Raw genomic sequence first — 55,521 nt, 5'->3', positions numbered from 1 at the left:
CGCTCATCGCGCTCGCTGCCTCTCTTCGGTGTGGCCCGTCTTCCTCGTCAACCGGCCGCCACCGGCCATCATTCCCGTCCTCGGCCTCAGCCGCCCCAGGCGCGCCGTTCGGCCTCACGCGGGGCCTCGACCAGGGACGGGAGGCCGGGGCCGAAGGTCATCACCGGGCGGGCCGGATCCCACCGGCGCCAGCCCGGGTCGCCCGTCGCGGCGAAGGACACCCAGGCCGCGTGCATCGCCGCCGCCAGGTGGCGGGGCGCGTCCGGGCCCGTCAGGGCGCGGGTCTCCGGCAGGTCGAGCGTGTCGAAGACGAAGCCGAGTTCCAGCGCGTGACAGGCGCGGAGGTCGAGGACGGGGGAGGGCCAGCCGAACTCGTACATGTAGGTCGCGGAGGCCCCGCCGATGTTCAGCCGGGCGTCCGCGAACATGTTCAGCGGCATCCACAGCAGCTTGTCCGCCGCGAGCGCGCCCAGGACCTCGCCCGGCTTCTCCTGCGGCCGGCCCGCGCGGTACACCCTCGCCACATCCGGCGATATCCGCCCCTTCCGGAGCAGGAGCCGCTGCCCCAAGGACCCCACCTTCTCGGTGTGTCCGCCCGGCACGAACCACAGCCGGTACTCGTCCGTGTTCGTGCCCATCAGCAGCTCCACGTCCGCCGAGGCGCCGTCGACGAGCAGGTCCCCCGGATGGTCCGGCAGGACGTCGCCGTCCACGGCGATGTGGAAGGCGTGGCCGCTGAGCACCGGATTGCCCTTGCCCGTCACCGCGGTCTGCGCCGCGAGCAGCCGCTCCGGGTCCACCCGGGCGAACGCCTCCGCCGTCGCCGGCACCTTGAGCCGTGCGGCCATCGCCTCCGTGGTCCTCCGTGCGACGTCGAGCGACCGGGCGCTCGGCGCCCCGCTCTGCATCACGGCCCGCCGGAACAGGCCCTTCGCGAGAGGCGAGGCCATCAGGGCGGCGATCGAGATCGCCCCCGCGGACTCGCCGAAGACGGTGACCCGGTCGGGGTCTCCGCCGAAGGCCGCGATGTTCTCCCGTACCCAGGTCAGTGCGGCGATCTGGTCGCGCAGGCCGAGGTTGGTCGGCGCGTCGGGGAAGACGCCGAAACCCTCGATGCCGAGCCGGTAGTTGAGGGAGACGAGGACCACGCCGTCCCGGGCGAACGCGGTGCCGTCGTAGACGGGGACCGCCGAGGAGCCGTGTTTCAGCGACCCGCCGTGGATCCAGACCATGACGGGGCGCCCGCCCTCGTCGGGGCCCTCCTGGGAAGCCGGCCAGGGCGCCCAGACGTTGAGGTTGAGGCAGTCGTCGCCCGCCACCTCGGGGTCGGGGAGCAGGGCGTCGAGCGGCGGGGCGTACGGGCGCTTGCGTGCCGTCGGCCCGAAGGCGGTGGCCTCCCGTACCCCGTCCCAGGCCTCCGCCGGCTCCGGCGCGCGGAACCGCAGCGCCCCGACGGGGGCCTGCGCGTAGGGGACCCCGAGGAAGGACGCCACGCCGTCCTTCAGAGCGCCGCGCAGAACGCCGTTCCTCGTGCGGACCCCCGGGCCGTCCTGGACGTGTTCCGCGATGTACTCCGACATCGATTCACCTTTCCTCCGTCGACGGTGACGCACCGTCCCGATCATGCGGGCAGAGCCTGGCCCGCGGTCAACCCCCCGACACCAGAGCCCTCTTGAGGACCTTGCCGGTCGGGCCGAGCGGGAGTTCCTCGACGAACCGCACGATCCGGGGGTACTTGTGGCGGCCGAGCCGCTCCCGCGACCAGTCGACCAGCTCGTCCTCGGAGAGCGGGGCGGCACCCGCGCGGCGCACCACCACCGCGCAGACCTCCTCGCCCTTCGCGTCGTCGGGGACGCCGATCACCGCGACCTCCGAGACCGAGGGGTGGCGTACGAGCACCTCCTCGACCTCGCGCGGGTAGATGTTGAAGCCGCCGCGGATGACCAGGTCCTTCTTCCGGTCCACGATCCGCAGGAAGCCGTCCTCGTCCCGTACGCCCAGGTCGCCCGTGCGGAACCAGCCGTCCACGACCGCCGCCGCGGTCGCCTCCGGGTCGTCGAGGTAGCCGGCGAAGACGTTGTGCCCGCGCACCACGACCTCCCCGACCCCGCCGTCCGCGAGCAGCAGGATCTCTCCTTCCACGGCCGCGTCCGCGACGCCCACCTCCACGCCCCAGACCGGGTGCCCGACCGTGCCGGGCCGGCGGCCGATGTGCGGCTGGTTGAAGGTCGCGACCGGCGAGGTCTCCGTCAGGCCGTACCCCTCGAGGACCTGCGTACCGAAGGTCTCCTCGAAGCGTTCCAGGACGGCGACCGGCAGCGCGGCGCCGCCCGACACGGCGGCGCGCAGGGACTCCGGCCGTGCGTCGGAGCCGGCCGCCGCCTCCACCAGGGCGTGGTACATCGTCGGTACGCCCATGAAGACCGTCACGTCCTCGTCGACCAGCACCCGCAGGGCGGCCGGACCGCTGAACCGGGGCATCAGCACGAGCGTCGCGCCCTGCCGCAGCGTCCCGTTCATCGCGCAGGTCTGGCCGTAGCTGTGGAAGAGCGGCAGACAGCCGAGGACCACGTCGCCCGCGCCGAGCCCCAGCAGGTCCTGCGAGGTCACCGAGGCGTTCATGACGATGTTGAGATGGGTGAGCAGGGCCCCCTTCGGGCGGCCCGTCGTGCCGCTCGTGTAGAGGATCACCGCGGTGTCCGAGGGCTCCGCCGGCTCGGCGGCGTCCGCAGGCCGCGCCGTCGAGGGCGCCCCCTGGAAAGCGCGTACCCCGGCCGCGCGCGCCGCCTCGTCGGCGACCGCCCACAGCGGCCCGCCGCTGACGATGCCCACCGCGCCGCTGTGCTCCAGGACGTACCGAACCTCCTCGGCGACGAGCAGCGCGTGCACCGGGACGACCGTCGCGCCGGCGGCGAGCGCGCCGTAGTACACCCGCAGGAACTCGATCGTGTTCGGCAGCAGGACCGCCAGCCGGTCGCCCGGCTTCACCCCGGCCTCGCGCAGCCCGGCGGCGCAGCGCAGCGCCTCCGTCCACAGCTCGCCGTAGGTGAGCCGGGTCGCGCCCTCCACGACCGCGATCCGGTCGGGGAAGTGGCGGGCGGACTCGCCGAGGACGCCGGCGACGCTCAGTGACATGGCACGCTCCAGATACGCGGAGTCAACAGCTCTGTTGACGATCGGTGACACGGCACAGAATCCGCCGCGACCCCGTCCGGGCGCCATGTGCAGGTGCCCACCATGTGGCCCGCCGAGCTGGGCAGCGGCCCCGCCGTACCGCCCGACCCGTGGCATTCGCCAAATCCCGGCGCTACGGTGCCAGCCATGACGCACAGCTCGGCCGCACCCGGAGAGCCCCCGGGACCGCGCCCCGGCGGAAGCCGCACCACGCCGGGGCGAGCGGGCGGCCCCGGCGCACCCGCGACGGGCTCCGGTGCCCGCCCCGGTGGGTTCCACACGCCGCTGAGCGGCTCCGGTGGTTCCGGCGCGCTGCGCCGCGCGCTCGCCACGGCGATGCTCGCCGACATCGACCGGCTCACCGACCGCGCCGTCGACGACATCCGCGCCCACTCCGGTACGTACGCCTCCGGGACGCCCGTCACCCGCGAGGACCTCTGGGAGATCTGCCGCGACAACCTCCTGCGCGCCCTGGAGGACTTCGGCGGGCTCGCCGCGACCGGCGGCGACTTCGAGTGGGCGGCCCGCGAGACCGGCCGCCGCCGCGCCGAACAGGGCGTACCGCTCGACACCGTGCTCCAGGCCTACCGGCGCGGCGGCCGGGTCCTGTGGCAGGTCATGGCCGAGCACCTCCGGATCCGGGCCGGCCGGGACTCCGACAGCCGGGACGTCGAGCTCGACATGGCGAGCGGCGTCTGGGAGACCATCGACCGCTACTCGGTCGCGATGGCCGACGCGTACCGGATCGCCCAGCTGGAACTCCAGAGCCGCCAGGACACCCGGCGCGTCGCCCTCTTCGAGGCGCTGCTCGACGGGCGCGCCGACGATCCGGCCGTCGCCTCCGCCGCCGCGGCCGCGCTCGGCGTCCCCCCGGTCGACCGGTACGTCGTCGTGGTCGCCGCCCAGGACCCGGCCGCGCCGCCGCACCCCTCGCCGGTCCTCGAGGCCCAGGGCATGTGGTCGTACTGGCGGCCCCGCTCCGGCCGGTACGCCGGGATCGTCCGGCTGCCCCGGCGCGACGCGCCCGCCGGGCGGCCCGCGGCGGCCGCGCCGCTCGGCGGCACCGACCCGGCCACGCGCGCGCTCCTCGCGGCCCTGCGCGAGCGGACCGGGGCGACCGCCGGGGTCTCGCCGGAGTTCGACCGCCTCTCCCAGGCGGGGCGGGCGCTGCGGCTCGCCGAGCAGACCCTCCGCACCCTTCCCGCCGGCAGCGGCGAGGTCGGCGTCTTCGACGACCGGCTCGCCCAGGTGCTCCTCAGCGGGCGCACCGACATCGCCGAGCGGATCGTCACCGTCCACCTCGGCCCGGTGCTCGCCACCGGCGGCGAGCGGGCCGCGCTCCTCACCACCCTGCGCGCCTGGCTCGACCACGGCTGCTCGGCCTCGCGGGCCGCCGACCAGCTCTATTGCCACCGCAACACCGTCCTCAACCGCATCGGCCGCATCTCCGAGCTCACCGGCCGCTCCAGCGAGTCGGGCGAGGCCCGGCTCGGCTGGGCCCTCGCCCTGCGCGCCCTGCCGTACGCCGGCCTCGCGACCCCGCCCGAACCGGCCGCCGGGGAGCGCGAGCCGGAGTCCATGTAGCGGGGCCGGCGCGACCGCCGGAGTGGGGCGGCGGCCACGGAACGTAGGCTGGCCGGATGCAGGAGCAGTACGTCACGTTGGCCCGCGAGGGTGTGCACGAGTCCGAGATCAACCGCTCGCGCTTCCTCTGCGCGCTCGCGCCCGTCGCCGACGAGCGGGAGGCGCAGGAGTTCATCGCGCGCATCCGCAAGGAGCACCCGACCGCCAGCCACAACTGCTTCGCGTACGTCCTCGGCGCCGACGCCTCCGTCCAGAAGGCGAGCGACGACGGCGAGCCCGGCGGCACGGCCGGTGTCCCGATGCTGCAGATGCTCCTGCGCCGCGAGATGCGGTACGTCGTCGCCGTCGTCACCCGCTACTACGGCGGTGTGAAGCTCGGCGCGGGCGGTCTCATCCGCGCGTACGGCGGGGTGGTCGGCGAGGCCCTCGACGCACTCGGCACGGTGACCCGGCAGCGCTTCCGGCTCGCCACCGTCACCGTCGACCACCAGCGCGCGGGCAGACTGGAGAACGACCTGCGGGCGACCGGGCGCGCCGTCCGTGATGTGCGCTACACCGACGCCGTCACCATCGAGATCGGCCTCCCGGACTCGGACGTCCCCGCCTTCCGCGCCTGGCTCGCGGACGCCACGGCGGGCACGGCCTCCTTCGAACCGGGCGGCGAGGCGTACGGGGACGCGTGACGGTCGGGGCCCGATCGCCGCCCTCTGACGGCGGAGTCCGTACGGCCCCGACCACACCCCCCGGCGGGATAGCGTGGTGGGCGCACACGTACGGGAACCAGCGGCGAGGAGCGGCGCACATGCGGGGTGGGACGGCATCGTGAGGCTCCTGCACACCTCGGACTGGCATCTCGGCCGGTCCTTCCACCGCGTCGGCCTCCTCGACGCCCAGGCCGCCTTCCTCGACCACCTCGTGGCCACCGTCCACGCGCACGAGGTCGACGCCGTCCTCGTCGCCGGTGACGTCTACGACCGGGCCGTGCCCCCGCTGCCCGCCGTCGAGCTCTTCGACGCCGCGCTGCACCGTCTCGCCGAGGCCGGCGTGCCCACGGTGATGATCTCCGGCAACCACGACTCGGCCCGCCGTCTCGGCGTCGGCGCCGGACTCATGGAGCGCGCCGGTATCCATCTCCGTACCGACCCGGCCGGCATCGGCACCCCCGTCGTCCTCACCGACGCCCACGGCGACGTCGCCCTCTACGGCCTGCCCTACCTCGAACCGGCCCTCGTCCGGGAACGGCTCGGCGCCGAGAAGGCCGGGCACGAGGCCGTCCTCGCCGCCGCCATGGACCGGGTCCGCGCCGACCTCGCCGGCCGACCCGCCGGCACCCGTTCCGTCGTCCTCGCCCACGCCTTCGTCGCGGGCGGCGCGCCCAGCGACAGCGAGCGGGACATCACCGTCGGCGGCGTCGCGGCCGTCCCCACCGGGATCTTCGACGGCGTCGACTACGTCGCCCTCGGCCACCTCCACGGCAGCCAGACCGTCACCCCGCGCGTCCGCTACTCCGGTTCCCCCCTCGCGTACTCCTTCTCCGAGGCCGACCACCGCAAGACCATGTGGCTCGTCGACCTGGGCCCGGGCGGCCCCGACGGGGCGATCACCGGCGCCGAGCGGCTCGACTGCCCCGTCCCGCGCCCCCTCGCCCGGCTCCGGGGACGGCTCGACGACCTCCTCGCCGACCCCGCGCACGCGCGCCACGAGCAGTCCTGGGTCGAGGCCACGCTCACCGACCCGGTGCGCCCCGCCGAGCCGATGGCCCGGCTCACCGCCCGCTTCCCGCACACCCTGAACCTGGTCTTCGACCCGGAGCGGACGGGCGACGACCCCGGCGCCTCCTACGCCCAGCGGCTCAGGGACCGCACCGACCAGCAGATCGCGGAGGACTTCGTGGCCCATGTGCGCGGCGGCTCGGCCCTCGACGGCGCCGAGCGGACGGTCCTCTACGGCGCCTTCGACGACGTACGGGTCGACACGGCCGAGCGCGAGGTGGGCCGGTGAGGCTGCACCGTCTGGAGATCACCGCGTTCGGCCCCTTCGGCGGCACGCAGACCGTCGACTTCGACGCCCTCTCCGCCGCCGGGCTCTTCCTCCTCCACGGACCGACCGGCGCCGGCAAGACCTCCGTCCTCGACGCCGTCTGCTTCGCCCTCTACGGGAGCGTGCCCGGCGTCCGGCAGACCCCCGGCGCGACGCTGCGCAGCGACCACGCCCCCGTCGGCACCTCCACCGAGGTCGTCCTCGAACTGACCGTGGGGGAGCGGCGCCTGGAGATCACCCGGCGCCCTGCCCAGCAGCGCCCCAAGAAGCGCGGCGGCGGCCTCACCACCGAGAAGGCCCAGACCTGGCTGCGCGAGTACGACCCCGCCACGCGCGCGTGGAACGGCCTCAGCCGCTCCCACCAGGAGATAGGGGAGGAGATCACCCAGCTCGTCGGCATGAGCCGCGAGCAGTTCTGCCAGGTCGTGCTCCTCCCGCAGGGCGACTTCGCCCGCTTCCTGCGCGCCGACGCCGAGGCCCGCGGCAAGCTCCTCGGCCGGCTCTTCGACACCCGCCGCTTCGCCGCCGTGGAGGAGCGCCTCGCCGAACTGCGGCGCGCCGCACAGCAGCAGGTCGAGGAGGGCGACGAGCGGCTGCTCGCCCTCGCCCACCGGATGGGCCAGGCCGCCGGGGGCCTCGCCGTCGCCCGTACCGCCGTCGACGGCCGGCCCGGCGACCCCGGCGTCGCCGAGGCCGTCCTCACCTGGGCAGCCGTCGCCCGTACGGAGGCCCGCGAGGCACTCGACATCGCGCGCGTACGGCTCGACGCGGCCGAGGCCCGGCAGGGTGCGGCGCGCGCCGCGCTCGACGCCGAGAACGACCTGGCCGCCCGCCAGGCCCGGCACGCCGACGCGCTGCTCCGCCAGGAGCGGCTCACCGCGCACGCTCCCGAGCGGGACCGCCTCCAGGCCGCCCTCGACCGCAGCCTGAAGGCGGACCGGGTGGCCCCCGCGCTCGGCCTGCGCCAGGACGCCGAGCGCGATCACACCACCGCGCACGCCGCCCTCGCGCGTTCCCGCGCCCAGCTGCCCGCCGACCTCGCCGACGCCGGGGCCGAGCACCTCTCCACCCTCGAGCACCGGCTGCGCGAGGAGCTCGGCGGCCTGGAGGCCGCCCGCCGTGCCGAGCGCCGCGCCGCCGCGATCGCCGACGAACGCGCCGCGCTCGCGCGGGAGGCACGCGCCGACGACGACGTCCTCCGTGACACCGCCGACTGGCTCGCCGGCTGGGAGTCGCGCCGCGCCGCGCTCAGCGAGCACGTCGAGGCCGCCCGCGACGCCGCCGCCCGTGCCGAGCACCTCGCCGGCCGCCTCGAACCCGCCCGCCGCCGCCGCGACGCGGCCCGCCGCCGTGACGCCCTCGCCGAGGAAACCCGGGCGGCCGAGGCGCGACTCGCGGACGCCCGGGAGCGCCGGAACGCCGCCCATGAGACCTGGCTCGACGTCAAGTCCCGCCGCCTGGAGGGCATCGCCGCCGAACTCGCGGTCACCCTCGCCCCGGGCGACCCCTGCCAGGTATGCGGCTCCACCGCCCACCCGGCCCCCGCCCGCACCACCGCCGGTCACGTCGACCGCGCCACCGAGGACGCCGCGTACGCCGCCTACACCGGAGCCGAGGAGACCCGCACGACCGCCGAGCGGGCGCTCGCCGTCACCCACGAGTCCTGGTCCACGGCCCGCGCCGAGGTCCAGGCGGGCGCCCCGGCCGGTTCGCCCGAGCCCACTGTCGGCGAACTCGCCGACGAGGTAGAGGAGTTGACCCGACTCCACGCCGAGGCACACGCGCTCGCCGGACAGACCCACAGCGCACGGGAGACGCTCGCGCGGGCCGAGCGCGAGTACGAGGGGCGGGTCGCCGCCCAGCGGGATGCCGAGCGGCGGGTCGCCGCGCGGACCTCGCGGCGCGAGGCCCTGGACCGCGAACAGCTCGCCCTCGACGAGGAACTCACCCGGGGACGCGGCGCGTTCGCCACCGTGGCCGAACACGCCACCCGCCTGGAGCGGCGGATCGCCCTCCTCGTCGACGCCACCGCCACGGTACGGGCCGCCGAACTCACCGCCCAGCGCCTCAAGGAGGCCGACGACCGCCTCGCCGACGCCGCCTACCGCGCGGGCTTCACCACCCCGGCCGAGGCCGCCGCCGCGCTCCTGCGCGAGGGCGAGCGCCGCGACCACCAGCAGCGCGTGGACGCCTGGCAGGCCGAGGCCGCCGCCGTCGCGGACCGGCTCGCCGAGCCCGGCACCGCGGCCGCCGCCGCGCTTCCGCCGGCCGACCCCGCCGCGGCGGCCGCCGCCCACACCGCGGCCGAACGCGCCCTCCGCGAGGCCGACTCGGCCCTGGCCTCCGCCCGCGAACGCGCCGGCGACCTGGCCGGCCTCTCCCGGCAGGCCCTCGCCGAGGTCCGCCGCCTCGGGCCGCTCCGCGAGGAGTACGACCGGGTGGCCCGCCTCGCCGCCCTCACCGCCGGCACGTCGACCGAGAACGAGCGTCGGATGCGCCTGGAGTCGTACGTCCTGGCCGCCCGCCTCGAACAGGTCGCGGCCGCCGCGACCGCCCGGCTCCAGCGGATGTCCTCCGGCCGCTACACCCTGGTCCACTCCGACGCGCGCTCCGGCGGCAAGCGGGCCGGCCTCGGCCTGCACGTCGTCGACGCCTGGACCGGCAACGAGCGCGACACCGCCACGCTCTCCGGCGGCGAGACCTTCTTCGCCTCTCTCGCGCTCGCCCTCGGTCTCGCGGACGTCGTCACGGACGAGGCGGGCGGCGTACGGCTCGACACCCTCTTCATCGACGAGGGCTTCGGCAGCCTCGACGAGCAGACCCTCGACGAGGTCCTCGACGTCCTCGACTCGCTGCGCGAGCGCGACCGCAGCGTCGGCATCGTCAGCCACGTCGGCGATCTGCGCCGCCGGATCCCGGCCCAACTGGAGGTCGTCAAGGCGCGGCACGGCTCGGCCGTACGGCTGCGCACCGGCGGGGACGCGCTCAGCGGCTGAGCGAACGCCTCGGCAGCGGCGAGGAGTAGACCACGCTGGTGGTCACCGAGCCGAGCGTGGCGATCTTCCCGGAGATCTCCTCCAGGTGCCGCATGGACCGGGCGGCGACCTTGAGGACGAAGCAGTCGTCGCCGGTGACGTGGTGCGCCTCCAGGATCTCCGGCGTGGTGCCGAGCAGATCGTGGAACGGTTTGTAGTTGCCGTGCGGGTAGCGGAGCCGTACGAACGCCAGGATCGGCAGTCCGAGCCGGTCCTGGTCGACGATCGCCGTGTACCCGGAGATCACCCCGGCCTCCTCCAGGCGCCGCACCCGCTCGGTCACCGCGGACGGCGACATCGACACCGTACGGGCGAGGTCGGCGAAACTGGCGCGGCCCTCGGACTGGAGGGCTTCGAGAATGCGCCAGTCGGTGGCGTCGGGGGTGTACTCGGAGGTCATGTACGAGAGATAGCAGGGGATTCCCCGGTCGATCAAGCGATCGACCGGGGATCTCAGTGCGCGGTCCTCACAGCCGTGAGAGCTCGTCGACCAGGTCGTCGAGGCCCAGCGGGCCCTGCGAGAGGGCCGCCATGTGCCAGGCCTTCGCGTCGAACGCGTCCCCGTGCGCCGCCCGCGCGTTGGCCCGGCCGAGCAGCCAGGCGCGCTCGCCCAGCTTGTAGCCGATGGCCTGCCCCGGCATCGACAGATAGCGGGTCAGCTCGCTCTCCACGAAGGACGGCGGGCGGCTGCTGTGCCGCTGGAAGAACTCCTGGGCCAGCTCGGGGGTCCACCGCTCGCCCGGGTGGAACGGCGATTCCGCCGGGATCTCCAGACCCAGGTGCATGCCGATGTCCACGATCACCCGGCACGCTCGCATCATCTGCCCGTCGAGGTAGCCCAGGCGCCGCTCCGCGTCGGGCAGGAAGCCGAGTTCGTCCATCAGGCGCTCCGCGTAGAGCGCCCAGCCCTCGCAGTTGGCGCTGACCTTGCCGATGGTCGCCTGGTAGCGGGAGAGGCGGTCGGCCACGTGCACCCACTGGGCGAGCTGGAGGTGATGGCCGGGGACGCCCTCGTGGTACCAGGTCGACACCAGGTCGTACACCGGGAAGCGCGTCGTGCCGTCCACCGGGAGCCAGGTGCGGCCGGGACGGGAGAAGTCCTCGGACGGGCCCGTGTAGTACGGCGCGGCGGCGCCGCCCGGCGGGGCGATGCGCGACTCCACCCGCCGTACCCGGTCGGCGAGTTCGAAGTGGGTGCCGTCGAGCGCCTCGATCGCCTCGTCCATGAGCCGCTGGAGCCAGACCCGGACCTCGTCGACTCCTTCGACGTGGGTGCCGTGCTCGTCGAGGTGGGCGAGGGCCTCCCAGGGGCCGGCGCCCGGCAGGATCCGCTCGGCCTCGGTCCGCATCTCGCCGAGCAGCCGGTGGTACTCGGTCCAGCCGTACGCGTACGCCTGGTCGAGGTCCAGGTCGGTGCCGTTGAAGTAGCGGGTCCAGCGCTGGTAGCGCTCGCGGCCCACCGTGTTCGGGGCGTCGGCGACGGCCGGGGCGTACACGTCCCGCATCCAGTCCCGCAGCTCCGTGACGGCCTCGGTGGCGCCCCGGCCCGCCTTCGCGAGCCCGGCGCGCAGATCCTCGGGCAAGGTGTCGGGGGCCGCGGCGGCGAACTCCTCGAACCAGCCCGGCCTGCCGCTCTCCGCGCCCGCCCACTCGGTGAGCTGCTCGACGAAGGTGGCGGTGGGGCGCGGCCCGCCGAGGAGCTTGCGCTCGAGACCGAGCGCGAGCGAGGAACGGTAGCCCCCCAGCGCGGCCGGGACCGCGCGCAGCCGGGCGGCGACCGCGGCCCAGTCCTCCTCGGTCTCCGTCGGCATCACCGTGAAGACGATGCGGACGCTGTGCGCCGGCGAGCGCATGTTGCTGACCGTGCAGAGGCCCTCCTCGGCCTCGAACATGGCGAGTTCCGCCGTGAGGCGCTCCCGCAGCAGACGGGCACACCGCTGCTCGGCCTCGCTGTCCGCACCCGGGACGCGCTCCGCCGCGTCGAGCCGGGCGAGCGTCCGGCGGGCGAGGTCGGCCACGGCCCGCTGGCCGGCCGGCGAGAAGTCGGGCAGCAGTCCGGCACTCTCCTTGACTCCCAGGTACGTACCGGTGATCGGGTCGAGGGCGATGAGTGCGTCGACGTGTTCGTCGGCGACCTGGCGGGGCAGCGGGCTGCTGGAAGTCTCTGGCATGGGGGTCATCCTGGCGCCTCCGGCGGGCCCGCGTCACCCTGGTCGGAGGTCAGTCGGCTGACAAGGAGGGGCTCGAAACGGGCGGCAGAAGCGGGCCGCACTCCCACTCCTGGAAGATCAGCCGGGTCTCGACGCGGGCCACCTCGCGGCGTGACGTGAACTCGTCGAGGACGAGTCGTTGCAGGTCGGCGGGGTCCGCTACGGCCACGTGCACCAGGTAGTCGTCGGGTCCCGTCAGATGGAACAGCGCCCGCGACTCCGGCAGGGCCCGGATCCGGTCCACGAACGGACCGATCAGTTCCCGCCGGTGCGGCCGGACCTGGACGAGAAGGAGTGCTTCAAGCCCTCGGCCGAGTTTGGCCGGATCCAGTCGTAGCTGGTGTCCGAGGATCACGCCGGTGCGGCGCAGACGTGCCACCCGGTCCAGGCAGGTGGACGGTGCCACTCCGACCTCGGCGGCGAGTTCGCGGTAGGTGGTCCGGGCGTCGTTCTGCAGGAGGCGAAGAATGTGCAGATCGACCGCGTCCAGTACGACAGAATCGGCCATCTGGCGAACGTAGCACGGCGATTTCCCGCTACTTCCCGGTATCCGTTCACAGTGCCGCCATGGACGCCATGGACTACGGCCGCTCGGACACCCCGAGAGCCCTCGCCACCGAAGCCGTGCACGCCGGCCGCGAAGACCTCGCCTCGCTCGGTCTGCACGCCCCGCCGATCGACCTGTCCACCACCTACCCCTCGTACGACGCCCGGGCCGAAGCCGCCCGGATCGACGAGTTCGCCACCACCGGCGCCCGGCTCGACGGGCCTCCGGTCTACGCCCGGCTCGACAACCCCACGGTCGCCCGCTTCGAGGAGGCCCTCGCCCGCCTGGAGGGCGCCGAGGCCGCCGTCGCCTTCGCCAGCGGCATGGCGGCCCTCACCGCCGTCCTCCTCGCCCGGGCGAGCCAGGGCCTGCGCCATGTCGTCGCGGTCCGTCCGCTGTACGGTTGCAGCGACCACCTGCTCGACGCCGGTCTGCTCGGCACCGAGGTGACCTGGACCGACCCGGCGGGCGTGGCGGATGCGATACGCCCCGACACCGGCCTGGTCATGGTGGAGTCGCCCGCCAACCCGACCCTCGCCGAGGCGGACATCCGCGCCCTCGCCCACTCCTGCGGCTCCGTGCCGCTCCTGGTCGACAACACCTTCGCCACGCCCGTGCTCCAGCGCCCGGTCGAGCAGGGCGCCCGCATCGTGCTGCACAGCGCCACCAAGTACCTCGGCGGCCACGGTGACGTCATGGGCGGCGTCGTCGCCTGCGACGAGGAGTTCGCCCGTACCCTCCGCCAGGTCCGCTTCGCCACCGGAGGGGTGCTGCACCCGCTCGCCGGCTACCTGCTGCTGCGCGGTCTCTCCACCCTGCCGGTACGGGTGCGGGCGGCGTCCGGCACGGCGGCCGAACTCGTACGGCGCCTCGCCACCGACCCCCGGATCGCACAGGTCCACTATCCGCGGATCGGCGGCGCCATGATCGCCTTCGAGGTGTACGGCGACCCGCACGACGTCATCGCCGGCGTCCGGCTCATCACCCCCGCCGTCAGCCTCGGCAGCGTCGACACCCTCATCCAGCACCCGGCCTCCATCAGCCACCGCATCGTGGCCGAGGGCGACCGGCGCTCGGCGGGCGTCAGCGACCGCCTGCTGCGGATGTCGGTCGGTCTCGAGGACGTCGAGGACCTCTGGCGCGATCTGACCTGGGCGCTCAGCGCTCCGCCCGCCGCACCCCTTCGTGCGGCTGCTCCTGCTGCGTCTCACGGTGCTGCGGCCGGGCGGCCGGTCGCGGTGCCGAGGCCAGCCGGGCTGTGATCACCAGGGTGCCCTCCTCGATCTGGTAGTCGAGGGGGAGGTTGAGCGCCCGCATCGCGGCCACCATCCCGGTGTTGGAGGACTGCGTCACGGCGTACACGCTCGCGCAGCCGGTCTCCTCGGCCATCGCCACCAGCCTGCCGAGGAGCTCGGAGCCGATGCCGCGCCGCTGCCAGTCGTCCTCCACCATCAGCGCCACCTCGGTCTCGTCGCCGTCCCAGAGCAGATGCCCGAGGGCGACGAGCCGGCCGGAGGCCGTCTGGACGGCGAGGGTGCGCCCGAAGCGCGGGCTGAGCAGATGGTCGAGGTAGCGGTCGGCGTCGCCGACGGGGCCGTGGTAGCGCAGGCCGAGGGTGCGCGCCGAGCAGCGGTCGTGCATGGCGCGCGCGGCGGGCAGATCGCGCTGATCGGCGCGGCGGACGGTGATCTCGTTGCCCTCGGGGAGGGTCAGTACGTCCTGGCTGCGCGGGACGCGCGGGCCGAGCCGGGCGTCGAGCTCCACGAGGGCGCGGGCCCGGGCGAACTCGGTGGGGGTGAAGGGGAGGTAGGGCCGCTCCACGATGAGCGTGCCGCCGTTCGGGTCGCGCAGCCGCATCACGGTCTCCTCCAGGACGCCCTCGACCGGGGCGGGTTCGCCGGTGGGACGGCCGGTGAGGGAGACGGCGGGCACGGAGTGGAGGGTGCAGCGGCCGAGGAGCTGGCGCAGCGCGAGCGGCAGCTCGGCCGCGTCGAGTGCCGTACGGGTGGCCAGTCCGAGGACCCGGGTGGGGGTGTCCACCAGGTCGTGGGCGTCGGCCCGCTCGGTCCAGGTGTCGCGGCCGCCGGCCGCCGCCGTCTCGCGGGCGAGGGCGTGGGCGGAGAGACCGGCGGGCGCCCGCAGCAGGAACTCGTCGACCGTGCCGTCGGCGAGCGGATGCGTCTGGAGGGTGAGGATGTCCACGCCCAGGCGGGCGAGGACCGTGCACAGGGCGGCGAGGCTGCCCGGCGTGTCCGCGACGGTGGTCCGCATCCGCCACAGCGCGGTCTCGGCGGGCACCACGGGCTCCGTCTCTGCCCGCTCCTCCTCGGTGCTCACCGGGACGGCCACGGGGGAGTGCCCGCCGGTGTGCCCGGCGGGCGGGGCATGGCTCGCATGACTGTGCCTCCGCGCCCACCAGGTGTGGAAGGCGGCGGTGGCGACCAGCGCGATCGCCGAGAACACCAGGAGGTAGGGGCCGTCGGGGCCCTTGACGATGCTCTTGGCGATCGTGTCGGCCACCACCACCGCGGTGAACAGGGCGGCCAGCTCGATCAGGTCGTGCCGCCAGTGGTGCGGACGGCGGGCGCTCTTCGAAGACGTCACATCGGTCATGACCTCACTGTGACCCAGTGGTGTTGCGTGATCACGAACGCTTTGTGACTGACGGGTTAAGCGCCCATCTAGCGGCTTAAAGAACGATTCAGACCGTTTCTGTCAGAGGCTGATCGGCCCCCCGGCCGAGTGCGCCCGCCAGCCGCTTCGCCTGGACGACGAACTGCGAGGCGCTCCGCGCCGAGGCCATCGCGTCGAGCCCCGCCACCTCACCCCGGGCCCCGCACCGCTCCACACAGTCCGCCGCGACCGCGAGCACCTCGCCCAGACCGCGCACCGGCTTCTCCGCACCGAGCAGCTCCGGCAGCAGCGGCTCAAGAACCGCCCAGACCGTGCCGTACGCGCCCGTGGCGGCCGTCGTCCGGAGCGCGTCCGCCAGCCGGTTCGGCTTCACCGAGCCCTCCACGACCAGCCACGCCAGCTCCGTGCCCAGCAGCCGGGCGTCCAGATCGCCCCGCGCCGCCAGGACGAGCAGCGCGTCCACCGCGCGCAGCCGGTCGTCCGCGTCCTGACAGCCCAGACCGAACGCCACCGCGAGATGGACGGACCGGCCCGCCGGGCCGCCCGCCTCGGCGAACGCGGTGAGCGGTTCGGTCACACCGCGCTGGTCCGCGTCGGCCCCCGAGGCGAGGGAGGACAGGACGCACGCCGCCACGAACTCACGGTCCACCGGCAACGCCGCGGCCCAGTGCGCCCGCGTGTCCAGCCAGTGGTAGCAGCGACGGGGAGTCGCCCGCAGCTCGCCCCCCAGCCACCGGAAGGCCGCCGGGAACTCCTTGCGCACCGCGGGACGGTCGTCGATCTCGACGACGATCCGGTCCGTCAGCCACCACTTCTGCGAAGCCCGGTCCTTCCCCCGGCCGAGGAACCGCACCCTCGTTCCCAGGGGGTCTCCCGCCCGCAGCCACGAGGCGAGCCGGTCTCCCTCCCGTGTGCCGAGCGCCACGGCCTCCTCGGCCGCTCGCGCGGCCGACGGATCCCGGCGCCCGACCCGGAGCAGCGCCTGGGCGAAGTCGGCCGGGGCCGGCTCGACGCCCGCCTCCCGGTAGCCACGCAGGCGCTCCACCAGCACCACCGGGTCGATCTCACCGGTGTGCAGGGTCGGCGCGGCCAGCAGGAAGGGCAGCGCGTCCGTGCCGATCAGGCCGGCGGCCTCCCACAGGCGCGCGTCCAGGATCCCCGACAGCGCCTCGTGGTGGCAGGCCTTCCGGTCGTTGCCCTTCGCCCGCCCGGAGTCGACACGCCACCCCGGCAGAAGACCGAGCAGCCCCGCGAGAACCACCTCCGCCCCGTGGGTGTAGTGGCTGAAGTAGTGCTGGTGCTCCCAGTGCTCCGTCGGGAACGCCTCGCGCACCGCCGCCTCAAGACCCGCCCGGTCCCGCCGCGCGATCCGCACCAGACCGTCGAGCGTCCGCTCGAACGCCGTCGGGTCCTGGTACCGGCCCCTCGTCAGCAGCTCCTCCACCAGCGCCTCGACCGTCGTCGCAGGCGCGGCCACCGGCTCCCGCTCCGGGACCGGCGGCAGGATCTCCTCGTACGGGACCCCGGACTCCGCCTCCAGGTCGTGCCCGAACAGCGCCACGGCCGCCGGACGGTGCACCGGACTCAGCAGACCGGCCTGCTCGGCCAGCTCACGGCGTACGGAGGCGTCCACCGCGCCCGCATGACGGCCCACCAGCTTCAGGGCCCGCTCCTGGATCGTGGTGTCCTCGTGGCCGAAGGCCTCCGCCACGGCCGGCAGCAGCTCCTCCACCGCGCCGGGCTCCCGCGCCAGCACCTTGCCGACCAGCGCCAACTGGGCCCGCACCAGCTTCTTCTCGGTACGGAACAGCACTCCGCCCGTCATCTCCGCCAGCGCCCCGGCCGACAGCGCGCCGTCGGCGGCGAGGCCCGCGAGGACCTCCTGCGCGTACCCCGCGACCGGGGACGGCGCGTCGGCCGTCATCCCGATCCAGTCCGGGACCCGGTCCCGGCGCTCGTTCGCGCTCGGCTCGACGAGCCGCAGCACCTCCAGCGGGAACCGCAGGTCGCGGGCCCGGCCGCCGCGCAGCAGCCGGGAGACGCACAGGTCCACGACCTGGGCCCGGTCGAGCACGCCCTCCGTGACGAGGGTCGCGAGCGCGGTGGGCCAGTGCGTCGGCGCCTCGGGGCCGACCGACCAGGTCAGCCGGTCGGGCGTCTCGGCCATGGCGAGCGCGTGCGGCACGAGCACCCGCGTGTGCGAGTCCTCCCGGAGCCGCTCCACAAGGCGCGAGTCGGTGATCTCCCGCGTCCACGCGAGGACATAGCCGTCGGTCGCGGGCACCGCGCACCCGGAGCGCTCCACGAGTCCGCGGATCAGGCCGTAGCTGCTCTCCGCCACGGCCGGCCGCGCCGCGAGCCGCTGCGCCACGTCCGCCGTCCACGCCGGGTCCCGGTCGGCGAGCACCGAGAGGACCAGGGCGCCGTCCTCGGAGCGCCAGCTCAGCAGGTCGCGCCCGCCGAGCCAGGTCGCCGTCGCGGCCGCGCCGGTCTGACAGCCGGCGCCCGCCACGTACAGCGCGCGCCGCACGGCGGTCGCCTCGTTCCACCGCTTCCAGTCCCAGGCGCGCACCTCGGAGCGCAGGGACTTCAGCTGCCCGAGAGCGGTCTTCCGAGCCGCGGCGTCCAGCGGCTCCAGGAGCGCCGGCACCTTGTGGGCGCGCCCCGCGCGCACCGCCGCCAGCAGCTGCTCGACCGGGGTGCCCCCCTCCGTACCGCCCGTGGTTCCCGCGTCGCCGCTCGTGCTCCCCGCGTCGACTGCCGTGTCGTTCCCCGCCCCGCGCACCACGGCGCTCCTCACCTTGGTCATCATGCTGTCCATCACCCTGTTCACCAGGCTGATCCCCACCTCGGGCCCCCCACCCTCCATCGCCGTCCCGGCGCTCCCCGTCATCGCGGCGCTCCGGCGACCGTCGCTCCGTCGCCCCCGGCACCGACGGGCTCGGGCCTCGCGCCCCGCCGGACCATCCGGACCGCCAGCGCGTGCTTGCACGGGCCCCGGCGGCCCCGGTAGTCGGCCCACCACTGGCAGGTGCAGCTCAGCACCCCGTCCGACTCCCGCACCCGGTAGCGCCGTTCGCCCGAGACCACCGTCGCCGGCTCGCCCTCGACGGTCACCGCGCCCTCGGCGACCAGCCGTCGGGCGCTCACCAGGCGCGGGTTGTGCCGCTCGGCGCGGTCCGCGTCGTACGGCAGCTCCCGGTGGAAGTACGCCGCGTCCGCCACGTCGTACCCCACGCGCCCGGCCGTGCCGAGCCGGGTCAGCGCCGCGCGCACCCGGTCGATCGTGAGCCCGGCCTGCGCCGCCAGGTCCGCCGGGTCGATCCGCGGCTCCCAGGCGAGGAGGACCGCGACCAGCTCGGCGTCCTGCGCGGCCTCCTCCGTCGCGAGGGCCTCCAGGACCCCGCCCTCGCCGGAGAAACCCCGCGCGGGGTCCGGCGACAGCGTCAGCGTGAGCCGCATGCCCGGCAGGACCACCTCCCAGGCGCTCGCCGTGGCCAGGGTGCCGTCCGGCACCGGCCCGTACACCCGGAGCCCCGTCGCGTGCCGCAGCACCCGCTCCAGGGCGACGAGCCGGTCGGGTCCCGGCAGACACACCGCTCCGGCGCCGGGCCGGGTCGTCGGCCGCAGGGTCCGGCCGGACTGCGTGATCCACATCGGACCCCGCCCACGGGCCTGGTTGCGTGGCAGGGACCGAAGGAAACGGACGGCCTCCGCCCCGCTCAGCTCGGCCCGCAGATCGAACCGGGCCGAGGCGACCTGCGCCTCGGCGAAGCCCCGCAGCCAGCGGTCCGGCAGCGGGACCTTCTTCTCCACGACCGCCCCCGCGAGCGTGGTCACCGCCATCTCCTCCGGACCCACCCGGAGGTGCAGCGGGTCGTCCCCCGTCATCCGCGACAGCGCCTCGCGCAGCGGGTTGTTGACGTCGACGTTGGTCGTTCCGTGGCCCGTCTCCGTACCCCCGAGCCCTTCGTCGAGCACGTCCAGGCGCGCGTACACCCCGCCGCAGCCGGAGAACGACTCGAACCGCAGCCGGTCCCCGTTCCCCGTCACCACCGGGTCGAGCGACCCCGGCCGTATCCGCTGGTGGTAGCGGGCCGCGGCGACGTCGGCGACCGCCAGCAGACCGCGGGCGGCGACCTGCGGCGAGGCCAGGAAGCCGGCGAAGAAACGGGGATGGGCCTCGGCCCCGCGGGGCGTGAGACCCCCCGCCGTCTCCAGACCGAGCAGCCGGCCGGAGCCCGTGGACTCCAGCGCGGAAGGGCGGGCATAGGCGAGTGCCTGTACGGATCGCGTCATGGAAACGACGTTAGGACCCGGCACTGACAATCACCGGGGAGCCGGGGCCCGTCCGGCCGTCACGACCGGCGGGCAGCAGCTCCCGCACCCCCTCCGACCAGGTGTCACTGCCCTACGCGACCCGGCCGCAGCACCTTGCTGAACAGGACCGCGCCGCCCTCCGCCCGCAGACGGGCCGTCAGTTCTCCGCTGTGACCGTCGATGTCGACCTCCCCGAAGTACTGCGGGCTCTCCATCGGCGACAGATTGGCCCGCTCGGGCGCCCGGACGAACACCCGCTCCGGGCCGAACGTCGCGTCCAGCGCGTTCGCCGGGAAGCCGCCCGCGGCCAGCGGACCCGACACGAACTCCCAGAACGGCGCGAAGTCCTGGAAGGCCGCCCGCTCCGGCGCGTAGTGCTGCGCCGAGGTGTAGTGCACGTCCGCCGTCAGCCACAGCGTGCCGGTGATCCGCCGGTGCTTGATGAACCGCAGCAGCTCCGCGATCTGCAGCTCACGGCCCAGCGGCGCGCCCGGGTCGCCCTGCGCGATCGCCTCGATGTTGGTGCCGTCCGGGACGACCAGGCCGAGCGGCATGTCCGCCGCGAGGACCTTCCACACCGCGGTGGAGGCGGCCAGCTCCCGCTTGAGCCAGGCGAGCTGCTCGGCGCCGAGGATGCCGGTGGTGTCGTCGGCCTGTCGCCCGGGGGAGTTGGCGTTCCGGAACGAGCGCATGTCGAGCACGAACACGTCGAGCAGCGGCCCGTACCGCACCACCCGGTGCATGCGGCGCTCGCGACCGTTCCCGCGCGCGTGGAGGGTGGACACCGGCGTGTACTCGCCGAACGCGCGCAGGGCGCGCGAGGCGAGGACGTCCACGTCCTTCTCCGTGTAGCGCGCGTCGTCCAGGATCTGGCCCGGATACCAGTTGTTGCGCACCTCGTGGTCGTCCCACTGCATCACCGTGGGCACCTGCGCGTTGAACGCCCGGACGTTGTGGTCCAGGAGGTTGTATCGGAAGTTGCCCCGGTACTCGTCGAGGGTCTCCGCGACCTTCGACTTCTCGGGCGTCGTGACGTTCCGCCAGATCCGCCCGTCGGGCAGCGTCACGCTCGGCTGGAGCGGCCCGTCGGCGTAGATCGAGTCGCCGCTGCACAGGAAGAAGTCCGGGTCGAGACGGCGCATCTCCTCGTACGCGCGGAAGCCGCCGATGTCCGGGTTGATGCCCCAGCCCTGCCCGGCGATGTCTCCCGACCAGAGGAAGCGGACCCCGTCCCGACGACGGTCGGGAGCGGTGCGGAAGGTGCCGACGATCCGCTCGCCCGCACGGCGCGGGTCGTCCGGGTCGGCGAGCGTGACCCGGTAGTGGATCTGCTCGCCCGCGGGCAGCCCGCGCAGCGCCGTGGTGCCGGTGAAGTCCGTGCCGGCGCCGATCAGCGGCCCGTGGTGGCGGCGCACCCGCCGGAACGACTCGCTCGCCGAGGTCTCCACGAGCATGCGGGCCGGCCGGTCCGAACGCACCCACACCAGACCCGAGGACGTCGTGACGTCGCCCGTCTGCACACCCCACTCGGCGCGGGGCCGGCCCGACAGCGCGAACGCCGGAGCGGCGAGACCGGCACCGCCGACGGTGAGCGCCGCGGACGCGGCGAGCGAACCGCGCAGCACGCTGCGCCGGGCGGGGGAGGGGGAACTGCCGGGTACGGGCTGGGACATGGAAGAGCCTCCGAGGGGCGTCCGGGCGGGGGCGGTGCGTCGCCCCATGCCTAACGGCCGGGGGCGGCGCCCACACGAACCCCGCGTGAACACTCACGTGGGGGGCCGCCGCGGGCCTCCGGCACCGGGCGCGTGAACAGAGCCCCTCCCCCCGGGCCGACCGCCTCCGGGCCGTGTGAACGGAGCTCCGCGCCCTCCGGCTCACCGCCTCCGGGCCGCGTGAACGGAGCACCTCGCCCTCGGGCCGACCGGTGCCCGGCGCATGGATCGCCATCCCCGGCCGACCGGCGCCCGGCGCGTGGATCGCCTCACCCGCGGCCGACCGCCTCCGCCACCCTGCGTATCCCGGCCGTCAGGACGGGCGGCGCCAGGTGCGCGTACCCGATCACGAGCCGCACCTCCCCGTCCCCGGGCCGCGCCGTGCCGTACTCCTCCAGGGGCCGCAGCGCCACCCCCGCCTCCGCCGACCGTGCCAGGAACCGTTCCGGCGGCCCGTAACGCCCCGGTACGCGCGCGATGACGTGCAGCCCCGCGGCGATGCCGCTCACGACGGTCCCCGGCAGGTGCTCCGCGAGCGCCGACAGGAGGGCGTCCCGTCGCTCCCGGTAGGCGCGTTGGCAGCGGCGCAACTGCCGGTCGTACGCGCCACGCGCCACGAACTCCGCGAGCACCGCCTGATCGAGTACGGGGTTGCCGAGGTCCATCGTCCGCTTGCGCTCGACGACCTCGGCGAGCAGCGCCTCGGGGACGAGCATCCAGCCGAGCCGCAACCCGGGCGCGAGCGACTTGCTGACCGAGCCGGCGTAGACGACCCGCTCCGGGTCCAGTCCCTGGAGCGCGCCGACGGGAGCCCGGTCGTACCGGAAGTCGCCGTCGTAGTCGTCCTCCAGGACGTGACCGTCCACCGCCCGCGCCCAGTCGAGCAGCGCGGCACGGCGCTCCGCCGACCAGCTGATCCCGGACGGGAACTGGTGCGAGGGCGTCACCACCACCGCCCGTACCCCGGAGGCGGCGAGCGGCTCCGGCCGCAGCCCCTCCTCGTCGATGGGCAGCCACACCGTGTCCAGACCGGTCGAGGCGAAGAGCCGCCCGTGCTCCGGGCTGCCCGGATCCTCGACGCCGACCGCGCCGAGCCCCCGCGCCCGCAGCACGAAGCCGAGCAGGGTCGACGCCTGCGCCACCCCCGAACACACCACGAGCCGCTCCGGATCGGCCACCACGCCCCGGCGCCGCGTCAGCATCCCGGCCAGCGCCTCCCGCAGTTCGGGCAGCCCGCGCGGGTCCGGATACCCGAGGGCGGGGTGGGGGAGCCGCGCGAGGACGGCCCGCTGGGCCGCCGACCAGGCGGCTCTCGGGAACAGCGACAGATCGGGTGTCCCGGGGCGGAAGTCCACACGGACGGCGGGCGCACCCGCACGCCGCGCGTGCGTGCCCGGGGCCGGATCTCGGACGACGGCCTCACGCACGTGCGGGGCCGGGTCCGGACCAGGGGCGCCGGCCCCACGCGCGCGCGTGGCCGGGCCCGGGCCAGGGGTGAGGGCGGCGGCGAGGGCTCCCTCCGCCCGCGTACCCCCGCCCGGATCCTGGGCCGCCCCACGCGCGGGCGTGCCGCCGAGCCGGCCCCTCGCCGCGTCGCCCACCCAGGTACCCGCGCCCCGGTCGCTGCGCAGATAGCCCTCGGCGGTGAGCTGTTCGTACGCCTCCGTGACCAGGCCCCGTGAGACGCCCAGGTCGGCCGCGAGCGCTCGGGTCGACGGCAGCCGGGTCCCGGCCGCGAGCCGGCCCGAGCGCACCGCCTCGCGCAGCGCCTCCTGGAGGGCCCGGCCGCGTCGCCGCGCCGGGGCGGCGACGGCCGGCAGGAGCAGCTCCCAGGCCGCCTGTCCGTGGCTCCTCATGTCCGTGCGGCCCCTCTCCCCGTCCCGCGCGCCGGCGGTCCCGGCCCAGGCCCATGATGCCGCCGATGCCGCGCCCGAGCGGACCGGGTTGGATCCGGTCCGGCGGCGGGCCCGTCACCCGTGCAGGTCGAAGGAGATGTGCGGGGCGAGCGCGCGGAGGAAGTCCGGAGCGTCGAAGACCTCGCCGGCCGAGGCGACGCCGGTCGTCCTGGTCCGGCCGGTGAGGATCCGCCCGACGGCCTCCACGGCGAGCGGCGCGCTGACGGCGTAGATGTCCTGGCCGACGGCCACCGCCCGGCGTTCCGCGTCGCCCGAGCGGACGACGACGTCCACGACGAAGGTCTGGTCGGACCGGCCGAGCTCGTCGACCGCGGCCGGTGCCGACGCGTCCGGCGCCGACAGGTCCTGGGCCGCCTCCACCGCCATGTAGGTGCGCACCTCCGGCACCTTCAGATGGCTCGGGACGGTGACCACGTCGGCCATCGTGAACTCACCGATGACGGGCCGGGGACCCATCGGGGCGGGGAAGGGCCACTCCTGGACCGTGAACGCGTCGTCGTGGTACTCCAGCCGCCCCTGGGTGAAGCGGACGTGACGGCCGTTCCGCCGCTCCCGGGAGACCTTGCCCGCGGCGAGGGTGCCGGCGGTGGGGTGCCAGCTGCTCAGCCCGTACGCGATGTGGGCCTCGTCGGCCGATGCCCAGTCGCCCATGGCGGCGGTGGCGAGCAGATCGCCGAGGCCGCCGTAGAAGGCCATCGCGGGGACGATCACCGTGCCCGCCGCGCGGGCCCGGTCCGTGAACCGCTCGAACGTGTCGACATTGGCCTCGATCTCGGCCGCCACGTCCACGTACGGGATCCCGGCCCGCAGGGCCGCCTCGATCACGGGGGCGCCGGTCACGGCGAACGGACCCGCGGTGTTGATCACGGCCGCCGCACCTGCCAGCGCGCGGTCGAGCGACGCCGGGTCGTCGACCGACGCGGGCCGCACGTCGAGCCCGGGACGGGACTCCGCGAGAGCCCTCAGTTTGCCGGCGTCACGGCCGACGGCCACCGGGACGAACCCGCGGGCGAGCAGCTCCGCCACCACGAACCGCCCGGTGTGTCCGTAGGCGCCGAACACCGCGACCGTGAGCCCCGTTTCCATGACTTCTCCCTGCTCTCGTACGACCCGAACCGTTCTCCTGGGACCAATCCTGGCCCCGGCGGCCGTCACACACGAGTGTCCGGAACGACATCCTGCGTACAATTACGGACGTGGACACAGACCTGAGGCCGGACCCGGGCACCGTCGCGCTGGCCGTCACCGAGGGGATGCGTCAGTTCGAACTCTCCGTGGCGTACGAGGTCTTCGGCCCGCCCCCGTCCGCCGTGACCGGCCCCTGGTACGACGTCTCCCTCTGCGGACCGTCCACCGTCCGGATCGGCCGGTTCCGACTGGAGCCCGACGGCGGCTTCGACCTGCTGGCGCGCGCGGGCACGGTGATCGTTCCCGCCCTCGCCGAGACCGACGAGGCCCCGCCCGCCGAACTGGTCGACGCCGTGCGCGCGGCCCACGAGGCGGGCGCGCGCGTGGCCTCCCTCTGCACGGGCGCGTTCGTGCTGGCCGCCGCGGGCCTGCTCGACGGACGGCGCGCGACCACCCACTGGGCCCACACCGAGGAACTCGCCTCCCGCCACCCCCGGGTGGAGGTCGACCCGGACGTGCTCTACGTGGACGACGGCCGCGTCCTCACCTCCGCGGGCAAGGCCGCCGCGATGGACCTCTGCCTGCACCTGGTCCGCCTCGACCACGGCTCGGCCGTCGCCAACACGGTCGCCCGTAGCCTGGTCGTACCCCCGCACCGCGCCGGCGGCCAGGCCCAGTTCGTCACCACCCCCGTGCCCGCGCGCGACGACCACCCGCTCGGCGATCTGCTCCCCTGGGTGATGGAGCGGCTCGACCAGCCGCTGACCGTGGACGACCTGGCCCGCCGGGCGCGGATGAGCTCGCGCAACCTGGGCCGCCACTTCCGGTCGGTGACCGGTACGACCCCGCTGCAGTGGCTGCTGACCCAGCGGATCCGCCACGCCCAGGAGTTGCTGGAGTCCACCGACGAGAGCGTCGAGGGCATCGCGACCGCCACCGGCATGGGCACCGCCACGACCCTGCGCCGGCACTTCAACCGCACCGTCGGCGTGCCCCCGGACGCCTACCGCCGCACCTTCCGCGCCCGCGCCGGCGCCGACCGTCTCATGTGACGCCCTTCAGCGGCCAGGGGATGCCCGATGGTGAGGGAGGACCGGTGTCGAGGCTGTGAGGGCAGCCGGGGCCCGGCCGCCCCTCACGGGCGCCCCCGTCGTGGGGCCGGCGTCCGTCAGGTCGCTCGGCGGCGGATCCACCAGGCGCAGAACCCGGCCAGGGCCAGGGCGAGGCCGAGATAGAGCCCGGTCTCGGCCCACTGCAGGACCCAGAAGTTCCCGGCGGGCTGGTACGTCACCTGCTGCTGGTAGCCCAGGGCGCCGAGGTCGGCGACGCAGCCGTCGACCTGCTGCAGGGTGGGCGGGCCCGACTCGGTGCGCAGGCAGTCGGCGAAGGACGACGGCACGGGGGCCGGCTGACCGGACGCGTTCAGCGTCTGCTGGGAGGTGACCCAGGATCCGGGCACTTCTTCGAGGTGCGCGATGATCTGCCTGGCACCGTCCTGGATGCTGATGGGGGCGCCGCCGGGCTCGATCGGTAGGACGGTGCGGTCCGCGGCCGCCAGGTGGGACCGGATCCAGATCGGTACGACGATCTGGACGGCGGCGTACAGGGCGAACGTGGTGGCCATCGCGGGCAGGGTGCGGCGGATGACCAGGCCGAGGGCGACGCCCAGCACGAAGGCGAAGGCGGCATGGGCCACGGGGACGACACCCCGTGCGGCGAAGGCCACGGGGTCGAGCCGCGGGAAGTACGTGTCCGTCGCGCCGCCGCCGTTGACAGCCCGGTCGAGGGGGCTGCTCCACCAGCTCACCGCGAGGCTGGTCAGTCCCGCAGCGGTCATGGCGGCCGCCGCACCGAGCCCCAGCTTGGCCGCCAGCCAGCGCGTGCGGGTGACGCCCTGGTTCCACGCGAGGTAGTGGGTACCGGTCTCCAGCTCACGGGCGATCAGCGGCGCGCCCCAGAACATCCCGACGACGGCCGGCACGGCGAGTACGACCAGCAGTCCGGCGTAGTAGAGGGACTGGTCCGAACTGGAGACCTGGTCCACCAGGCTGCTGCCCACCATGCGGTAGAGGTCGGACAGGTGCGGGCCGGTGACCGCGAGGGTGACGGCGAGGGCGGCTACCACGGCGAACACCACGGCGGCCTGGGTACGGAACTGGCGCCAGGTCAGCCAGATCATCGGAGTACCTCCAGTGCGGGCCGAGTGTCACGTACCGCGTCGGCGGGCCGGGTCATGTAGGCCAGGACGATGTCTTCCAGACCGAGCGGGCTGACGGTCCAGGACGGATCGTGGACCGCGGTGTCGGTGCGCACCAGGAGAGTGGTCTGCCGGTCGGTGTGGCTGGCGGTGACGACGTGCTGACCGCTCGGGAGCGTGTCCGGGTCCCGGCGCGGTCCGGTGAGCCGGTGGTGGCAGGCGACGAGGTCGTCGATGTCGCCGGCCACCTGCACCCGGGAGTCGACCAGGACGATGACGTAGTCGCAGGTCCGCTCCACGTCGGAGACCAGGTGGGAGGAGAGCACGACGCTCAGCTCGTGCTCGGCGACGGCCTCCATGAGGTCCTGCATGAACTCCCGTCGGGCGAGCGGGTCCAGTGCCGCGACCGGCTCGTCCAGGATGAGCAGCTCCGGGCGTTTGGCGATGCCCAGGGTGAGGGCGAGTTGCGCGCGCTGGCCGCCGGACAGCTTCCCGGCCCGCTGCTCGGGGTCCAGACCGAGGCGACGGATCCGCTCGCGCGCCACGGCTTCGTCCCAGTTCGGGTTGAGGCGCTTGCCGAGGTCGAGGTGGTCGGCGACGCTCAGTGCGGCGTAGACCGGGGTGTCCTGGGCGACGAAGCCGACCTTGGCCAGCTGCTCCACACCCGAGGCGGGGCGGCCGCCGCACACCTCGATGGTGCCGGCCGACGGGGTCAGCATGCCGGAGGCCAACTTCAACAAGGTCGACTTTCCGGCGCCGTTGGGGCCGACCAGGCCCACCACCCGGCCGGCGGGGACGTCCAGGTCGCAGTTCTGCAGCGCCCAGCGCTGCTTGTACCTCTTGCCCAGGCCCTGGGCTCGCAAGACGGCGCTCACGCCACGTCCTCTCCGGCCACGTTGCGAAACGTGTTCATGAACAACGCCTCGATGCTCTCGTCGTCGAGCCCGGCCAGCCGGGCCTTGGTCAGCCAGCGCTGCAGGTCCTTCTGGAGAGGCCCGTGTGCGGCGAGCGAGGCGTCGGCCAGGGTGCGGGTCACGAACGTGCCCACGCCGGGGCGGGCGGCCACCAGGCCGTCGTGCTCCAGCTCCCGGTACGCCTTGAGCACCGTGTTCGGGTTGACCGCCATCTGCCTCGCCACGTCCTTGACCGTCGGCAGCCGGTCTCCCTCCTTCAGCAGCCCCAGGCGCAGTGCGTGCCGAACCTGCTGGACCAGCTGCTGGTACGGGGACAAGCCGGACCGGCTGTTCAGGTGGAACTCAATCACCGGTTCCCTCCATTTATCTAGTTGCCTAGCACTATAGACCTCTAGGTCGGTCATGAGGCAAGAGTTCACCGCGGACGCCGGGCCGGCCGGCTGAGGAAAGCGAACCCGCGCGATCTCCCGGCCGGTGTATGCGAACCCGCCCGCCGGCCCGGGACGGCGGCCCGCACGAGGCCCGCACGGCGGCCCGCACGGCGGCCCGGACGGCGGCGCACACGACGGCATCGCCCCGAAGTGGTCCCCGATGGCGTGACAGAAGTGGACCTTCACCAGGGCCGCGCGCCTTCCTAGCGTCGGAGGCATGAACGTGAACGCCCTCCGCGGGGTCCTCCTCGTGACCCTCGCCTACGCCCTCGTCGGCGCCTCCTTCACCGCGAACAGCCTCCTCGGCGACTACCCGTACGCGGGCGGCCAGGCCCTGCGCTACGGCGCCGCCTGTCTGCTCCTGCTCCCGCTGCTCGGCCGCGGCGGGCTCGCCCCGCTGCGGATCCTGACCGCCCGTCACTGGCTGCGGCTCGCCACCCTCGCGGGCGTCGGCATGGTCGGCTTCAACCTGGCGGTCCTCGCCGCCGAGCGGACCGCCGAGCCGGCCGTGCCCGGCGTCCTCGTCGGCTGCGCCCCGGTCGTCGTCGCCGTCCTCGTCCCGCTGACCGAGGGCCGCAGGCCCGCCCCCGCCGTGCTGTACGGGGCACTGCTCGTCGCCACCGGTGCCTTCACCGTGCAGGGCTGGGGGCGTACGGACCTGGCCGGAATCGGCTGGTCGGTGGCCGCGCTCGCGGGCGAGGTCGGCTTCACGGTGCTGGCCGTCCCCGTCCTTCGGCTGCTCGGGCCGAAGCTGCTCACGGCGGTCGTGTGCGGGGTCGGCGCGGCCGAGGCGGCGCTCGTGGGCCTGGTCGTGGACGGGGCCGGTCTCGTCCGGATGCCGACGGCGGTGGAGACGGGCGCCCTGATCTGGCAGGCGGCGCTCGCCACCGTTGTCGGGTTCGTCCTCTTCTACATGGGTGTCCAGCGAGTCGGCATGGAGCGGGCCACCCTCTTCACCGGCGCGATCCCGGTCGCCGCCGCCCTGAGCGCCGCCCTGGTCGCGGGGGCCGCCTTCGGTCTCCCGCAGGCGGCCGGCAGCCTGCTGGTGGGGGCCGGTGCCGCCGTGGGCACCGGCCTCTTCACGCGGAGGACCCGCTGCACCTGCCCGGACTCAGGTGACGCTGCCGTCCAGGATCACGCGTGCGACGAGAGCCGGGTCGTCGTTCATGGGCACGTGACCGCAGCCGGGCAGCCGGACGAGCCGCGCGCCGGGGATGGTGTGCTTGGCGCGGACGCCCTGGCGGGGAAGCAGCAGCCGGTCGCGGGCACCCCAGGCCACCGTGACGGGCACGTCGGCGACGTCGTCGCGGAAGCGCACGCTCCCGCCGGCGGTCAGGGTCTGGCGGAACCCGCCGGCCCCGCGCAGCGCGAGCGTTTCGGCGTAGGCGGCCGCGGGTGAACGGCGCCCCGGGCGTGCGTAGATCGTGCTGGTGAGGACGGTGCGCCCGGCGTACGTCCGGGAGAGCCGGTCGATCACCGGCAGGGGCAGCGACCTCGCCGCGCCCCGCATCGCCCGCAGCGTCACGAAGGCGTACCGCCGCTCGCCCTCCGACCAGAAGCCGGCGGGGGAGAGGGCGGTGACCGAGCGCACCAGTTTCTCCCGGCCCAGCTCCAGGGCGAGCAGTCCGCCGAGCGAGTTCCCCGCCACATGGGGGCGCTCGACGCCGACGGCCTCGCAGAAGGCGGCGAGCACGGTCCCGACGGTGGACAGGTCGTACGGGCAGCCCTCGGGCAGCTCGTCGGAGTCGCCGAAACCGGGCAGGTCGACGGCGATCACGTCCCGCTCCGCGGCCAGGATGTCCAGCACCGGCTCCCAGGCCTGCCAGTGGTGCCCGATCCCGTGCAGGAGCAGCAGCGGTTCCCCCGCGCCCCGGCGTTCGTAGGTGAGGGACGCCGTGCGGGGGCCCACCGGCGTCTCGATCGTGAACGCGATCCGTTCGGGCATGCGGACTCCCTGTCCTGAAGCTTTTAGACGTCCTGTCAGCGAGAATTACCGATCAGTAGCCTGGAGTTCAAGACCCCGTCCGAAACTGGACAGCGCGACCCTGGTGGGCTGGGATGGACGGGTGCCCACCGATATTCCGACCGACACCCTGACCGAGCACTTCGAGGAGCACCGCCCGATGCTCCTCGGCGTCGCCTACCGGATGCTCGGCCGTGCCGCCGACGCGGAGGACGTCGTCCAGGAGGCCTGGCTGCGCTGGACCGCGGAGGACCGGGCCGAGGTCCGCGAGCCCCGGGCCTTCCTCGTACGGATCACGACGCGGCTCGCCATCGACCGGCTCCGGCAGGCCCAGGCGCGCCGCGAGTCCTACGTCGGCCCGTGGCTGCCCGAGCCCGTCGTCACCGACTTCGGACCGACCGCGCCCGACACCGCCGAGCGCGCCCTGCTCGCCGACTCCGTCTCGCTCGCCGTCCTCGTCGTCCTCGAATCCCTCTCCCCGCTGGAGCGGGCCGTCTTCGTGCTGCGTGAGGCCTTCGGCTTCCCGTACGCCGAGATCGCCACCGCCCTGGACCGCTCCGAGGCGGCCGTGCGCCAGCTCGCGGGGCGCGCCCGGCGTCATGTCGACGAGGGCAAGCCGCGCTACGACGTCGACCCGGCCGAGCGCCGGGACCTCACCGAGCGCTTCCTCGCCGCGGCGGCGGGCGGCGACCTCGGCGATCTCCTCGCCCTGCTCGCCCCGGACGTACGGCTCGTCGGCGACAGCGGTGGCAAGTCCAAGGCCCCGCTGCGGATCATCGAGAGCGCCGACAAGGTCGGCCGTTTCCTGCACGCCACCTCCCAGGGCGCGGGGGAGATCTTCGAGTTCCGCTTCCTGGAGCTCAACGGCGCCCCCGCCCTGCTGGCCCTCGTCGACGGCACGCCGGACTCCGTCTTCCAGATCGAGGTGCTCGACGGACGCGTCCAGTGCGTCTACATCATCCGCAACCCCGACAAGCTCCAGGCGCTCGTCGGTCTCTGACGCGCCCAGGACGCGCACGGGACGCGCCCAGGACGCGCCCCACGCGAAGAAACGGCCCGATCACGTCGATCGGCCGGAACTCCACCCCGTCTCCCCCCAGGGAGGCGGGGTGTTTTGCTGCGCGGGGCACACGGGGGCGCGAACGTCCTGTGAACGATCTAGGTCAGAGGGTCACATTCGGGGGCGTTCGACAGAGGATTGGTCTTGACCAAGGGGTGGGCTCGCCTTATGGTCGCAGAGTTAGTGCAGGAACCTTTAATAAACAAGGGCGCGGAAAAACGCCGCGGGACACGGCGAATTGCGGAGGATCAGGGTGGGGACCACGCAGCTGGCATCGGTACCGGAACCGAAGTACCAGCACCTCAAGACAGTCATCGGCGAAGCACTCGACTCGGACTTCGCGGTCGGGGAGATCCTCCCCAACGAGCGCGATCTCGCGGCACGCTTCGGCGTCGCCCGTGCCACGCTCCGCCAGGCTCTGGAGCAGCTGGAGCTCGAAGGCAGACTGCAGCGCCGTCGCGGCGTCGGCACCACCGTCGCCCCGCCGCGCGTCGGCGTCGACGTCTCCACCGCCCAGCACTCCTGGCCGGGCGTCGGTGACGACGCCTGGCAGTCCCTGGACTCCGCCGCCGACGTGGCCCCGGCCGCCGTCGCGCGCGTCCTGGAGAGCGGCGCCGAGGAGCAGGTGCACATCGTCCGCCGCATCCGCGTCAGCCAGGGCCAGCCCGTCGCCGCCGAGCTGCTCTACGTGCCCGCCGGCTCCGTCCCTGGCCTCAGCGCCATCGACGCGCCCGTCGGAACCGCCCGCGCCCGCGCGGTGCTCCGCGAACTCCAGCACCTCGCCCTCGACGGCCAGGACCGCTCCGTGGAGCTCGGCTCCGCCCGCGCCGACGACGCCAAGGAGCTCGACCGGCTGCCGGGCGCGCCCGTGCTCGTCGTGACGACCCGCTACCTCTCCGGAGGGCGTACCGCCGCCGTCTCCGTGGCCACCTACCGCGCCGACACCTGCCGCCTCACCTTCGGCGACTCGGGCGACCTGGTCATGGCCTCGTAGCGCCCTCCCGCGCACACCGAACACCGGCCGACGGCCCGTCGCGAGGATCCTCCTACCGGCGGGCCGTCACCGTGCCGTCGACCGCGAAGAGCTGCTCCTCCACGTGGTCGAGGGCGAGCCGCAGCGCACCCGTCCCCACCGCGGCCTCGCCGAGCAGCGACAGGACCACCCGCGGCGGCCGCAGACAGAACCGGGCCAGCTCCTCCCGGAGCGGCTGGAGCACGCCGTCGAGGCCGGCCGCCCAGCCGCCGACGACCACCAGCTCGGGGTCGATCGCCAGGACGAGGGCCGCCACGTCGTGCACGAGCCGCTGGATGAACCGCTCCACCGCCGCCTCCGCGCGCGCGTCGCCCTTGCGGGCCAGCGCGAAGACCTCGGCGACCGCCTGCTCGTCCAGCGGGTGCAGCGGCTCGTCCGTCGTCGACAGCAGATGTTCGGGGGTGACGCCCCGGCCGAGCAGGTGCAGGGCGCCGATCTCCCCGGCCGCCCCACCGAAACCGCGGTGCAGCCGGCCGCCGATCAGCGAACCGGCGCCCGGGCTCAGCCCGGCGAGGACGAAGACGATGTCGTCGGAGTCGGTCGCGGCACCCTTCCAGTGCTCGGCGACGGCCGCCGCGTTCGCGTCGTTCTCCACGATGACCGGGCACTTGAAGGAGCGCCGCAGCCGCTCGCCGAGCGCGAGACCCGTCCAGCCCGGCAGGGCCGTACCGAGGCGGACGGTGCCGTCGGCCTCCACGATGCCGGGGGTGCCCACGCCGACGGCCCGCAGATTGGACCGGGCGACCCCGGCCCTGCGCAGCACGTCGGCCACGACCGTACGGACCCGGTCCAGGCGCTCGTCCTCGGGGGCCGTCTCCGACACCTCGCGCGAACCGGCGCCGATGATCCGCCCGTCCAGACCGGAGAGCAGCGCGGCCACCCGGTGCGGGCCGATCTCGATGCCGAGCAGATGACCGGCCTCGGCGCGGAAGCGGAACCTCCGCGCGGGACGCCCCTGGCGCCGGGCCTCGCCCTCCTCGGGCGCCGCCTCGACGACGAGGCCGCCCTCCATGAGTCCCTCGACGACCCCTTCGACCGTGGGCCGCGAAAGGCCGGTGATCCGGGTCAGATCCGTGAGCGTCGGCGCTTCGGCGCCGCGCAGCGCATGGAGTACCACCGCGGAGTTGATCCGCCGCAGCAGAGACGGATCCCCGCCGGTCAGCCGCCCCACAGTGTGTCCTCCCAGCTCGTGCACCTCTTCGGCGGATGGTACTCAATGGGCCCGGTCGCGGCGAGTGCCGCCCCCATGACGCTTTGGATTCGCCCCGGCCCACCGGCCCCCTCGGTTTCTGACGCGGCGCCAACTGTCAGTGGTGGGGGCTTTACTGGAGCCATGACCACGGCAGACCACCTGGCGGCGATCGACTTACTCAGGGCCCGGGGATTCGACGGCGGCCCGGACCACCACCTGGCGGAGCTCGCGACCAGCGAGGACTTCTGGGAGGACGACGGCACACGCCGCCCGATCGTCGAGGACCAGTACGAAGCGGAACGGGAGGGGCTCGGCGCCCTGCTCACCGTGCGCTGGGGCGAGCCCCGGGAGCTCGATCTCGGGCTCGTCCTGGAGCGGAGCATGGAGGGCGAGTCGATACCCGAGCCCTGGTCCACCCTCAGCTGCCACACCCCGGACCTGCGCCTGTGGCGGGCCGACGGGCTGTGGATCGGACTCGGCGTCTCCCAGTGGGACAAGGAACTGCCGTTCCAGCTGCTCGCCGTGGTCACCGCGGTCGACCCGCCGTCGTGACGGCGTCACACGGCGGGCCCGGCGGTCTCCCCCTCGGCGGCCTCCCTGAGACGGGCGTACTCCGCGGCCATCGTCGCCGCCGTCCAGTGCGCGTTGAGACCGCTCGGGTTGGGCAGCGCCCAGATCCGGGTGGACCCGATCACGCGCTCCTGCGGCCCGATGGCGGCCTTCGGCTCGCCGAAGGCCGTGCGGTACGCGGTGACACCGACGACCGCGAGCCAGCGGGGCGCGAGCCGCTCCACCTTCGCGGCCAGGATCCGGCCGCCCTCGACGTACTCCTCCCGGCTCAGTTCGTCGGCCCGCGCGGTGGGCCGCGCCACCACGTTCGTGATCCCGAGGCCGTACGTCAGGAGCTCCTCCTGCTCGTCCGGCCGCAGCTGCCGCGGCGTGAACCCGGACAGGTGGAGCACCGGCCAGAAGCGGTTGCCGGGGCGGGCGAAATGGTGGCCCGTCGCCGCCGTCATGAGACCCGGGTTGATCCCGCAGAACAACACCGAGAGGCCGCCCGACACCACGTCGGGAACGACGCGGTCACGGGCGGCCTCCAGCTGCTCCTGGGTGAACCGGGGGCTCCCGGTCAGAGGATCGCCCCGGGGGCGTAGGCGGCGGCCTCCGGGTGCTGCTTGAGGATCTCCTCGATACGGGAGACCACCGCGGCGACCTGGTCGGCGGCGGCGCCGGTGAAGGACAGCTTGTCCGCCATCAGCTCGTCGAGCTGCGCGCGGTCCAGCGGGATGCGCTCGTCCGCGGCCAGCTTGTCGAGGAGCTCGTTCTGCACGGTGCCCTGCTCGCGCATGGCGAGGGCGGAGGCGACGGCGTTCTCCTTGATCGCCTCGTGGGCGACCTCGCGGCCGACACCGGCGCGCACGGCGCCCATGAGGACCTTGGTGGTCGCCAGGAAGGGCAGGTAGCGGTCGAGCTCACGGGCGACGACGGCCGGGAAGGCGCCGAACTCGTCGAGCACGGTGAGGAAGGTCTCCAGGAGGCCGTCGAGCGCGAAGAACGCGTCGGGCAGCGCGACCCGGCGGACCACCGAGCAGGAGACGTCGCCCTCGTTCCACTGGTCGCCCGCCAGCTCGCCGGTCATCGAGGCGTATCCGCGCAGGATGACCATGAGGCCGTTGACGCGCTCGCAGGAGCGGGTGTTCATCTTGTGCGGCATCGCCGAGGAGCCGACCTGGCCGGGCTTGAAGCCCTCGGTGACCAGCTCGTGGCCGGCCATCAGGCGGATGGTCTTGGCGATCGACGACGGGGCGGCGGCCAGCTGCACCAGCGAGGTGACCACGTCGTAGTCGAGCGAGCGCGGGTAGACCTGGCCGACCGAGGTGAAGGCGTGGGCGAAGCCGAGGTGACCGGCGATCCGCTGCTCCAGGTCGGCCAGCTTGCCGGCGTCGCCGCCGAGCAGGTCCAGCATGTCCTGGGCGGTGCCGACCGGGCCCTTGATGCCGCGCAGCGGGTAGCGGCCGAGCAGTTCCTCCAGGCGGGCGTACGCCACGAGCAGCTCGTCCGCCGCCGTCGCGAACCGCTTGCCGAGGGTGGTCGCCTGGGCGGCGACGTTGTGCGAGCGGCCGGCCATGACCAGCTCCGCGTACTCGGCGGAGAGCTTGCCGAGACGGCCGAGGACGGCGACCGTACGGTCCCGCATCAGCTCCAGGGAGAGCCGGATCTGCAGCTGCTCGACGTTCTCGGTGAGGTCGCGCGAGGTCATGCCCTTGTGGACGTGCTCGTGGCCGGCGAGGGCGTTGAACTCCTCGATCCGGGCCTTCACGTCGTGCCGGGTGACCTTCTCGCGCTCGGCGATGGAACCGAGGTCGACCTGGTCGAGCACGCGCTCGTAGTCGGCGAGGGCGGCGTCCGGAACCTCGATCCCGAGGTCCTTCTGCGCACGCAGCACGGCGAGCCAGAGCTGACGCTCCAGCTTCACCTTCTGCTCGGGGGACCAGAGGACGGCGAGCTCCGCGGAGGCGTAGCGGCCGGCCAGAACGTTGGGGATGCGGGGCTTCGCAGTCACAGCAGTCACGTGGACAGAGTTTACTGGCGATTTCTGCAGGCCAGCGCCACGGTCCGACCTGGAGTTTGCTACGAGACGCAGCTCACGATCGCAGCTCACGGTTCGCAGCTCACGGGCGAACCTCACGGTCGAACGGTCGCAGCTCACGGCCGCACCTCACGGCCACCGCTCCCGAACGGCGCTCCGCCGGGTCTACGGCTCCGTCGACGGCTCGTACGGCAGCAGCTCCGGGCGCTTGGGCGCGCGGCCGTCGCCCGACGAGCGGCCGGTGAGGCGCCGCCCGATCCACGGTCCCAGGTGCTCCCTGGCGAAGCGGGCGTCCGCCGCGCGGCGGCTCGCCCAGCCCGGCAGGGGGGTCGGGGGCGGTGGTGTCCGCCAGTCCGCCTCGGGCGCCAGGCCGAGCGTCTGCCACACGGCCTCGGCGACCCGCCGGTGCCCGTCGGTGGTGAGGTGGAGCCGGTCCACGTCCCACAGCCGGGGGTCGGCGAGCGAGGGGGCGCTGTACAGGTCGACGACCAGGGCCCCGTGCCGGGCGGCGAGGTCGTCGACGTGCGCGAACAGCTCCTCCATCCGGGGGCGGAAGCGCTCCAGGACCGGCCCGTTCCGGCCGGGGCTGCGCATCAGGACCAGCTGACCGCAGGACGGCGTGAGCGTCTCGACGGCCTCGGTGAGCAGTCCGCGCACCCGCCCCATGTCGACCTTGGGTCGCAGGGTGTCGTTGAGCCCGCCGACGAGCGTCACGACATCGGCCTTCATCGCGGCGGCCGTCTCGACCTGCTCCTCGACGATCTGGCCGATGAGCTTGCCGCGTACGGCGAGGTTGGCGTACCGGAAGCCAGGGGCGCGGGCGGCCAGCCGGTCCGCGAGGACGTCGGCCCAGCCCCGGTAGGAGCCGTCGGGCTTACGGTCCGACATTCCCTCGGTGAAGCTGTCGCCGAGGGCGACGAAACTGTTGTACGTGGCATTGATCTCCATGGCGGAGAGATCATACCGCGCGGTATGCGCGGCCCTCCGCCGGAGCCCTGCCCCCCCCCGTGAACGGGGGAGGGCCCCGGGAACGCGCGTTCCCGAGGCCCTCCGCCACCCGCGTCCGGCGCTACGGCGCCGCCGGGCGGCCCACCAGCTCCCGCAGCACGTCCTCCATCGTCACGAGGCCGGCCGGCTTGCCGTCCTCGTCGAGCACCGCCGCGAGATGCGTCCGGCTGCGGCGCATCGCCGTCAGCACGTCGTCCAGCGGCGTGGCCGCGCGGACCCGGGCGATCGGCCGCAGCGCGGACACCGGGAACGGCTCGTCGCGCGGCGAGACGTCCAGGGCGTCCTTGACGTGCAGATAGCCCAGGATCCTGCGCTCCTCGTCGACCACCGGGAAGCGCGAGTACCCGGTCCGCGCCGCCAGCGCCTCCAGCTCGCCCGGAGTCGTGCCGACCCGCGCGTACACGACCTTCTCGGCCGGCATCACGACATCCCGTACGGGACGGCGGCCCAGCTCCAGGGCGTCGTGCAGCCGCTCGGCCGCCCGGTCGTCGAGCAGCCCCGCGTCACCGGCGTCGGTGACCATCCGGGCCAGCTCGTCGTCCGAGAACGTCGCCGCGACCTCGTCCTTGACCTCCACCCGCAGCAGCTTGAGCAGCACGTTGGCGAAGGCGTTGATCGCGAAGATCACCGGTCGCAGCGCCCGCGCCAGCGTCACCAGCGGCGGTCCGAGCAGCAGCGCCGTACGCGTGGGCTCCGCCAGCGCGATGTTCTTCGGCACCATCTCGCCCAGCAGCATGTGCAGATACGTGGCCACGCTCAGCGCGATCACGAACGAGATCGGGTGGACCAGGCCGTGCGGCACGCCCACCGCGTCGAAGACCGGTTCGAGCAGGTGCGCGATGGCCGGCTCGGCGACGATGCCGAGCACCAGGGTGCAGAGCGTGATGCCGAGCTGCGCCGCGGCGAGCAGCGCGGAGACGTGTTCGAGGCCCCAGATGACGCTGCGCGCCCGCCGGTTCCCGTCCTCGGCCAGCGGCTCGATCTGGCTGCGGCGCACCGAGATCAGGGCGAACTCGGCGCCGACGAAGAAGGCGTTGACGACCAGGGTCAGCAGACCGATCAACAGCTGGATCACGATCATCGGCCGGCCTCCCCGGTCTCGTCCTGGTGCCCCCGCGACGCGGGCGCGTGCAGCAGCACGCGCGCGGCGCGCCGGCCCGAGGCGTCCACGACGTCGAGCCGCCAGCCGTCGAGCTCCACGCTGTCCCCGACGGCCGGGATACGGCCCAGCTCATGGGCGACGAAGCCCGCGAGCGTCTCGTACGGGCCGTCCGGCACCCGGAGGCCGATCACCTCCACCTGGTCGGTACGGGCGGCGCCGTCGGCGGACCAGAGCTCACGCCCGTCCGCGTCCTCGCCCGCCCGCGCCAGGTCCGGCGTCTCGTGCGGGTCGTGCTCGTCGCGCACCTCGCCGACGACCTCCTCGACGATGTCCTCCAGGGTGACGACCCCGGCGGTGCCGCCGTACTCGTCGATGACGACGGCCATCGTCTGCTTCCCGGACAGCCGGTCGAGCAGCCGGTCCACGGTCAGCGTCTCGGGGACGAGCAGCGGCTCGCGCAGCAGCTCGCCGATCCGGCGGTGGCGCCGCTCCTCGGCCGGTATGGCCAGGACGTCCTTGATGTGGGCGATGCCGACGACCGAGTCGAGGCTGCCCCGGTAGACGGGGAAGCGGGAGAGGCCGGTGGCCCGGGTCGCGTTGGCGACGTCCTCGGCGGTGGCCTGCACGTCGAGCGCGGTGACCTGCACGCGGGGCGTCATCACGTTCTCCGCGGTGAGCTCGGCCAGGTTGAGGGTCCGGACGAACAGCTCGGCCGTGTCCGCCTCCAGGGCGCCCTCCTTCGCGGAGTGGCGGGCGAGCGCGACCAGCTCCTGCGGGGAGCGCGCCGACGCCAGCTCCTCGGTCGGCTCCATGCCGAGACGGCGCAGGATCCGGTTCGCGGTGTTGTTGAGGTGGCTGATCAGCGGCTTGAAGGCAGCGGTGAACATCCGCTGCGGGGTGGCCACCACCTTCGCGACCGCGAGGGGCGAGGAGATCGCCCAGTTCTTGGGGACCAGCTCGCCCACCACCATCAGGACGACGGTCGACAGGGCGGTGCCCAGGACCAGCGCCACCGAGGAGGCGACCGAGGCGGAGAGGCCGAGGTCCTCGAGAGGACCCCGGATCAGCTTGGCGATCGACGGCTCGGACAGCATGCCGACGACCAGGTTGGTGACGGTGATGCCGAGCTGGGCGCCGGAGAGCTGGAAGGTCAGCGACCTGACGGCCTTGAGCGCTCCCGCCGCACCGCGCTCGCCACGCTCGGCGGCGTCCTCGAGCTCACGGCGCTCGACCGTCGTCAGCGAGAACTCGGCCGCGACGAACGCGCCGCACGCGACGGAGAGGAGGAGCGCCAGGAGGAGCAGAAGCACTTCGGTCATCGGTTCACCTCCGTCCCATGATCAGTCAGGGGGAGGGGGAATGCTCGATGTCGGCTGTCGTCGCCGGTGCTTTCGGGAGCAGTACGGAAATCAGTACTACTGGGAGGCTCGCCCATGGGCGGACGCTCACACCTTTCGGTCGTCGGGTCGTCTGAATGAGAGACCATGGTAAAGGATCGGCAAAACAGCGGGTGACCGGCCCCGGTCCGGCCGACACCGTTCAGTCCGTGAGCGGCTTCACCCAGCGGCGCCAGTGATCCTCACGACCGTACCCGGCCGCCGTCCACAGCCGCTGTCCCGTCTCGTTCGCCTCCAGGACCATGGCGTCCGCACGCCGTCCCCCTAGTGCGAGGAATCGTTCCTCGGCCGCGCGGAGCAGCGCGGTGGAGATGCCCCGGCGGCGGTACGAGGGCAGGACCGCCAGACGGTAGAGGGAGGCGCGCCAGCCGTCCCAGCCGGCGATGACGGATCCCACGATCCGGTCGTCGGCGACCGCCAGGAGGAGTGCCTCGGGATCGCGTGCGACGAGCCGGGTCACCCCGTGCACGTCGTCCGAGATCGAGGTCCCCTCGGCGGACTCCTTCCAGAAGGCCAGCACGGCCTCGGCGTCGTCGGGGGAGGCGGCACGTATCTGCAGGTCGATCATGGCCTGATCCCATCAGACGGGGCCGGGCCGTCGCCAGGATTTCCGCTCCGTGGGACGCCGAGGCTACCGCCGGGCCACGCCCAGGACACAGGGCGAGGAGGGCAGCCGCGGCCCCTTCTCCGGAACGTCGAACGCGCGGTACGGGCCCAGGACGAAGCCGGCCGCCTCGATCGCCGCGAGCGGGGCGCGGGAGGTGTGGCAGCCGCCGAAGAGCAGCGGCCAGACCGTCCGGTCGAGGCCCCGCTGCACGCGCGCGAGGCCGGGCGTGTCGGCCACGCCGTGCTCGAAGAAGCGCAGCTCGGCGCCGGGGCGCAGCACCCGGTGCAGCTCGGCGAGGGCCTGCGGGAGGTTCCGTACCGTACACAGCACGAGGGAGGCCACCCCCGCGTCGAAGGAGGCGTCCTCCAGCGGCAGCGCCTCTGCCGTGTCCGGGAGCACGGTCACCGGGACCGGGGCCCGCAGCGCGGCCTCCTGGGCCAGCCGCCGCAGCCGGGACTCCGGTTCGAGGGCCATCACCTCGGTGACGTCGGCCGGGTAGTGCGCGAAGTTCAGCCCGTTGCCCGCCCCGATCTCGATCACCCGCCCGGACAGCCCGGCGAGCAGCTCCGCCCGCAGGGCGCCGAGCCCGCCCTTGGCGTCGGCGGACACGCTGAACCGGGCGTAGAAGCGGGCGAAGAGCGGATGGTGGACGCCAGGGGCTGCGGACGAGGCGGGTGACGGAGTGTTCGGCGGTGTCATCTGAGCCTCCTCAGCCCGTCACGAAGCAGAACTCGTTGCCCTCCGGGTCGCGCATGACCTGGAAGGAGCCCTGCTCGTCCGTCACCGGCCCGCCGACCCGGGACGCGCCCGCGGCCAGTGCCTCGTCGGCGGCCAGGACCGGGTCCTCGACCTCCAGGTCGAGATGGACGCGGTTCTTCACGGCCTTGCCCTCCGGCACCCGCTGGAAGGCGAGCCGGACGAAATCCGGCGGGTCCACGTACGACCAGTCGCCGCTCCGGTCGACCGGATCACCACCGAGGAGCCCTGCCCAGAACCGGACCAGAGCGGCCGGATCGGCACAGTCGAAGACGATCTCCTGAACGTGAGCGCGCATGCCTCCAGCCTACGGAGTGAAGGCACGCGCGTCCCTCGAAACGGGGCCCCGCGTCACGCGTCACGAGGCCCCGCCGCCTGCTCCACGGGCCCCCGCGTCACGCGTCACAAGGCCCCGCCGCCTGCTCCGCGGGCCCCCGCGTCACGCCTCACGAGGCCCCGCCTCCTGCTCCGCGGACCCCGGCGTCAAGCGTCACGAGGCCCCCGCGTCCTGCCGCTACGAAGCTCCCGCGTACGGCTCCGCGAATTTCTCCCGGAACGCGTCCCCGTCCCACGTGCCGCCGAGCTCCGGCCCCAGCCACCCGCCCGCCGCCGCCCGGAACTCCGCCGGGCCCAGCGACCCCGACCCCTCCGGTACGGCTCCGAGGAGCGGCGCGTCCGCCTCCCGCGGCAGGTCCGCCAGGTTGCAGCGCATCGCCAGGTCCGGCGCGTCCGGCCAGCTGCCGATCACCACGCCCAGCTGCTCGATCCCGCGCGCCCGCAGCGCCTCCGCCGTCAGGGTCGAGGAGTTGAGCGTCCCCAGACCGGCGGGGACGACCACCAGAACGGGCGCGCCGAGCAGCGCCGCCGCGTCCGCGAGCGTGCCGCCCTCCTCGTCGAAGCGGACGAGCAGCCCGCCCGCCCCCTCCACGAGCACCAGGTCGTACTCGGCGGCCAGCCGCCGCGCGGCCTCGGCGACCTCCGCGGGCCCGACCGGGGCGAGCCCTGCCCGCCGGGCCGCCGTCCCCGGGGCCAGCGGCTCCGGGAAACGACCCAGTTCGGCCGAGCCCACCGCGCCCGAGAGCCGGACGACCTCGTCCGCGTCACCGCGCTCGTCCGGCCCGACGCCGGTCTGCGCGGGCTTGAGGACGGCGACCGTACGGCCGGCGGCGGTGGCGACGGCGGCGACGGCGGCGGTCACGACGGTCTTGCCGATCTCCGTACCCGTACCGCTGACGACGATGATTCCCACGGTTCTCCCCGTTCTCCCGTTTCCCGTTCTTCCCGTCAGCCCGCGACCGCCGCCGCGCGCACCGCGGCGCAGATGCGGGCCAGGTCCTCGTCGCCCGTCACGTACGGCGGCATCGTGTAGATCAGGTCGCGGAACGGGCGCAGCCACACGCCCGACCGGACCGCCGCCTCCGTGGCCGCGGCCATGTCGACGTCGTGGTCGAGCTGGACGACGCCGATCGCGCCGAGCACCCGCACGTCGCGCACACCGGGGAGTTCCGCGGCGGGGGCGAGCCCCTCGCGGAGTCCCGTCTCGATGCGCTTGACCTCCAGCGCCCAGTCCTGGGACATCAGCAGGTCGATCGACGCGCAGGCCACCGCGGCGGCCAGCGGATTGCCCATGAAGGTCGGCCCGTGCGCCAGGACGGGAACCTCGCCGCGCGAGATGCCCTCGGCGATCTCCGTCGTGCAGAGCGTGGCCGCCATCGACAGGTAACCGCCCGTCAGCGCCTTGCCCACACACATCACATCGGGGGAGACACCGGCCTGGCCGGCGCCGAACAGCGTGCCCGTCCGGCCGAAGCCGGTCGCGATCTCGTCGAAGATCAGGAGGACCCCGTGCTCGTCGCAGGCCTCGCGGAGGACCCGCAGGTACTCGGGCGGGTGGAACCGCATCCCGCCCGCGTTCTGCACCACCGGCTCCACGATCACCGCGGCGACCTCGTCCGCGTGGAGGGCGATCTGCTCCCGCAGCATCCGGGCGTACGACTCCTCGTACGTGACCGGCGGCGCGTCGACGAACACCTGGCGCTGGAGCACGCCCGACCACAGCTCGTGCATCCCGCCCTCGGGGTCGCACAGCGACATCGGCTGCCAGGTGTCCCCGTGGTAGCCGCCACGCCAGGTCATCAGGAGCTGCTTGCCGGGCCGGCCCACCGAGCGCCAGTACTGCAGACACATCTTGGCCGCGACCTCGACGGAGACCGAGCCGGAGTCGCTGAGGAAGACGTGCTGGAGCGGTTCCGGGGTGATCTCGACCAGACGGGTGGCGAGCCGCACGGCCGGCTCGTGGGTGAGCCCGCCGAACATGACGTGGCTCATCCGGTCCAGCTGGCTGTGCGCCGCCTCGTTGAGGACGGGGTGGTTGTAGCCGTGGAGCGCCGACCACCACGAGGACATGCCGTCGATCAACTCGGCCTGGCCGTGCACCGGTTCGGCGAGCCGGAGCCGGACGCCCGACGCGGACTCGACGACCAGCGGCTCCGTGCGTCCCGGCATGGGCCCGTACGGATGCCAGACGTGTGCCCGGTCCAGGGCGAGCAGTTCGTCGTTACGCATTCGGGGCGAGCTCCGTCCCGGCGCCGCGGCGGCGCACCGCCACGAGGTCGGGACGGGCGCCCGGCACCTCGTTCGCGGGCTCGGCGGCGGGCTCCGCCGCAGGGGCCGCCTGCGCGTGACCGCCGCACGGACCGCAGCCGCCACCGGCCGCGTCGTGCGAGCCGCAGCCCGCGCCTTCCGACGCGTCGTGCGAGCCGCATCCCGCCGACGCCTGGGAACCACAGCCGCCGCCCGCCGCGGCGAGCGCGTCCGCGCGGTGCTTCGGGAGCGTCGTCGTGCCCGCGCCCTCCACCTCGAAGCCCGCGTCCGCGATCATGTCCAGGTCGGCCTGGCCGGCCTGGCCCTCGCTCGTCAGGTAGTCGCCGAGGAAGATCGAGTTCGCGATGTTCAGCGCGAGCGGCTGCATCGAGCGCAGGTGCACCTCACGGCCGCCCGCGATCCGCACCTCGACGTCGGGGCAGACGAACCGCACCATCGCCAGGATCCGCAGACAGCGCTGCGGGGTGAGGTTCCATTCCTTGGCGAGCGGCGTCCCCTCGAAGGGAATGAGGAAGTTGACCGGCACCGAGTCCGAGTCGAGCTCGCGCAGCGCGTACACGACGTCGACGAGGTCCTCGTCGGTCTCGCCCATGCCGGCGATCAGACCCGAGCAGGCCGACAGACCGGCGGCGTGCGCCTTCTGCACGGTGTCCACCCGGTCGGCGTACGTGTGGGTCTTGGTGATTCCGGCGTACGTCGCCTCGGACGTGTTCAGGTTGTGGTTGTACGCGTCGGCGCCGGCGTCCTTGAGCCGCTCCGCCTGGCCGTCCGAGAGGAGGCCCAGACAGGCGCACACCTCGATGCCCTCGTTCTGCTCCTTGATGGCCTCGATGGTCCTGCCGACCCGCTCGACGTCCCGGTCCGTCGGACCGCGGCCGCTCGCGACCAGACACACCCGCTTGGCCCCGCCCGCGACACCCGCGGCGGCGGCCTGCGAGGCCTCGTCCGGCTTCAGCCAGGTGTACTTGAGGATCTCGGCCTTGGAGCCGAGCCGCTGCGAGCAGTACGAGCAGTCCTCGGGGCACAGGCCCGACTTCAGGTTCACCAGGTAGTTGAGCTTCACCCGGCGCCCGAACCACTGACGGCGCACCTTGCCGGCCGCCGCCACCACATCGAGCAGTTCGTCGTCGGAGGTCGCCAGGACGGCGAGCGCTTCTTCACGGGTCGGCAGCTCGCGCCGCAGCCCCTTCTCCACCAGCGTGTTCAGCAGGTCCATAAACGCTGATCCTTGCCTACCGCCCACCCCCTGGCCAAGGAGGATCCGAACAAACGCCCCCGATAGAGGTGTGTGGATGACCACATCCCGACCTCGGCATCCTCCGGTTAGGGTCTGTGCGCTGCCTACAAAAGGATCGCCGAATGCCACAGGCCGACGACGCGGGGGCCGCGGGCCCCCGCCGTACCGCGTTCGACTGGACCGACGCCGAGGCGCGCCGCCGGGCGGACGCCGGTCTCGTCCGTACGCTGCGGCCACGGGCCGCCGAGTCGGACCTGCTCGACCTGGCGGGCAACGACTACCTGGGCCTCACCCGCCGCCCGGAGGTCACCGAGGCGGCCGCCGACGCGGCGAGGCGCTGGGGCGCCGGCTCCACCGGCTCCCGGCTCGTCACCGGCACCACCCGGCTGCACACCCGGCTGGAGCGCGAGCTCGCCGAGTTCTGCGGCTTCGAGGCTGCCCTCGTCTTCTCCTCCGGCTACACCGCCAACCTGGCCGCGCTCACCGCGCTCGGCGGCCGCGACTCCCTGATCGTCTCCGACGCGTCCAACCACGCCTCGATCGTGGACGGCTGCCGCCTGGCCCGCGCCGAGACGGCCGTCGTGCCGCACACCGAACCCGAGGCCGTACGCAAGACCCTCGGCGCGCACCCCGGGCGGCGGGCCCTGGTCGTCAGCGACTCCGTGTTCTCCGTCGACGGCGACAAGGCCCCGCTGGCGGAGCTGGCGGAAGCCTGCCGCGCGCACGGCGCCGGACTCGTGGTGGACGACGCCCACGGCTTCGGTGTCCTCGGCGAAGGCGGCCGGGGCGCCCTCCACGAGGCCGGGCTCGCGGGCGACGAGGACGTCATCGCCACCCTGACCCTCTCCAAGTCCCTCGGCAGCCAGGGCGGTGCCGTCCTCGGCCCGGCCCGGGTGATCGAGCACCTGGTGAACGCGGCCCGCACCTTCATCTTCGACACCGGTCTCGCCCCGGCCGCCGCGGGCGGCGCCCTCGCGAGCCTGCGTCTGATCAGGGCCGAACCGGGCCTCGCCGAGCGGGCCCGTACCGTCGCGACCACGCTGTACCGGCTGCTCACCGAGGCCGGTCTCACGGCGGCCCGGCCCGACGCGGCCGTCGTCTCGGTGCGCGCGCCCTCGCCGGAGGCGGCCCTGGGCTGGGCTGCGGACTGCCGGGAACAGGGGCTGGCGGTCGGCTGCTTCCGGCCCCCGTCGGTCCCCGACGGCATCTCACGGCTGCGGCTCACGGCCCGCGCCGATCTGACCGACGCGCAGATCGAGCACGCGGTACGGACGATCCTGCGCACCGCTCCCGCGGCCGGGTAGGACGCCAAGAGCGTTTCCGGGCCCCAGAGTTCACCGCTTCGGGCGACAGATGGGGACATATCTTGGTGGAACGCCGCACGGCGCGGCACGATCGGTGGCACTCTGACGCGAAGCGCAATCCGGGGCGGTGGCCCCGGTGGGAAAGGGACAGCGTCGTCATGGCAGATCACCAGGAAGCATCCGTCACGCTGCCGAGCGATCCCGCCTCGGTCCCCACAGCACGTCGGTACGTCGCGGACGTCCTCATGGGCTGGGGTCTGGACGACGCCGCGGAGATCGCGGACTCGATCCGGCTGATCGTCTCCGAACTGGCCACCAACGCCGTTCTGCACACGCTCGGGCAGTCGCCCACCTTCACGGTCGACGTCCGTCTGGAGCGCGACGAGCGGCTCCACATCGGCGTCACCGACAGTCATCCGCGCCGGCCGCGCCGCCTCCCGGCGGCGGTCCAGCAGGACAACGGCCGCGGCATGGTCATCATCCGCGTCCTGGCCGCGGAAGCCGGCGGCCGTCTGTCGGTCACGCCGACCGAGGACGGCGGCAAGACGGTCTGGATCACTCTGCCGTGGACCGTGGCCCCCATGGCGAGCTGTTAGGTCCCGTGCTGTCGGTCAGGGGTACGGCGGCGCCACCGCACCCCCCCCACGGACGAACCGCTACCGCCGCCTGATCAGCGGACGCGGCCGTAGTAGACCTTCGACGACCAGATCTTGTCGAGCTTCACCCATGAACCCGTCTTGGGCGAGTGCCAGATCTTGCCGCTCCCGGCGTAGATGCCCACGTGGTACACCCTCCCGCCGGAGTGGAAGAAGACCAGGTCCCCCTTCTGCCTGGTGGAGGCGGAGATGTGCCGGGTCTTGTTGTACTGCTGCTGCGCGGTGCGGGGCAGCGACTTGCCCGCCTGCTTGTACGCGTAGAGCGTCAGACCGGAGCAGTCGAACCTGGAGGGTCCGGTGCTCCCGTACCGGTACGGAGCTCCCTTCTTGGACGCGGCGACGCTCAGTGCCTTGTTCGCGTGCGTGGTGGCTGCCTGGGCCTCCGCCGCCGCACCGGGTGCGAACAGCGTGCCGCCGACGGCGGCGAGGGTGAGAGCCGAGACGGCTCCGGCCCGGGACAGCAGGGACGGGACGTGCATCTGCGCAGTCATGCGCAACCCTTCGTCAGCCGCCTGCGAAGGATGACCTGTCGGGTTCGGGCTGGCGAAGATGCCCGGCCGCTGACGCGGCTTCACCCCAAGGGACGGCCTCGCTGCCGGAACAGCGCGTACGCCCCGTAAAAATCGGGTCCTCCACTCCTGCCGATCCAATCCTGTCGACCAGACGTCCGGGACAGCGGCAGGACTCGGCGTCCGCCCGGACCGCCCCGCCGCGGTGGCGGGGGCTTGTCGTCGACAGGGATCTTGACCCACACACAGGTCGAAATCCGAGCTGAAACGGCGATATGTGAGGCTCCTCACGACTGATCCATACGGGTGGACAGGGAGCCTTTGCGATCTTCGGAGGTGTGGCCTACGAGCCTCGCACCAGCGGTGGAACACCCCATTCCGCCAGATGTGTACACCTGTTGCGCAACTCACCCGGCACATATGTCGACTCGTCGACTACGCCGAACGGGGGAGCGATTCTGCGGTGCGCGTCGGCCGTCCGGACCTCGACACGACACGCGGATATGTCAACTCGCCCGGGTGCGCGGGACGGTGACGCGGTCCGCGCGGCGCTCACCGTCCAACACCCTGAGGGCGCGCGCCAATGTGTCCGCGTGCACCTCGTTCTCGCCCCGCATATGCATGAGCGTCAGGGCTTGGAGGAGTGCCTCCGCCCGCCCTACCAGGGCTTGTGCCGCACGCAACGCGCCATAGGTATGCGGGCCTCTGGATGGATTGATCTTTCCGAGGAGGTCGACGACTTCGAGGTAGGCGTCGACGAGTTCACTCTCGGCGCGGGTCAGGGCGGGCAGCGGAGGCAGCTCGGGAACCACGGCCGGCTCACCCCGCCGTGCCGCCGGCGCCCGCGCGCCGGTTCGTGATCACGTGGTCCACCAGGCCGTACGCGACCGCCGCCGGCGCGTCCAGGACCGTGAGGCGGTCGAGGTCGGCGTCGACGCGCTCCCGGTCCCGCCCCGTGTGCTCGGCGAGCATCCCCGCCATCAGCGCGCGGAGGCGGAGCAGTTCACGGGCGTGGATGTCGAGATCGCTCGGCTGGCCCTGGAGCGGCTCGTCCATGGCGGGCTGACGCAGTGTGACCCGGGCGCCCGGGAGCATCATGCGCTTGCCCGGGGTGCCGGCGGAGAGCAGCACGGCGGCGGTGGAGACGGCCTGGCCCAGGCAGGTGGTCTCCACGTCGCAGTGGAGCGAGCGCATCGTGTCGTAGATCGCGGTCATGGCGCTGATCGAGCCGCCGGGGGAGTTGATGTAGAGCGAGACGTCCTGTTCGGGGCCCGCGTGGTCCAGATACAGGAACTGGGCGATGACGTCGTTGGCCGACGTCTCGTCGATCGGCGTCCCGAGGAAGACGATCCGGTTCGAGAGGAGCTTCGAGTAGGGGTCGAGGGTCCGGGTTCCGTAGCTGGTGCGCTCCGTGAACTCGGGCAGGACGTGGCGAGCATCCATGGTGGGTACCTCCATCTGTAAAAAATGTACAGGACGTACAGCCCGTAAGATGGGGAGCATGACCTACGAGATCCCGGTGACGCAAGCGCGAGCCGAGCTCGCCGACCTGATCAACCGCGTCGTCTACGGCGGGGAGCGCGTCGTCGTCACCCGCCACGGGAAGCCGCTGGTCGCCCTGGTCTCCGCCGCTGACCTGGAGGAACTCGAGGCGGCCGAGAAGCCCGCCGACGAGCAGGTGATCAGCTCGGTCTCCGGCCTCCATTCCCTGGACTCCGCTACCGGCGAACAGCGCCGCTTCGGCATCGCCGCCCACCACCGCGAGCCCGGCGTCTCCTAGGGCCTGTCCGGCAGATCATGGCCGGGTCCTGTCCGGCGGATCAGGGCCGGGGCCGCGACGCCTGGCGCCCGACCGGCGGATCCGTCCGCCGACCCTCGCCGTCCTCGCGAGCGCACACCGAAGAGCCGCGTGCCCCCGTCCGCTACAGCGGGGGCACGCGGCCGTCTTCTCGCGCGTATGGGCTCGGTGGGCCGGATCAGCCCGCGCGCGCCGGAATCGGGGCCGGCGCCGCAGCCACCGGCTCCGTGGGTCCGGTACGCCTCCGGGTTCCGATCAAGGCCGCCGTGAGGCCCGCCGCCGCCCAGAGGGTGAGGACGAGCAGCGGTCCGCCCGCCGCCGCGCCCTCGAAGGAGGAGACGGACCGGAGGGCCGAGCCCGCGGCGCCCGGCGGCAGCCACTGGCCGAGGGTGCCCACGGCGGTCGGCAGGAGTTCCGGAGCGCTCGACGCGCCGGAGAAGGGGTTGCCGAGCAGGATCATCAGCAGCGCCCCGAGCCCGAGGCCCGGCTTTCCGACGAGGGCCGCGAGCCCGGCGAACGTCGATCCGATCGCCAGCACGGTGAGGCCCAGGACTCCGGCCTCGGCCCACCAGTTCCCGCCGAGCGCGCCGAGCCAGCTGTGAGCGAGGGCCGCGCCGACGACGCCCGCGAGCGCCGCGGCGCCGGCGAGGGCGGCCGCCGCGCGCCCGCCGCGCAGGCCGAGGAGGGTCGTCACGACCCCCGCCGCCGCTCCGGCCAGGGCGAGCGGCAGCAGGCTGGAGGCGAGCACGGCCCCGCGCGGGTCGCCCGCCGGGGCGGCGACCACATCCGTGACCTGGATCTTCGTGCCCTCCGGGGCCTGTGCGGTCAGGGCCTCGCGCAGGAGCCCGGCCACGACGGGGCTCGCCGCCGAGGCCGTCAGGAGTTCCGTGCCGCCGGGGGTCACGACCACCGCTCCGTATACATCGCGGTCCTCTATCGCCGTGCGGGCCGCGGCCTCGTCCGCGTAGCGGTGGACCTCGAAGGCCCCCTCGTGCCGGGCGAGGTCCTGTTCCAGGGTGGTGGCCACCGTGGCGGGACCCGCGACACCGATCGGCAGGTCGCGGGGGGCCGTCCGGGCCGCGGGCCACGCGAAGGCCCAGAGGGTCAGGGCGACGACGACGGGGATCAGCACCATCACCGCGATGGTCCTGCGCCCCGCGCCGACGGCGGTGGCGTTGGCGGACATGATGTCCTCGATTCAAAGAGAAGGATCGTTCGTTTTTATGTTCCATCACTGTCCTGCGGGCCTCGGAAGTTGTCAAGAATGAATATTCGTTTTAGGTTCGGGGCATGGCTCGTGTCTCCCAGGAACACCTCGACGCCCGCCGGCGCCAGATCCTCGACGGCGCGGCGCGCTGCTTCGCCCGCAACGGCTTCCACGCCACCTCGATGCAGGACGTGCTCAGCGAGGTCGGCCTGTCGGCCGGCGCGGTCTACCGGTACTTCCGCGGCAAGGACGAGATCATCGCGGCCATCGCGACCGAGGCGTTCGCCGGGATCAGAGGGGCCTTCGAGGAGGCGTCCAGGACCACGCCGCCGCCCACCCCCGACGTACTGATCGGCGCCGTGCTCCGGCTCTTCCTGGAGGAGCGGATCGAGGGCGCAGACCGGCAGGCCTTCGCGCGCCTGATCATCCAGGTGTGGACGGAGACCCTGCGCGACGAGCGCCTGGCGAAGACCCTCGCGGAGGGCTACAACGGCATGCGCGTCGTCTGGGCGGACCTGGTCGCCGTGTACCGGGAGAGCGGCATCCTGTCCGCCGACGTCCCCGCCGACCACGTGGCCCGCACGCTGATCGCCGTCGTCCAGGGCTTCATCGCCCAGCAGGCCCTCTTCGGCGATGTCGCCGTCGACGTCCTGGAGGACGGGCTCCGCGGTCTGATGTCCATGTCGGTCGATCCGGTCCGACGATCATGAAAACGCAAAGCCGCAGTTAACGAGCCGGAAAAACTTCCGCCCTAACGTGCAATGTCTGGCCGCGTGCCGCATCTCCGCAGTTCAACAAGGTGTTGACGGTCGGTAGGGTCCGCAGCTGTCCGGGTGTCCCCGGTCGACGACTGTGAGGTGGAAGAGTGCAACTGAGCCCGCACGAACAGGAACGCCTGCTCATCCATGTGGCCGCGGACGTGGCCACCAAGCGCCTGGCCCGGGGTGTGCGCCTCAACCACCCCGAGGCCGTCGCCCTCCTGACCTCCCACATCCTCGAAGGCGCCCGGGACGGTCGTACCGTCGCCGAGCTCATGGCCTCAGGACGCAAGGTGCTCACCCGCGACGAGGTCATGGACGGCATCCCCGAGATGATCCACGACGTCCAGGTCGAGGCCACCTTCCCCGACGGCACCAAGCTCGTCACCGTCCACGATCCCATCGTCTGAACGGGCCGCGCCGATGATCCCCGGAGAGATCCTGTACGCGGACGAGCCCGTCACCCTCAACGAGGGGCGCCCCGTCACGCGTCTGACCGTGCTCAACGCAGCCGACCGGCCCGTCCAGGTCGGCTCCCACTACCACTTCGCCGAGGTCAACCCCGGCCTGGACCTCGACCGCGCCGCCGCGCACGGGCAGCGCCTGCACATCGCCGCCGGCACCGCCGTCCGCTTCGAGCCCGGCATCCCCGTCGAGGTCGAACTCGTCCCGCTCGCCGGCCGCCGGATCGTGCCCGGCCTGCGCGGCGGCACGGCGGGCCCGCTCGACACGACCGACCACGCGGCCGACCGCGCCGACCAGGCCGCCGAGGCCACCGAGGCCGAGGGGGCCGACCGTGCCTGACCTGCACCGCGCCGTCTACGCCGACCTGTTCGGCCCCACCACCGGCGACCGCATCCGGCTCGCCGACACCGATCTCCTCGTCGAGATCGAGGAGGACCGCAGCGGCGGCCCCGGCCGCGCCGGTGACGAGGCCGTCTTCGGCGGCGGCAAGGTCATCCGCGAGTCCATGGGCCAGGCGCGCACCACCCGCGCCGAGGGCGCCCCCGACACCGTGATCACCGGCGCCGTGATCATCGACCACTGGGGCGTCGTCAAGGCCGACATCGGCATCCGGGACGGCCGGATCACCGCCCTCGGCAAGGCGGGCAACCCCGACACCATGGACGGGGTCCACCCCGACCTGGTGATCGGCCCCGAGACCGAGATCATCGTCGGCAACGGCCGGATCGTCACCGCCGGCGCCGTCGACGCCCATGTCCACTTCATCTCGCCGACCGTCGTCGAGCAGGCCCTCGCCACCGGTGTCACCACCCTCGTCGGCGGCGGAACGGGACCGGCCGAGGGCACCAAGGCGACCACGGTCACCCCCGGCCCCTGGCACACGGCCAGGATGTTCGAGGCCCTCGACACCTTCCCCGTCAACATCGGACTGCTCGGCAAAGGCAACACGATGTCCCGGGAGGCCATGCACTCCCAACTGCGCGGCGGAGCGCTCGGATTCAAGATCCACGAGGACTGGGGTGCCACCCCCGCCGTCATCGACGCCTGCCTGGGCGTGTGCGAGGAGACGGGCGCCCAGCTCGCCATCCACACCGACACCCTGAACGAGGCCGGCTTCGTCGGCGACACCCTCGCCGCCATCGCCGGGCGCACCGTCCACGCGTACCACACGGAGGGCGCCGGCGGCGGGCACGCGCCCGACATCATCACGGTGGTCTCGGAGCCGTACATCCTGCCCAGCTCGACCAACCCGACCCGGCCGCACACCGTCAACACCATCGAGGAACACCTCGACATGCTGATGGTCTGCCACCACCTCAACCCGGCCGTCCCCGAGGACCTCGCCTTCGCCGAGTCCCGCATCCGGCCCTCCACCATCGCCGCCGAGGACGTCCTCCACGACCTGGGCGCCATCTCGATCATCTCCTCCGACTCCCAGGCCATGGGCCGCGTCGGCGAGGTGATCATGCGCACCTGGCAGACCGCCCACGTCATGAAGAAGCGGCGGGGCGCCCTGCCCGGGGACGGCCGCGCCGACAACCACCGCGCGCGCCGCTACGTCGCCAAGTACACGATCAACCCGGCCGTCGCCCAGGGCATGGACCATCTCATCGGCTCCGTCGAAGCCGGCAAGCTCGCCGACCTGGTCCTGTGGGAGCCCGCCTTCTTCGGGGTGAAGCCGCTCACCGTCCTCAAGGGCGGCCAGATCGCCTACGCGCAGATGGGCGACGCCAACGCCTCCATCCCCACCCCCCAGCCCGTCCTGCCCCGGCCGATGTTCGGCGCGCTCGGCAAGGCGGCGGCGGCCGGCTCCGTCAACTTCGTCGCTCAGGCGGCGATCGAGGACGACATCGCCCAACGGCTCCGCCTGCACAAAGAGTTCACCGCGATCGGCAGCACCCGCCGGGTGTCCAAGGCGGACATGCGGGAGAACGACGCGATGCCCCGGGTCGAGGTCGACGCCGACACCTTCACGGTCACGATCGACGGCGCAGCGGTCGAACCCGCCCCCGCCGCCGAACTGCCCATGGCCCAGCGCTACTTCCTCTTCTGATGACGAGTCGCTCCGCACTCATGGTGCTCGCCGACGGGCGGTTCCCCGCCGGCGGGCACGCCCACTCCGGCGGCGCCGAGGCCGCCGTCAAAGCCGGCCGCATCCAGGACGCGGCCGGACTCGAAGCCTTCTGCCGGGGCCGGCTGCACACCACCGGACTCACCTCCGCCGCGCTCGCCGCCGGAGCCGCGCACGGACTCGACCCGGAGGAACTCGACGCGGCCGCCGACGCCCGCACCCCCTCGCCCGCCCTGCGCGCCGCCGCCCGCAGACTCGGCCGGCAGCTGATGCGGGCGGCGCGCGCCACCTGGCCGTGCGCCGAACTCGACGCGCTCGCCGCCGCGTTCCCGCGCGGGGCCCATCAGCCCGTCGTCCTCGGCGTCGCGGCCCGCGCCGCCGGGCTCGGCCCCGAGGACGCCGCGCACTGCGTCGCGTACGAGACCGTCAGCGGTCCCGCCACCGCCGTGGTCCGGCTGCTGAGCCTGGACCCCTTCCAGGCCACCGCCGTCCTCGCCCGCCTCGCCCCCGCCATGGACCTGGTCGCCGACGAGGCCGCGCGCGCCGCCCGCCAGGGCGTCGACGCCCTGCCCGCGGCCTCCGCGCCCCTCCTCGACATCACCGCCGAACAGCACGCGTCCTGGCCCGTCCGCCTCTTCGCGTCCTGAGAACCACTGGAGCCGCCCCATGCACCTCGACCACGGTCACACCCACCACGGCGCCGTCTCCGCCGACGCCCATCGCCCCGACGGCACCCGCCGCGCCCTGCGCATCGGGCTCGGCGGACCGGTCGGCTCGGGCAAGACCGCCACCGTCGCCGCCCTCTGCCGGGTCCTGCGCGACACGCTCTCCCTCGCGGTCGTCACCAACGACATCTACACCCGCGAGGACGCCGAGTTCCTGCTCCGCAACGCCGTCCTGCCGCCCGAGCGGATCCAGGCCGTGGAGACCGGTGCCTGCCCGCACACCGCCATCCGTGACGACATCTCCGCCAACCTCGAAGCCGTCGAGGACCTTGAGGACAGCGTCGGCCCGCTCGACCTCATCCTCGTCGAGTCCGGCGGCGACAACCTCACCGCCACCTTCTCCAAGGGACTCGTCGACGCCCAGATCTTCGTCATCGACGTGGCCGGCGGCGACGACATCCCGCGCAAGGGCGGCCCCGGCGTCACCACCGCCGACCTCCTCGTCGTCAACAAGACCGACCTCGCCCCGTACGTGGGCTCCGACCTGGAGCGGATGGCGCGCGACGCCAAGGAGCAGCGCGGCGAACTGCCCGTCGCCTTCACCTCGCTTCGCGCCGAGCACGGCGTGGCTCCGGTCGCCGACTGGGTCCGGGCCCAGCTCGGGGCATGGACCGCGTGAGCCTGCGCGCCACCGCCCGGATCGCCGCCGACGCCGACGGGGGCCTGCCGCTGCTCGTGAGCGACGGGCCCCTCGCCCTGCGCCGGACCAGGGCCTCGGGGCCGTACACCCGGGTCACCGTCGTCGGGGCGATGAGCGCGCCGCTCGGCGGTGACCGGCTCGCCGTCGAGACCGAGGTACGGGACGGGGCCAGGCTCCTGGTCGACTCGGCCGCCGCCACCCTCGCCCTGCCGGGCCGGAGCGCCGAGCCGGCCGCGTACGACGTCCGGATCACCGTCGGCGAGGACGGGGTGCTCCGCTGGCTGCCCGAACAGGTGGTCTCCGTGCACGGCTCCCACCTGCGGACGCGGACCGTCGTCGAGCTCGCCGCGACGGCCCGGCTGGTCCTCCGCGAGGAGCAGATCCTCGGCCGGCACGGCGAGCCGCCCGGCACCCTCGTCACCCGCCTCACCGTCCGGCGCGCCGGGCGCCCGCTCCTCGACCAGGAGCTGGCCTTCGGCCCCGGCGCCCCCGGCGGCTGGGACGGCGGCGCGGTCCTCGGCGGCCACCGGGCCACCGGGCAGCTCCTCGTCGTCGATCCGGCGTTCGCGGAGAAGCCGGTGCCGCCGCGGCTGCTCGGCGAGCACGCCGCCGTCACCCCGCTCGCCGGACCCGCGGCCCTCGTCACCGTCGTCGCCCCGGACGCGCTCGCGGTCCGGCGACTGCTCGACACCGCTCTGTCCGAACTCGCACCGTTCTGACGGAGTCTGACCGGATCTATGCGTCCGTAGAGAGGTCACCGCTCAGCGGTACACCGTTCACCGGTTATTGGTTCGGCAAAGAAACACGCGTTCGCCCTTTCATCGGGTGCCCCCGGGACGAAAGGATCCCCCGGACAGCCAACACACAGCGCCGCCACGGGGGGTGGCGCTCATCCTGGGGGAGTACACGTTGAGACGTACCGCCATGCTCGGCTCGGCCGGGACCCTGATAGCGGGCACGCTCGTCGCGGGCGCGCTCGCGGCCCCGGCCGCGAACG

The 55,521-nt window shown here is 73.7% G+C and carries 52 protein-coding genes, 1 pseudogene and 1 riboswitch (2 of these 54 running past the window's edge); of the genes and pseudogenes, 21 read left to right on the top strand and 32 right to left on the bottom strand.

From position 1 onward, the window contains the following. The 3 genes from ACIP8Z_RS04760 to ACIP8Z_RS04750 form a co-directional block, all read right to left on the bottom strand. A protein-coding gene (locus tag ACIP8Z_RS04760) for a CoA-binding protein (protein ID WP_402078668.1) crosses the window boundary here: on the bottom strand, positions 1-7 show its beginning. 434 nt of this gene lie to the left of the window's left edge; only the first 7 of its 441 coding nucleotides appear in the window; the start codon lies at positions 5-7; its stop codon lies beyond the left edge, outside the window. A 79-nt stretch (positions 8-86) separates the two neighbouring features. Next, positions 87-1,580: a carboxylesterase/lipase family protein gene (locus tag ACIP8Z_RS04755; RefSeq protein ID WP_402078667.1), complete on the bottom strand. Its 1,494-nt coding sequence runs from the start codon at positions 1,578-1,580 to the stop codon at positions 87-89. Positions 1,581-1,647: 67 nt separating this feature from the next. After that, complete coding sequence (locus tag ACIP8Z_RS04750) at positions 1,648-3,135, bottom strand: long-chain fatty acid--CoA ligase (protein WP_402078665.1); 1,488 nt, start codon at positions 3,133-3,135, stop codon at positions 1,648-1,650. 186 nt (positions 3,136-3,321) lie between these two features. Between ACIP8Z_RS04750 and ACIP8Z_RS04745 the strand changes: the two genes are divergently transcribed. From ACIP8Z_RS04745 to ACIP8Z_RS04730, 4 genes are all read left to right on the top strand, one after another. After that, positions 3,322-4,758, top strand: a complete 1,437-nt coding sequence (locus ACIP8Z_RS04745; protein ID WP_402078662.1) for a PucR family transcriptional regulator — start codon at positions 3,322-3,324, stop codon at positions 4,756-4,758. A 56-nt stretch (positions 4,759-4,814) separates the two neighbouring features. Next, positions 4,815-5,441: a YigZ family protein gene (locus ACIP8Z_RS04740; protein ID WP_402078659.1), complete on the top strand. Its 627-nt coding sequence runs from the start codon at positions 4,815-4,817 to the stop codon at positions 5,439-5,441. Between the two features lie 139 nt (positions 5,442-5,580). Further along, positions 5,581-6,759, top strand: coding sequence for an exonuclease SbcCD subunit D (locus ACIP8Z_RS04735; protein WP_402078657.1), 1,179 nt, complete (start codon positions 5,581-5,583; stop codon positions 6,757-6,759). Continuing rightward, positions 6,756-9,794: an AAA family ATPase gene (locus tag ACIP8Z_RS04730; RefSeq protein ID WP_402078654.1), complete on the top strand. Its 3,039-nt coding sequence runs from the start codon at positions 6,756-6,758 to the stop codon at positions 9,792-9,794. Before ACIP8Z_RS04735 ends, ACIP8Z_RS04730 begins: the two co-directional genes overlap by 4 nt. On the opposite strand, the gene ACIP8Z_RS04725 is transcribed toward ACIP8Z_RS04730, so the two are convergent. From ACIP8Z_RS04725 to ACIP8Z_RS04715, 3 genes are all read right to left on the bottom strand, one after another. Beyond that, on the bottom strand, positions 9,784-10,233 hold the full coding sequence (locus ACIP8Z_RS04725; RefSeq protein WP_402078651.1) for an Lrp/AsnC family transcriptional regulator: 450 nt from the start codon (positions 10,231-10,233) through the stop codon (positions 9,784-9,786). The genes ACIP8Z_RS04730 and ACIP8Z_RS04725 overlap by 11 nt on opposite strands. 67 nt (positions 10,234-10,300) lie before the next feature. Then, positions 10,301-12,004: a DUF885 domain-containing protein gene (locus tag ACIP8Z_RS04720; protein ID WP_402078648.1), complete on the bottom strand. Its 1,704-nt coding sequence runs from the start codon at positions 12,002-12,004 to the stop codon at positions 10,301-10,303. 49 nt (positions 12,005-12,053) lie between these two features. Continuing rightward, on the bottom strand, positions 12,054-12,551 hold the full coding sequence (locus ACIP8Z_RS04715; RefSeq protein WP_187623638.1) for an Lrp/AsnC family transcriptional regulator: 498 nt from the start codon (positions 12,549-12,551) through the stop codon (positions 12,054-12,056). A 59-nt stretch (positions 12,552-12,610) separates the two neighbouring features. Here ACIP8Z_RS04715 and ACIP8Z_RS04710 point away from each other — a divergent pair, with 59 nt between their 5' ends. Continuing rightward, the gene (locus ACIP8Z_RS04710; RefSeq protein WP_402078645.1) at positions 12,611-13,852 is read left to right on the top strand and encodes a trans-sulfuration enzyme family protein; all 1,242 of its coding nucleotides are present in this window, start codon (positions 12,611-12,613) and stop codon (positions 13,850-13,852) included. Here the strand turns inward: ACIP8Z_RS04710 and ACIP8Z_RS04705 are convergent. The 6 genes from ACIP8Z_RS04705 to ACIP8Z_RS04680 form a co-directional block, all read right to left on the bottom strand. Next, on the bottom strand, positions 13,749-15,203 hold the full coding sequence (locus ACIP8Z_RS04705) for a GNAT family N-acetyltransferase (protein ID WP_402078643.1): 1,455 nt from the start codon (positions 15,201-15,203) through the stop codon (positions 13,749-13,751). The genes ACIP8Z_RS04710 and ACIP8Z_RS04705 overlap by 104 nt on opposite strands. An 88-nt stretch (positions 15,204-15,291) precedes the next feature. After that, positions 15,292-18,117, bottom strand: a complete 2,826-nt coding sequence (locus ACIP8Z_RS04700) for a DUF6493 family protein (protein WP_402078641.1) — start codon at positions 18,115-18,117, stop codon at positions 15,292-15,294. Continuing rightward, complete coding sequence (locus ACIP8Z_RS04695) at positions 18,114-19,523, bottom strand: SWIM zinc finger family protein (protein ID WP_402078638.1); 1,410 nt, start codon at positions 19,521-19,523, stop codon at positions 18,114-18,116. The genes ACIP8Z_RS04700 and ACIP8Z_RS04695 overlap by 4 nt, the downstream gene beginning before the upstream one ends. 104 nt (positions 19,524-19,627) lie before the next feature. Further along, complete coding sequence (locus ACIP8Z_RS04690) at positions 19,628-21,217, bottom strand: alkaline phosphatase D family protein (protein ID WP_402078635.1); 1,590 nt, start codon at positions 21,215-21,217, stop codon at positions 19,628-19,630. A gap of 308 nt (positions 21,218-21,525) precedes the next feature. Further along, entirely contained in the window at positions 21,526-23,112 is a 1,587-nt protein-coding gene (locus ACIP8Z_RS04685) for a PLP-dependent aminotransferase family protein (RefSeq protein WP_402078633.1), read from the bottom strand. Between the two features lie 114 nt (positions 23,113-23,226). Further along, positions 23,227-24,258 carry a saccharopine dehydrogenase family protein gene (locus tag ACIP8Z_RS04680; protein ID WP_402078631.1) on the bottom strand — a complete coding sequence of 344 codons (1,032 nt, stop codon included), beginning with the start codon at positions 24,256-24,258 and terminating at the stop codon, positions 23,227-23,229. A 167-nt stretch (positions 24,259-24,425) separates the two neighbouring features. On the opposite strand from ACIP8Z_RS04680, the gene ACIP8Z_RS04675 reads away from it, so the two are divergent. Beyond that, complete coding sequence (locus ACIP8Z_RS04675) at positions 24,426-25,352, top strand: helix-turn-helix domain-containing protein (RefSeq protein ID WP_402078937.1); 927 nt, start codon at positions 24,426-24,428, stop codon at positions 25,350-25,352. A gap of 116 nt (positions 25,353-25,468) precedes the next feature. Here ACIP8Z_RS04675 and ACIP8Z_RS04670 read toward each other — a convergent pair whose 3' ends face one another. From ACIP8Z_RS04670 to ACIP8Z_RS04660, 3 genes are read right to left on the bottom strand one after another with little or no spacing between them, the layout of a single operon-like run. Then, a complete protein-coding gene (locus tag ACIP8Z_RS04670; protein WP_402078629.1) occupies positions 25,469-26,479 on the bottom strand; it encodes a transporter in 1,011 nt (336 codons plus the stop codon). Beyond that, on the bottom strand, positions 26,476-27,372 hold the full coding sequence (locus ACIP8Z_RS04665; protein ID WP_402078626.1) for an ABC transporter ATP-binding protein: 897 nt from the start codon (positions 27,370-27,372) through the stop codon (positions 26,476-26,478). The genes ACIP8Z_RS04670 and ACIP8Z_RS04665 overlap by 4 nt, the downstream gene beginning before the upstream one ends. After that, positions 27,369-27,815, bottom strand: coding sequence for a GntR family transcriptional regulator (locus tag ACIP8Z_RS04660; RefSeq protein ID WP_402078623.1), 447 nt, complete (start codon positions 27,813-27,815; stop codon positions 27,369-27,371). The genes ACIP8Z_RS04665 and ACIP8Z_RS04660 overlap by 4 nt, the downstream gene beginning before the upstream one ends. Positions 27,816-28,059: 244 nt before the next feature. Between ACIP8Z_RS04660 and ACIP8Z_RS04655 the strand changes: the two are divergent. Further along, positions 28,060-28,896 (top strand): annotated as a pseudogene (locus ACIP8Z_RS04655) (EamA family transporter); the annotation flags it as partial. 57 nt (positions 28,897-28,953) lie between these two features. On the opposite strand, the gene ACIP8Z_RS04650 reads toward ACIP8Z_RS04655, so the two are convergent. Continuing rightward, positions 28,954-29,787, bottom strand: coding sequence for an alpha/beta fold hydrolase (locus tag ACIP8Z_RS04650; RefSeq protein WP_402078620.1), 834 nt, complete (start codon positions 29,785-29,787; stop codon positions 28,954-28,956). Between the two features lie 133 nt (positions 29,788-29,920). On the opposite strand from ACIP8Z_RS04650, the gene ACIP8Z_RS04645 reads away from it, so the two are divergent. Together ACIP8Z_RS04645 and ACIP8Z_RS04640 are read left to right on the top strand one after the other, a co-directional pair. After that, entirely contained in the window at positions 29,921-30,805 is an 885-nt protein-coding gene (locus ACIP8Z_RS04645) for an RNA polymerase sigma-70 factor (protein ID WP_402078934.1), read from the top strand. A gap of 313 nt (positions 30,806-31,118) precedes the next feature. Beyond that, positions 31,119-31,859 (top strand): GntR family transcriptional regulator, encoded by a 741-nt coding sequence (locus ACIP8Z_RS04640; protein ID WP_402078618.1) that lies wholly within the window; start codon positions 31,119-31,121, stop codon positions 31,857-31,859. A gap of 52 nt (positions 31,860-31,911) precedes the next feature. On the opposite strand, the gene ACIP8Z_RS04635 is transcribed toward ACIP8Z_RS04640, so the two are convergent. After that, entirely contained in the window at positions 31,912-33,069 is a 1,158-nt protein-coding gene (locus tag ACIP8Z_RS04635) for an ROK family transcriptional regulator (RefSeq protein WP_030316649.1), read from the bottom strand. A 162-nt stretch (positions 33,070-33,231) separates the two neighbouring features. On the opposite strand from ACIP8Z_RS04635, the gene ACIP8Z_RS04630 reads away from it, so the two are divergent. Continuing rightward, positions 33,232-33,642, top strand: a complete 411-nt coding sequence (locus ACIP8Z_RS04630) for a hypothetical protein (RefSeq protein ID WP_402078616.1) — start codon at positions 33,232-33,234, stop codon at positions 33,640-33,642. Positions 33,643-33,647: 5 nt separating this feature from the next. On the opposite strand, the gene mug is transcribed toward ACIP8Z_RS04630, so the two are convergent. The 11 genes from mug to bioB form a co-directional block, all read right to left on the bottom strand. Beyond that, positions 33,648-34,157 (bottom strand): G/U mismatch-specific DNA glycosylase, encoded by a 510-nt coding sequence (mug, locus tag ACIP8Z_RS04625; protein WP_402078613.1) that lies wholly within the window; start codon positions 34,155-34,157, stop codon positions 33,648-33,650. Positions 34,158-34,219: 62 nt separating this feature from the next. After that, on the bottom strand, positions 34,220-35,662 hold the full coding sequence (gene purB, locus ACIP8Z_RS04620; protein WP_319311596.1) for an adenylosuccinate lyase: 1,443 nt from the start codon (positions 35,660-35,662) through the stop codon (positions 34,220-34,222). Positions 35,663-35,845: 183 nt separating this feature from the next. Further along, positions 35,846-36,628: an SGNH/GDSL hydrolase family protein gene (locus ACIP8Z_RS04615; RefSeq protein ID WP_402078610.1), complete on the bottom strand. Its 783-nt coding sequence runs from the start codon at positions 36,626-36,628 to the stop codon at positions 35,846-35,848. A gap of 121 nt (positions 36,629-36,749) precedes the next feature. Then, on the bottom strand, positions 36,750-37,769 hold the full coding sequence (locus ACIP8Z_RS04610; RefSeq protein WP_402078607.1) for a hemolysin family protein: 1,020 nt from the start codon (positions 37,767-37,769) through the stop codon (positions 36,750-36,752). Next, positions 37,766-39,109, bottom strand: a complete 1,344-nt coding sequence (locus ACIP8Z_RS04605; protein ID WP_402078606.1) for a hemolysin family protein — start codon at positions 39,107-39,109, stop codon at positions 37,766-37,768. Before ACIP8Z_RS04605 ends, ACIP8Z_RS04610 begins: the two co-directional genes overlap by 4 nt. A gap of 220 nt (positions 39,110-39,329) precedes the next feature. After that, complete coding sequence (locus ACIP8Z_RS04600) at positions 39,330-39,755, bottom strand: GNAT family N-acetyltransferase (RefSeq protein ID WP_402078604.1); 426 nt, start codon at positions 39,753-39,755, stop codon at positions 39,330-39,332. A 63-nt stretch (positions 39,756-39,818) separates the two neighbouring features. Then, positions 39,819-40,493 (bottom strand): class I SAM-dependent methyltransferase, encoded by a 675-nt coding sequence (locus ACIP8Z_RS04595; RefSeq protein ID WP_402078602.1) that lies wholly within the window; start codon positions 40,491-40,493, stop codon positions 39,819-39,821. A gap of 10 nt (positions 40,494-40,503) precedes the next feature. Then, the gene (locus tag ACIP8Z_RS04590; RefSeq protein WP_402078599.1) at positions 40,504-40,848 is read right to left on the bottom strand and encodes a VOC family protein; all 345 of its coding nucleotides are present in this window, start codon (positions 40,846-40,848) and stop codon (positions 40,504-40,506) included. A 216-nt stretch (positions 40,849-41,064) separates the two neighbouring features. Further along, positions 41,065-41,799, bottom strand: coding sequence for a dethiobiotin synthase (bioD, locus tag ACIP8Z_RS04585; RefSeq protein WP_402078596.1), 735 nt, complete (start codon positions 41,797-41,799; stop codon positions 41,065-41,067). A 35-nt stretch (positions 41,800-41,834) separates the two neighbouring features. Then, positions 41,835-43,115, bottom strand: a complete 1,281-nt coding sequence (locus ACIP8Z_RS04580; protein ID WP_402078594.1) for an adenosylmethionine--8-amino-7-oxononanoate transaminase — start codon at positions 43,113-43,115, stop codon at positions 41,835-41,837. Further along, on the bottom strand, positions 43,108-44,370 hold the full coding sequence (bioB, locus tag ACIP8Z_RS04575) for a biotin synthase BioB (protein ID WP_402078591.1): 1,263 nt from the start codon (positions 44,368-44,370) through the stop codon (positions 43,108-43,110). The genes ACIP8Z_RS04580 and bioB overlap by 8 nt, the downstream gene beginning before the upstream one ends. 143 nt (positions 44,371-44,513) lie before the next feature. Here bioB and ACIP8Z_RS04570 point away from each other — a divergent pair, with 143 nt between their 5' ends. Continuing rightward, complete coding sequence (locus ACIP8Z_RS04570) at positions 44,514-45,695, top strand: 8-amino-7-oxononanoate synthase (RefSeq protein ID WP_402078588.1); 1,182 nt, start codon at positions 44,514-44,516, stop codon at positions 45,693-45,695. A gap of 158 nt (positions 45,696-45,853) precedes the next feature. Further along, complete coding sequence (locus tag ACIP8Z_RS04565; protein ID WP_402078585.1) at positions 45,854-46,291, top strand: ATP-binding protein; 438 nt, start codon at positions 45,854-45,856, stop codon at positions 46,289-46,291. A gap of 74 nt (positions 46,292-46,365) precedes the next feature. Here ACIP8Z_RS04565 and ACIP8Z_RS04560 read toward each other — a convergent pair whose 3' ends face one another. The 3 genes from ACIP8Z_RS04560 to ACIP8Z_RS04550 form a co-directional block, all read right to left on the bottom strand. After that, on the bottom strand, positions 46,366-46,842 hold the full coding sequence (locus tag ACIP8Z_RS04560) for a C40 family peptidase (protein ID WP_319311666.1): 477 nt from the start codon (positions 46,840-46,842) through the stop codon (positions 46,366-46,368). Positions 46,843-46,845: 3 nt separating this feature from the next. Next, a riboswitch (cyclic di-AMP (ydaO/yuaA leader) is annotated at positions 46,846-47,052 on the bottom strand. 314 nt (positions 47,053-47,366) lie between these two features. Next, on the bottom strand, positions 47,367-47,672 hold the full coding sequence (locus tag ACIP8Z_RS04555; RefSeq protein WP_402078582.1) for a hypothetical protein: 306 nt from the start codon (positions 47,670-47,672) through the stop codon (positions 47,367-47,369). Positions 47,673-47,679: 7 nt separating this feature from the next. Beyond that, a complete protein-coding gene (locus tag ACIP8Z_RS04550; RefSeq protein WP_402078580.1) occupies positions 47,680-48,303 on the bottom strand; it encodes a ClpP family protease in 624 nt (207 codons plus the stop codon). A gap of 58 nt (positions 48,304-48,361) precedes the next feature. On the opposite strand from ACIP8Z_RS04550, the gene ACIP8Z_RS04545 reads away from it, so the two are divergent. Further along, the gene (locus ACIP8Z_RS04545; protein ID WP_030316684.1) at positions 48,362-48,640 is read left to right on the top strand and encodes a type II toxin-antitoxin system Phd/YefM family antitoxin; all 279 of its coding nucleotides are present in this window, start codon (positions 48,362-48,364) and stop codon (positions 48,638-48,640) included. A 196-nt stretch (positions 48,641-48,836) separates the two neighbouring features. Here ACIP8Z_RS04545 and ACIP8Z_RS04540 read toward each other — a convergent pair whose 3' ends face one another. Beyond that, positions 48,837-49,844 (bottom strand): ABC transporter permease, encoded by a 1,008-nt coding sequence (locus ACIP8Z_RS04540; protein ID WP_402078576.1) that lies wholly within the window; start codon positions 49,842-49,844, stop codon positions 48,837-48,839. A gap of 104 nt (positions 49,845-49,948) precedes the next feature. Here ACIP8Z_RS04540 and ACIP8Z_RS04535 point away from each other — a divergent pair, with 104 nt between their 5' ends. The 8 genes from ACIP8Z_RS04535 to ACIP8Z_RS04500 form a co-directional block, all read left to right on the top strand. Next, positions 49,949-50,575, top strand: a complete 627-nt coding sequence (locus ACIP8Z_RS04535) for a TetR/AcrR family transcriptional regulator (RefSeq protein WP_402078573.1) — start codon at positions 49,949-49,951, stop codon at positions 50,573-50,575. A gap of 155 nt (positions 50,576-50,730) precedes the next feature. Continuing rightward, entirely contained in the window at positions 50,731-51,033 is a 303-nt protein-coding gene (locus tag ACIP8Z_RS04530; RefSeq protein ID WP_389030253.1) for an urease subunit gamma, read from the top strand. Between the two features lie 13 nt (positions 51,034-51,046). Further along, positions 51,047-51,427: an urease subunit beta gene (locus ACIP8Z_RS04525; protein ID WP_402078569.1), complete on the top strand. Its 381-nt coding sequence runs from the start codon at positions 51,047-51,049 to the stop codon at positions 51,425-51,427. Next, positions 51,420-53,141 (top strand): urease subunit alpha, encoded by a 1,722-nt coding sequence (locus tag ACIP8Z_RS04520; RefSeq protein WP_402078566.1) that lies wholly within the window; start codon positions 51,420-51,422, stop codon positions 53,139-53,141. Before ACIP8Z_RS04525 ends, ACIP8Z_RS04520 begins: the two co-directional genes overlap by 8 nt. Further along, positions 53,141-53,806: an urease accessory protein UreF gene (locus ACIP8Z_RS04515; protein ID WP_402078563.1), complete on the top strand. Its 666-nt coding sequence runs from the start codon at positions 53,141-53,143 to the stop codon at positions 53,804-53,806. The genes ACIP8Z_RS04520 and ACIP8Z_RS04515 overlap by 1 nt, the downstream gene beginning before the upstream one ends. Positions 53,807-53,825: 19 nt before the next feature. Then, positions 53,826-54,503 (top strand): urease accessory protein UreG, encoded by a 678-nt coding sequence (gene ureG, locus ACIP8Z_RS04510; protein WP_319311683.1) that lies wholly within the window; start codon positions 53,826-53,828, stop codon positions 54,501-54,503. Continuing rightward, complete coding sequence (locus ACIP8Z_RS04505; protein ID WP_402078932.1) at positions 54,500-55,243, top strand: urease accessory protein UreD; 744 nt, start codon at positions 54,500-54,502, stop codon at positions 55,241-55,243. The genes ureG and ACIP8Z_RS04505 overlap by 4 nt, the downstream gene beginning before the upstream one ends. A gap of 190 nt (positions 55,244-55,433) precedes the next feature. Continuing rightward, positions 55,434-55,521: the 5' portion of an alpha/beta hydrolase gene (locus ACIP8Z_RS04500; protein ID WP_402078560.1), read on the top strand. 1,493 nt of this gene lie beyond the right edge of the window; only the first 88 of its 1,581 coding nucleotides appear in the window; its start codon is at positions 55,434-55,436; the stop codon falls past the right edge of the window.

Source organism: Streptomyces sp. NPDC088553, from assembly GCF_044752965.1.
Classification (GTDB): Bacteria; Actinomycetota; Actinomycetes; order Streptomycetales; family Streptomycetaceae; genus Streptomyces.
Note: the sequence above shows the minus strand (reverse complement) of the source record. Positions and strands in the feature narration are given on the sequence as shown.

Excerpts from the sequence above, each read along its gene's own strand:
- ACIP8Z_RS04755 (WP_402078667.1), bottom strand. The coding sequence starts at position 1,580 with ATGTCGGAGTACATCGCGGAACACGTCCAGGACGGCCCGGGGGTCCGC.
- ACIP8Z_RS04750 (WP_402078665.1), bottom strand. The coding sequence starts at position 3,135 with ATGTCACTGAGCGTCGCCGGCGTCCTCGGCGAGTCCGCCCGCCACTTC.
- ACIP8Z_RS04745 (WP_402078662.1), top strand. The coding sequence starts at position 3,322 with ATGACGCACAGCTCGGCCGCACCCGGAGAGCCCCCGGGACCGCGCCCC.
- ACIP8Z_RS04740 (WP_402078659.1), top strand. The coding sequence starts at position 4,815 with ATGCAGGAGCAGTACGTCACGTTGGCCCGCGAGGGTGTGCACGAGTCC.
- ACIP8Z_RS04725 (WP_402078651.1), bottom strand. The coding sequence starts at position 10,233 with ATGACCTCCGAGTACACCCCCGACGCCACCGACTGGCGCATTCTCGAA.
- ACIP8Z_RS04720 (WP_402078648.1), bottom strand. The coding sequence starts at position 12,004 with ATGCCAGAGACTTCCAGCAGCCCGCTGCCCCGCCAGGTCGCCGACGAA.
- ACIP8Z_RS04715 (WP_187623638.1), bottom strand. The coding sequence starts at position 12,551 with ATGGCCGATTCTGTCGTACTGGACGCGGTCGATCTGCACATTCTTCGC.
- ACIP8Z_RS04710 (WP_402078645.1), top strand. The coding sequence starts at position 12,611 with ATGGACGCCATGGACTACGGCCGCTCGGACACCCCGAGAGCCCTCGCC.
- ACIP8Z_RS04705 (WP_402078643.1), bottom strand. The coding sequence starts at position 15,203 with ATGACCGATGTGACGTCTTCGAAGAGCGCCCGCCGTCCGCACCACTGG.
- ACIP8Z_RS04700 (WP_402078641.1), bottom strand. The coding sequence starts at position 18,117 with ATGACGGGGAGCGCCGGGACGGCGATGGAGGGTGGGGGGCCCGAGGTG.
- ACIP8Z_RS04695 (WP_402078638.1), bottom strand. The coding sequence starts at position 19,523 with ATGACGCGATCCGTACAGGCACTCGCCTATGCCCGCCCTTCCGCGCTG.
- ACIP8Z_RS04690 (WP_402078635.1), bottom strand. The coding sequence starts at position 21,217 with ATGTCCCAGCCCGTACCCGGCAGTTCCCCCTCCCCCGCCCGGCGCAGC.
- ACIP8Z_RS04685 (WP_402078633.1), bottom strand. The coding sequence starts at position 23,112 with ATGAGGAGCCACGGACAGGCGGCCTGGGAGCTGCTCCTGCCGGCCGTC.
- ACIP8Z_RS04680 (WP_402078631.1), bottom strand. The coding sequence starts at position 24,258 with ATGGAAACGGGGCTCACGGTCGCGGTGTTCGGCGCCTACGGACACACC.
- ACIP8Z_RS04675 (WP_402078937.1), top strand. The coding sequence starts at position 24,426 with ATGCGTCAGTTCGAACTCTCCGTGGCGTACGAGGTCTTCGGCCCGCCC.
- ACIP8Z_RS04670 (WP_402078629.1), bottom strand. The coding sequence starts at position 26,479 with ATGATCTGGCTGACCTGGCGCCAGTTCCGTACCCAGGCCGCCGTGGTG.
- ACIP8Z_RS04660 (WP_402078623.1), bottom strand. The coding sequence starts at position 27,815 with ATGACCGACCTAGAGGTCTATAGTGCTAGGCAACTAGATAAATGGAGG.
- ACIP8Z_RS04650 (WP_402078620.1), bottom strand. The coding sequence starts at position 29,787 with ATGCCCGAACGGATCGCGTTCACGATCGAGACGCCGGTGGGCCCCCGC.
- ACIP8Z_RS04630 (WP_402078616.1), top strand. The coding sequence starts at position 33,232 with ATGACCACGGCAGACCACCTGGCGGCGATCGACTTACTCAGGGCCCGG.
- ACIP8Z_RS04615 (WP_402078610.1), bottom strand. The coding sequence starts at position 36,628 with ATGGAGATCAATGCCACGTACAACAGTTTCGTCGCCCTCGGCGACAGC.
- ACIP8Z_RS04610 (WP_402078607.1), bottom strand. The coding sequence starts at position 37,769 with ATGATCGTGATCCAGCTGTTGATCGGTCTGCTGACCCTGGTCGTCAAC.
- ACIP8Z_RS04605 (WP_402078606.1), bottom strand. The coding sequence starts at position 39,109 with ATGACCGAAGTGCTTCTGCTCCTCCTGGCGCTCCTCCTCTCCGTCGCG.
- ACIP8Z_RS04600 (WP_402078604.1), bottom strand. The coding sequence starts at position 39,755 with ATGATCGACCTGCAGATACGTGCCGCCTCCCCCGACGACGCCGAGGCC.
- ACIP8Z_RS04595 (WP_402078602.1), bottom strand. The coding sequence starts at position 40,493 with ATGACACCGCCGAACACTCCGTCACCCGCCTCGTCCGCAGCCCCTGGC.
- ACIP8Z_RS04590 (WP_402078599.1), bottom strand. The coding sequence starts at position 40,848 with ATGCGCGCTCACGTTCAGGAGATCGTCTTCGACTGTGCCGATCCGGCC.
- ACIP8Z_RS04580 (WP_402078594.1), bottom strand. The coding sequence starts at position 43,115 with ATGCGTAACGACGAACTGCTCGCCCTGGACCGGGCACACGTCTGGCAT.
- bioB (WP_402078591.1), bottom strand. The coding sequence starts at position 44,370 with ATGGACCTGCTGAACACGCTGGTGGAGAAGGGGCTGCGGCGCGAGCTG.
- ACIP8Z_RS04570 (WP_402078588.1), top strand. The coding sequence starts at position 44,514 with ATGCCACAGGCCGACGACGCGGGGGCCGCGGGCCCCCGCCGTACCGCG.
- ACIP8Z_RS04565 (WP_402078585.1), top strand. The coding sequence starts at position 45,854 with ATGGCAGATCACCAGGAAGCATCCGTCACGCTGCCGAGCGATCCCGCC.
- ACIP8Z_RS04560 (WP_319311666.1), bottom strand. The coding sequence starts at position 46,842 with ATGACTGCGCAGATGCACGTCCCGTCCCTGCTGTCCCGGGCCGGAGCC.
- ACIP8Z_RS04550 (WP_402078580.1), bottom strand. The coding sequence starts at position 48,303 with ATGGATGCTCGCCACGTCCTGCCCGAGTTCACGGAGCGCACCAGCTAC.
- ACIP8Z_RS04545 (WP_030316684.1), top strand. The coding sequence starts at position 48,362 with ATGACCTACGAGATCCCGGTGACGCAAGCGCGAGCCGAGCTCGCCGAC.
- ACIP8Z_RS04540 (WP_402078576.1), bottom strand. The coding sequence starts at position 49,844 with ATGTCCGCCAACGCCACCGCCGTCGGCGCGGGGCGCAGGACCATCGCG.
- ACIP8Z_RS04535 (WP_402078573.1), top strand. The coding sequence starts at position 49,949 with ATGGCTCGTGTCTCCCAGGAACACCTCGACGCCCGCCGGCGCCAGATC.
- ACIP8Z_RS04525 (WP_402078569.1), top strand. The coding sequence starts at position 51,047 with ATGATCCCCGGAGAGATCCTGTACGCGGACGAGCCCGTCACCCTCAAC.
- ACIP8Z_RS04515 (WP_402078563.1), top strand. The coding sequence starts at position 53,141 with ATGACGAGTCGCTCCGCACTCATGGTGCTCGCCGACGGGCGGTTCCCC.
- ureG (WP_319311683.1), top strand. The coding sequence starts at position 53,826 with ATGCACCTCGACCACGGTCACACCCACCACGGCGCCGTCTCCGCCGAC.